This window comes from Pinisolibacter sp. DMC100 (assembly GCF_056313705.1).
Genome location: NZ_JBQUZT010000003.1, coordinates 445,984 through 499,063 on the forward strand (window position 1 = coordinate 445,984; position 53,080 = coordinate 499,063).

Annotated in this window: 46 protein-coding genes and 2 tRNA genes (1 of these 48 cut by a window edge); 21 read left to right on the plus strand and 27 right to left on the minus strand. The window is 69.4% G+C overall.

Features of this window, described 5'->3' with window-relative positions; all coding sequences use genetic code 11:
• Positions 1-850, plus strand: partial view of a LysR family transcriptional regulator gene (locus ACT541_RS15255; protein WP_476137940.1) — the 3' portion only. It extends 83 nt beyond the left edge of the window; the window shows 850 of its 933 coding nt (coding positions 84-933); its start codon lies off the left edge, out of view; it ends in the stop codon at positions 848-850.
• Here the strand turns inward: ACT541_RS15255 and ACT541_RS15260 are convergent.
• The 3 genes from ACT541_RS15260 to ACT541_RS15270 form a co-directional block, all read right to left on the minus strand.
• Positions 808-1,272 carry a DUF4442 domain-containing protein gene (locus ACT541_RS15260; RefSeq protein WP_476137941.1) on the minus strand — a complete coding sequence of 155 codons (465 nt, stop codon included), beginning with the start codon at positions 1,270-1,272 and terminating at the stop codon, positions 808-810. The genes ACT541_RS15255 and ACT541_RS15260 overlap by 43 nt on opposite strands.
• 368 nt (positions 1,273-1,640) lie before the next feature.
• Positions 1,641-3,113: an HlyD family type I secretion periplasmic adaptor subunit gene (locus ACT541_RS15265; protein WP_476137942.1), complete on the minus strand. Its 1,473-nt coding sequence runs from the start codon at positions 3,111-3,113 to the stop codon at positions 1,641-1,643.
• 1 nt (position 3,114) lies between these two features.
• On the minus strand, positions 3,115-5,289 hold the full coding sequence (locus ACT541_RS15270) for a type I secretion system permease/ATPase (RefSeq protein ID WP_476137943.1): 2,175 nt from the start codon (positions 5,287-5,289) through the stop codon (positions 3,115-3,117).
• Positions 5,290-5,595: 306 nt separating this feature from the next.
• Here ACT541_RS15270 and ACT541_RS15275 point away from each other — a divergent pair, with 306 nt between their 5' ends.
• Positions 5,596-8,967, plus strand: a complete 3,372-nt coding sequence (locus ACT541_RS15275) for a C2 family cysteine protease (protein WP_476137944.1) — start codon at positions 5,596-5,598, stop codon at positions 8,965-8,967.
• A 135-nt stretch (positions 8,968-9,102) separates the two neighbouring features.
• Here the strand turns inward: ACT541_RS15275 and ACT541_RS15280 are convergent.
• From ACT541_RS15280 to ACT541_RS15320, 9 genes are all read right to left on the minus strand, one after another.
• A tRNA-Phe gene (locus ACT541_RS15280) sits at positions 9,103-9,178 on the minus strand.
• 212 nt (positions 9,179-9,390) lie between these two features.
• Entirely contained in the window at positions 9,391-9,576 is a 186-nt protein-coding gene (gene yacG, locus ACT541_RS15285) for a DNA gyrase inhibitor YacG (RefSeq protein ID WP_476137945.1), read from the minus strand.
• 2 nt (positions 9,577-9,578) lie between these two features.
• Positions 9,579-10,214 (minus strand): Maf-like protein, encoded by a 636-nt coding sequence (locus tag ACT541_RS15290; RefSeq protein WP_476137946.1) that lies wholly within the window; start codon positions 10,212-10,214, stop codon positions 9,579-9,581.
• Positions 10,215-10,310: 96 nt separating this feature from the next.
• Positions 10,311-10,757, minus strand: coding sequence for an arsenate-mycothiol transferase ArsC (locus tag ACT541_RS15295; protein WP_476137947.1), 447 nt, complete (start codon positions 10,755-10,757; stop codon positions 10,311-10,313).
• A gap of 5 nt (positions 10,758-10,762) precedes the next feature.
• Positions 10,763-11,254, minus strand: coding sequence for a UPF0262 family protein (locus ACT541_RS15300; protein WP_476137948.1), 492 nt, complete (start codon positions 11,252-11,254; stop codon positions 10,763-10,765).
• A gap of 54 nt (positions 11,255-11,308) precedes the next feature.
• Positions 11,309-12,601, minus strand: a complete 1,293-nt coding sequence (gene hisD, locus ACT541_RS15305; RefSeq protein ID WP_476137949.1) for a histidinol dehydrogenase — start codon at positions 12,599-12,601, stop codon at positions 11,309-11,311.
• A gap of 132 nt (positions 12,602-12,733) precedes the next feature.
• Positions 12,734-13,168, minus strand: coding sequence for a DUF2948 family protein (locus ACT541_RS15310; protein WP_476137950.1), 435 nt, complete (start codon positions 13,166-13,168; stop codon positions 12,734-12,736).
• Positions 13,169-13,244: 76 nt separating this feature from the next.
• Positions 13,245-14,546 carry a UDP-N-acetylglucosamine 1-carboxyvinyltransferase gene (murA, locus tag ACT541_RS15315; RefSeq protein WP_476137951.1) on the minus strand — a complete coding sequence of 434 codons (1,302 nt, stop codon included), beginning with the start codon at positions 14,544-14,546 and terminating at the stop codon, positions 13,245-13,247.
• 189 nt (positions 14,547-14,735) lie between these two features.
• A complete protein-coding gene (locus ACT541_RS15320; protein WP_476137952.1) occupies positions 14,736-14,906 on the minus strand; it encodes a hypothetical protein in 171 nt (56 codons plus the stop codon).
• Positions 14,907-15,184: 278 nt separating this feature from the next.
• On the opposite strand from ACT541_RS15320, the gene ACT541_RS15325 reads away from it, so the two are divergent.
• A tRNA-Thr gene (locus ACT541_RS15325) sits at positions 15,185-15,259 on the plus strand.
• 127 nt (positions 15,260-15,386) lie between these two features.
• Here the strand turns inward: ACT541_RS15325 and ACT541_RS15330 are convergent.
• Positions 15,387-16,553, minus strand: a complete 1,167-nt coding sequence (locus ACT541_RS15330; RefSeq protein ID WP_476137953.1) for a nucleotide sugar dehydrogenase — start codon at positions 16,551-16,553, stop codon at positions 15,387-15,389.
• A 240-nt stretch (positions 16,554-16,793) separates the two neighbouring features.
• Here ACT541_RS15330 and ACT541_RS15335 point away from each other — a divergent pair, with 240 nt between their 5' ends.
• Positions 16,794-17,759, plus strand: coding sequence for a UDP-glucuronic acid decarboxylase family protein (locus ACT541_RS15335; protein ID WP_476137954.1), 966 nt, complete (start codon positions 16,794-16,796; stop codon positions 17,757-17,759).
• A gap of 215 nt (positions 17,760-17,974) precedes the next feature.
• Here the strand turns inward: ACT541_RS15335 and ACT541_RS15340 are convergent, their stop codons facing one another.
• Together ACT541_RS15340 and ACT541_RS15345 are read right to left on the minus strand one after the other, a co-directional pair.
• Positions 17,975-19,060, minus strand: coding sequence for a glycosyltransferase family 61 protein (locus tag ACT541_RS15340; RefSeq protein ID WP_476137955.1), 1,086 nt, complete (start codon positions 19,058-19,060; stop codon positions 17,975-17,977).
• 223 nt (positions 19,061-19,283) lie between these two features.
• Complete coding sequence (locus ACT541_RS15345) at positions 19,284-24,023, minus strand: apolipoprotein A-IV repeat region-like domain-containing protein (protein ID WP_476137956.1); 4,740 nt, start codon at positions 24,021-24,023, stop codon at positions 19,284-19,286.
• A gap of 481 nt (positions 24,024-24,504) precedes the next feature.
• On the opposite strand from ACT541_RS15345, the gene ACT541_RS15350 reads away from it, so the two are divergent.
• The 3 genes from ACT541_RS15350 (at position 24,505) to ACT541_RS15360 (ending at position 26,524) form a co-directional block, all read left to right on the plus strand.
• Positions 24,505-24,870 (plus strand): Hpt domain-containing protein, encoded by a 366-nt coding sequence (locus tag ACT541_RS15350; protein ID WP_476137957.1) that lies wholly within the window; start codon positions 24,505-24,507, stop codon positions 24,868-24,870.
• Positions 24,871-25,033: 163 nt separating this feature from the next.
• Entirely contained in the window at positions 25,034-25,354 is a 321-nt protein-coding gene (locus ACT541_RS15355) for a 2Fe-2S iron-sulfur cluster-binding protein (protein WP_476137958.1), read from the plus strand.
• Positions 25,355-25,495: 141 nt separating this feature from the next.
• Positions 25,496-26,524 (plus strand): NAD(P)/FAD-dependent oxidoreductase, encoded by a 1,029-nt coding sequence (locus tag ACT541_RS15360; RefSeq protein WP_476137959.1) that lies wholly within the window; start codon positions 25,496-25,498, stop codon positions 26,522-26,524.
• A gap of 296 nt (positions 26,525-26,820) precedes the next feature.
• On the opposite strand, the gene ggt is transcribed toward ACT541_RS15360, so the two are convergent.
• Positions 26,821-28,575: a gamma-glutamyltransferase gene (ggt, locus tag ACT541_RS15365; RefSeq protein WP_476137960.1), complete on the minus strand. Its 1,755-nt coding sequence runs from the start codon at positions 28,573-28,575 to the stop codon at positions 26,821-26,823.
• Positions 28,576-28,708: 133 nt separating this feature from the next.
• On the opposite strand from ggt, the gene ACT541_RS15370 reads away from it, so the two are divergent.
• The 4 genes from ACT541_RS15370 to ACT541_RS15385 all read left to right on the plus strand — a co-directional run bounded on the left by ACT541_RS15370 (position 28,709) and on the right by ACT541_RS15385 (position 33,015).
• Entirely contained in the window at positions 28,709-29,266 is a 558-nt protein-coding gene (locus tag ACT541_RS15370) for a cysteine hydrolase family protein (RefSeq protein ID WP_476137961.1), read from the plus strand.
• Entirely contained in the window at positions 29,263-30,120 is an 858-nt protein-coding gene (locus tag ACT541_RS15375; protein ID WP_476137962.1) for an alpha/beta hydrolase, read from the plus strand. Before ACT541_RS15370 ends, ACT541_RS15375 begins: the two co-directional genes overlap by 4 nt.
• 71 nt (positions 30,121-30,191) lie before the next feature.
• Positions 30,192-31,367, plus strand: coding sequence for a vWA domain-containing protein (locus ACT541_RS15380; protein ID WP_476137963.1), 1,176 nt, complete (start codon positions 30,192-30,194; stop codon positions 31,365-31,367).
• Between the two features lie 70 nt (positions 31,368-31,437).
• The gene (locus ACT541_RS15385) at positions 31,438-33,015 is read left to right on the plus strand and encodes a glycosyltransferase (protein WP_476137964.1); all 1,578 of its coding nucleotides are present in this window, start codon (positions 31,438-31,440) and stop codon (positions 33,013-33,015) included.
• A gap of 3 nt (positions 33,016-33,018) precedes the next feature.
• Here ACT541_RS15385 and ACT541_RS15390 read toward each other — a convergent pair whose 3' ends face one another.
• Positions 33,019-34,098, minus strand: a complete 1,080-nt coding sequence (locus ACT541_RS15390) for a DUF707 domain-containing protein (protein WP_476137965.1) — start codon at positions 34,096-34,098, stop codon at positions 33,019-33,021.
• Between the two features lie 180 nt (positions 34,099-34,278).
• Here ACT541_RS15390 and ACT541_RS15395 point away from each other — a divergent pair, with 180 nt between their 5' ends.
• Genes ACT541_RS15395 through rfbH form a run of 3 tightly spaced genes read left to right on the plus strand, consistent with a single transcriptional unit; the run spans position 34,279 to position 37,069 of the window.
• Positions 34,279-35,211: an NAD-dependent epimerase/dehydratase family protein gene (locus tag ACT541_RS15395; RefSeq protein ID WP_476137966.1), complete on the plus strand. Its 933-nt coding sequence runs from the start codon at positions 34,279-34,281 to the stop codon at positions 35,209-35,211.
• Complete coding sequence (locus ACT541_RS15400; RefSeq protein WP_476137967.1) at positions 35,190-35,762, plus strand: dTDP-4-dehydrorhamnose 3,5-epimerase family protein; 573 nt, start codon at positions 35,190-35,192, stop codon at positions 35,760-35,762. The genes ACT541_RS15395 and ACT541_RS15400 overlap by 22 nt, the downstream gene beginning before the upstream one ends.
• Positions 35,759-37,069: a lipopolysaccharide biosynthesis protein RfbH gene (gene rfbH, locus ACT541_RS15405; RefSeq protein ID WP_476137968.1), complete on the plus strand. Its 1,311-nt coding sequence runs from the start codon at positions 35,759-35,761 to the stop codon at positions 37,067-37,069. Before ACT541_RS15400 ends, rfbH begins: the two co-directional genes overlap by 4 nt.
• 195 nt (positions 37,070-37,264) lie before the next feature.
• On the opposite strand, the gene ACT541_RS15410 is transcribed toward rfbH, so the two are convergent.
• The 6 genes from ACT541_RS15410 to ACT541_RS15435 all read right to left on the minus strand — a co-directional run bounded on the left by ACT541_RS15410 (position 37,265) and on the right by ACT541_RS15435 (position 43,226).
• Positions 37,265-38,317, minus strand: a complete 1,053-nt coding sequence (locus tag ACT541_RS15410; RefSeq protein WP_476137969.1) for an NAD-dependent epimerase/dehydratase family protein — start codon at positions 38,315-38,317, stop codon at positions 37,265-37,267.
• A gap of 29 nt (positions 38,318-38,346) precedes the next feature.
• Positions 38,347-39,117, minus strand: a complete 771-nt coding sequence (gene rfbF / locus ACT541_RS15415) for a glucose-1-phosphate cytidylyltransferase (RefSeq protein WP_476137970.1) — start codon at positions 39,115-39,117, stop codon at positions 38,347-38,349.
• Between the two features lie 135 nt (positions 39,118-39,252).
• On the minus strand, positions 39,253-39,678 hold the full coding sequence (locus ACT541_RS15420) for a universal stress protein (protein WP_476137971.1): 426 nt from the start codon (positions 39,676-39,678) through the stop codon (positions 39,253-39,255).
• 193 nt (positions 39,679-39,871) lie between these two features.
• Positions 39,872-40,909: a YcjF family protein gene (locus ACT541_RS15425; protein ID WP_476137972.1), complete on the minus strand. Its 1,038-nt coding sequence runs from the start codon at positions 40,907-40,909 to the stop codon at positions 39,872-39,874.
• Complete coding sequence (locus ACT541_RS15430) at positions 40,906-42,576, minus strand: YcjX family GTP-binding protein (protein WP_476137973.1); 1,671 nt, start codon at positions 42,574-42,576, stop codon at positions 40,906-40,908. Before ACT541_RS15430 ends, ACT541_RS15425 begins: the two co-directional genes overlap by 4 nt.
• Before the next feature lie 92 nt (positions 42,577-42,668).
• Positions 42,669-43,226 carry a SixA phosphatase family protein gene (locus ACT541_RS15435; RefSeq protein WP_476137974.1) on the minus strand — a complete coding sequence of 186 codons (558 nt, stop codon included), beginning with the start codon at positions 43,224-43,226 and terminating at the stop codon, positions 42,669-42,671.
• A gap of 173 nt (positions 43,227-43,399) precedes the next feature.
• Here ACT541_RS15435 and ACT541_RS15440 point away from each other — a divergent pair, with 173 nt between their 5' ends.
• Positions 43,400-43,630, plus strand: coding sequence for an FmdB family zinc ribbon protein (locus tag ACT541_RS15440; protein ID WP_476137975.1), 231 nt, complete (start codon positions 43,400-43,402; stop codon positions 43,628-43,630).
• A gap of 47 nt (positions 43,631-43,677) precedes the next feature.
• On the opposite strand, the gene ACT541_RS15445 is transcribed toward ACT541_RS15440, so the two are convergent.
• Together ACT541_RS15445 and ACT541_RS15450 are read right to left on the minus strand one after the other, a co-directional pair.
• The gene (locus tag ACT541_RS15445) at positions 43,678-43,908 is read right to left on the minus strand and encodes a helix-turn-helix domain-containing protein (protein ID WP_476137976.1); all 231 of its coding nucleotides are present in this window, start codon (positions 43,906-43,908) and stop codon (positions 43,678-43,680) included.
• An 8-nt stretch (positions 43,909-43,916) separates the two neighbouring features.
• A complete protein-coding gene (locus ACT541_RS15450; RefSeq protein WP_476137977.1) occupies positions 43,917-44,477 on the minus strand; it encodes a DUF2975 domain-containing protein in 561 nt (186 codons plus the stop codon).
• Positions 44,478-44,560: 83 nt separating this feature from the next.
• Here ACT541_RS15450 and ACT541_RS15455 point away from each other — a divergent pair, with 83 nt between their 5' ends.
• Positions 44,561-45,202, plus strand: a complete 642-nt coding sequence (locus ACT541_RS15455) for a hypothetical protein (protein ID WP_476137978.1) — start codon at positions 44,561-44,563, stop codon at positions 45,200-45,202.
• A gap of 4 nt (positions 45,203-45,206) precedes the next feature.
• Here the strand turns inward: ACT541_RS15455 and ACT541_RS15460 are convergent, their stop codons facing one another.
• Positions 45,207-46,052 carry an AAA family ATPase gene (locus tag ACT541_RS15460; protein WP_476137979.1) on the minus strand — a complete coding sequence of 282 codons (846 nt, stop codon included), beginning with the start codon at positions 46,050-46,052 and terminating at the stop codon, positions 45,207-45,209.
• Positions 46,053-46,280: 228 nt separating this feature from the next.
• Here ACT541_RS15460 and ACT541_RS15465 point away from each other — a divergent pair, with 228 nt between their 5' ends.
• The 5 genes from ACT541_RS15465 (at position 46,281) to ACT541_RS15485 (ending at position 52,785) form a co-directional block, all read left to right on the plus strand.
• Entirely contained in the window at positions 46,281-47,621 is a 1,341-nt protein-coding gene (locus tag ACT541_RS15465; RefSeq protein ID WP_476137980.1) for a flagellar hook protein FlgE, read from the plus strand.
• Positions 47,622-47,665: 44 nt separating this feature from the next.
• Entirely contained in the window at positions 47,666-49,459 is a 1,794-nt protein-coding gene (flgK, locus tag ACT541_RS15470) for a flagellar hook-associated protein FlgK (protein ID WP_476137981.1), read from the plus strand.
• A gap of 14 nt (positions 49,460-49,473) precedes the next feature.
• On the plus strand, positions 49,474-50,976 hold the full coding sequence (locus ACT541_RS15475; RefSeq protein WP_476137982.1) for a hypothetical protein: 1,503 nt from the start codon (positions 49,474-49,476) through the stop codon (positions 50,974-50,976).
• Positions 50,977-51,082: 106 nt separating this feature from the next.
• Positions 51,083-51,910: a hypothetical protein gene (locus ACT541_RS15480; RefSeq protein WP_476137983.1), complete on the plus strand. Its 828-nt coding sequence runs from the start codon at positions 51,083-51,085 to the stop codon at positions 51,908-51,910.
• A gap of 14 nt (positions 51,911-51,924) precedes the next feature.
• Positions 51,925-52,785 (plus strand): hypothetical protein, encoded by an 861-nt coding sequence (locus ACT541_RS15485; RefSeq protein WP_476137984.1) that lies wholly within the window; start codon positions 51,925-51,927, stop codon positions 52,783-52,785.
• Positions 52,786-52,862: 77 nt separating this feature from the next.
• On the opposite strand, the gene ACT541_RS15490 is transcribed toward ACT541_RS15485, so the two are convergent.
• The coding region (locus tag ACT541_RS15490; RefSeq protein ID WP_476137985.1) for a flagellin at positions 52,863-53,080 on the minus strand (218 nt) is incomplete at its 5' end.

The following is a 53,080-nucleotide window of genomic DNA, read 5'->3' on the forward strand; positions in this document are numbered from 1 at the left end:
GGGGCTGACCCAGTCGGCGATGAGCCTGAAGGTCCGGCGGCTGGAGCGCGAACTCGGCGTGCGTCTGCTGGAGCGGATCGGGCGACGGGTGACGCCGACCGCCGCGGGGGTGGAACTCCTGGTCCATGTCGAGCGGCTGCGGGCGGCTCATGCCGCGGCGATCGCGGCGATCGCGCCGCATCGCGAGGGCACGACCGGCCGCGTGGCGATCGGTACCGGAGCGACGGCCTGCCTGCATTTCCTGCCCGGGCCGCTCCGCCGTCTGCGCGGCGCCTTTCCCGGTCTCGAAGTGATCGTGCGGACCGGTGACACCGCCGACATGCTGGCCGAGCTCGAGGCCAATCGCATCGACATCGCGCTCGTCACCCTGCCGGTGTCCGGCCGTGTCTTCGAAGTGGAGGAGCTGCTGGTCGATCCGATGGTGGCGGTGCTGCCGGCCGGTGCGGTGCCGGAAGGCGGTGGGCTCGGCGCCGTCGAACTCGCGCGCCATCCGCTGATCCTCTACGAATCGCGCGGGTCGACCCGCCGCATCGTCGACGACTGGTTCACCGCCGGCGGTGTCGCGGTCAGGCCGGTGATGGAACTGGCGAGCGTCGAGACGATCCGTCAGTTGGTCGGCGCCGGGCTCGGGGTCGCGGTCCTGCCGGCGCTGGCGTTCCCGGTCGACGCACGGGCGGAGGGCCTCGACATCCGCCCGCTCGATCCGCCGCTCGAACGTCGGCTCGGCATCGTGCGGCGGCGGGACAAGGTGCAGGAGCCCGGCATGCGGGCGATGGTCGCCGCGCTGCGCGAGGCCGCGGCGACGCGTCAGGCGGAGGCGGGCGAGGGCTCGCGCTTGCGGCGTACGTAGAGGGTGCGGTCGACGGTGGCGACGAGGCGGCCGTCGGTGTCGGTGATCTCGCAACGGAAGGTCGGCAGCACCTTGGCGCCGTCGGCGCCGGCGGCGCGAATCTCGTCGAGGCGGGCCTCGTCGAGGCGGAAACGGGCGGTGACGGTGCCGCGGCCCGGCGCGATGTAGTCGATCGTCGCGCCCTTGTCCCAGACGACCCAGTCCTTGCCGAGGTTCTTCAGCACCATCAGCATGTAGAACGGATCGGTCATGGCGAAGAGCGAGCCGCCGAAATGGACGCCGACGTAGTTGCGGTTCCACCAGCGCAGCCGCAGCTCGACCTCGGTCTCGCGGAAGTCTTCGGAGATGTGCGTGCAGCGGATGCCGGTGAAGAGGAACGGCGGCCACAGGTTCATCAGGCGGCGGAACACGGACGGACGCATCGGAGCCTCGCGGAGTCTCGGGATGCTGAATAGGGCAGAATCTTTCCGTAATCGTCAATGCGGCGAAGGTGCGGGGCAGGGATGTCGGAGGATGGAGGGGCGCGCGTGGCCGGGTGCCGGGCTCGGCGGTGCGGCGGGGGCCATTCTCCCCTCCGCGGGCCTTTGCATGAGGCGGTCGAGCCGTATGCGATGCCGTGCGCGATGCTTCGAGACGGGCGTCTTCGACGCCCTCCTAGGCATGAGGCGTTCGTGTTTGCCGCGGCAATCTCCGGAACCTCATCCTGAGGAGCGCCGCAGGCGCGTCTCGAAGGATCGCGCACGGACGTCGATCCGAAACGCCTCGGCGTTGCGCCTCGCCTCGCCCCGCCTCAGCGCTCCCTGAGCGCCTCCGACGAAACCTTGGCGATGGGCGAGAAGACGTAGTCGATCACCCGGCGGCTCGACGTCTTGATGTCGATGACGACGGTCATGCCGGGGGTCAGCGGCATGGTCTTCTCGTCGACGCGGATGGCGGTGTCCTTCAGCGCCACGGTGACGGGGAAGACGAAGCTCTGCGGCACGCCGGGGGCGGCACCCACCGCGGCGGCGCCGGCGGTCGGCGCTGTGGCGTTGGCGAGGGTGCGCTTGGCTTCCGCCTCGTCGACCGCTTCGGTGGCGATCTTGACCACCTCGCCGCGCAGCGTGCCGTAGCGGGTGAAGGGGAAGGCGTCGACCTTGACCACCACGTCCTGGCCGACCTCGACGAAGCCGACGTCGAGGTTGGAGACCAGTGCGTCGATCAGCAGCGGCCCCTGGTCGGGGGTGACGACGAGGAGCTGCTGGCCGGTCGTCACCACTTGGCCGATGGTCGTCACCGCCATCTTCTGGACGACGCCGTCGATCGGCGCGACGAGGCGGGTGCGGTCGAGATGGACGCGGGCCTTGGCGAGCATCTGGCGGGCCTCGTCGGCCTTGCGGGCGGCCTCGGCGATGCGGTTCTCGTCCTCGGCGATCGACTGCGAAAGGACCTTCTGCTTCTCGGCGTGGAGCTGGACGATCGAGGCGTCGGTCTCGATCAGCTGACCCTGGTCGGCGGCGAGCGAGGCCTGGGCGCGGTCGAGCGATTCCTGCGCGTCGTAGAGGTTGATCTTGGTACCGACCTTCATGTCGATCGCCTGCTGGCGGGTGTCGACGCGGCCGAGCACGGTCTCGATCAGGCGGCGGTCGTTGGCCATGGCCATCTCGAGGCGGCTGCGGGTCGCCTGTTTCTGCACGACCTGCTTGTCGATGGCCGCGAGCGCGTCGGCGAGGCGGCCGAGTTCGGCGGCGAGCACGGCCGTCTCGCGACGGCGCGCGTCCTCGGGAAGCGCGGCGTCGAAGGGGATCGGCCCGACGTCGGTGAAGAGGGTGTCGATCGTCGCGGCGGCATCGGTGCGGGCAACGCGACCCTGCGCGGCACGGACGACCTCCGTCGAGAAGCGGCGGCGGGCGATCTCGGCGAGGCTCGAGTCGAGCCGGTCGGCGTTGGTCCGCTCGTCGGCGAGGGCCTCCGAGGCGTCGAGTTCGACCAGGAGGTCGCCGGCCTTCACCCGCGAGCCGTTCTCGACCCGGATGGCGGCGACGCGGCCGGGCTCGAGCGGCTGGATGATCTTGGTCGACTGGCTCGACACGACCTTGCCCTGCGCCACGGCATGGACGTCGAGCCGGCCGAAGAACGACCACAGGATGGCGACGAGGGCGAAGGCGCAGATCGTGCCCATGATCGCCATCGGCAGGGGGGCCGGCGGCGTCTCCTGGATCTCGAGCGCGGCGGGGAGGAACTCGCGGTCGGTGCCGGCGATGCGGGCGAGGATCGACTTCATCTCACGCCTCCTTCGCCGCCGACTGGAGCGACCACAGCCGGGCGTAGAGGCCGCCTTCGCGCGCCAGCAACTCCTCGTGGCTGCCGACCTCGACGATCTCGCCGGCCCTCATGCCGACGATCCGCGTGCAGGGGCGGACGGCGGCGAGACGGTGGGCGATGACGATGACGGTGCGGCCCTTCACGATCGCCTTCATGTTGTCCTGGATGATGCGCTCGCTCTCGTAGTCGAGGGCGGAGGTCGCCTCGTCGAGGATCAGGACGCGCGGGTTGGTGGCGAGCGCCCGGGCGATGGCGATGCGCTGGCGCTGGCCGCCGGAGAGGTTGGCGCCGCGTTCCTCGATCATCGTGTCGTAGCCGCGCGGCATCTCGCGGATGAACTCGTCGGCACCGGCGAGGCGGGCGGCGGCGAGCACCTCGGCGCGGCTCATCGCCGGGTTTCCGAGCGCGATGTTCTCGTGGATGGTGCGGTTGAACAGCATGTTCTCCTGCAGCACCACGCCGATCTGGCGGCGCAGCCAGCCGGGATCGACCTGGGCGACGTCGACGCCGTCGACCAGGATCTGGCCGCGGCCGGGCATGTGCAGGCGCTGGATCACCTTGGTCAGCGTCGACTTGCCGGACCCCGACGGCCCGACGATGCCGATCACCTCGCCGGCGGCGATGGAGAGATCGACGTTCTTCAGGACCTCCGGCGCATCGGGGCGGTAGCGCAGCGTGACGCCGCGCAGTTCGATCGCGCCCTCGAGCGGCTTCATCGACACCATGGCGGGCGGCGCGGGCTCCGGCGGGGCGAGGAGGATGTCGCCGAGGCGTTCGACCGAGACCTGGACCTGCTGGAAGTCCTGCCACAGCTGCGAGAGGCGCAGGATCGGTTGGACCACCTGACCGGCAATCATGTTGAAGGCGATCAGCTCGCCGACCGTCATCTCGCCCGCCATCACCGCCTGGGCGCCGACGAAGAGGACGAGGGCGGTGGTCGCCTTGGAGACGAACTGCACGAGGTTCTGGCCGACGGCACCGAGCATCGAGGCGTCGAAGGAGGTGCGCACATAGGCGGCGAGCCGCTCCTCCCACTGCATCTGCATGATCGGCTCGACGCTCGCCGCCTTCAGCGTCTGGGCGCCGACGACGCTCTCGACGAGGAACTGTTGCGAGCGGGCGCCGCGGTTGAACTTCTCGGCGATCTGGTCCTGGAGCAGGGGCCTCAGCACCGCGGCGATCACCAGATAGACCGGGATCGAGGCGAGGACGACCAGCGTCAGCATCGGCGAATAGACGAACATCACCGCGAAGAAGACGATGGTGAAGACGAGATCGAGCAGCGAGGTCAGCCCCTGTCCGGTGAGGAAGGAGCGGATGGTCTCGAGCTCGCGCATGCGCGCCACCGTCTGGCCGGCCGCGCGCGTCTCGAAATAGGTGAGCGGCAGGCGGAAGAGGTGGGAGAAGAGGCGGGCGCCGAGCTCGACGTCGATGCGGTTGGTGGTGTGGTTCAGCGCATAGGTGCGCAGGAACTGCAGCAGCGTCTCGAAGACGGCGAGCAGCACCATGCCGACGACGAGGACGACCAGCGTCGACAGGCCCTTGTGGACGAGCACCTTGTCGACCACCAGCTGGAAGAACATCGGCGTCAGCAGGGCGAAGAACTGCACGAAGAGCGAGGCGATCACCACCTGGATCAACGGCTTGCGGTAGCGCACCAGCGACGGCAGGAACCAGCGGAAGCCGAAGGTCTCCGGATCGATGCCGCGGCCGCGGAAACGGCGGGTGACCTGGACGGCGCGGCCGGTCGAAAGCCCGATCGCCTCGGCGAGGGAGATCTCGCCGGCGCCGCGCTCGTAGGGGTCGATCAGGCGGATCTTGCCGTCGGGGGCGCCGGGCGCCAGGATCGTCCACGAGCCGTCCTTCAGCTCGAGCAGCGCCGGCAGCGGGATGCGGCCGAGGCGGTCGGCGTCGACGCCTTCGGCGACGCGGGCCTTGAGGTCGAGCAGGCGGGCGGCGCGAACGATGTCCTGCGGACCGGCGGTGCGGCCGACGAGCGCCAGTTCGTGGCGCAGCTGCGCGCCGTCGGACGGGATCTGCCAATGGCGGGCGAGCCGGACGAGACCCTCGATGCCGGTATCGACGGCCGGGGTCGCGCCGCCCTCGGCGGGTCGGGCGGTGGCGGTGTTCTGCATGGTCCGGGCCGGGTCCCCTGACGGTCGCGACACTCCGCGCCCCCCGCGGATCCGCCGACCGATCTCGTCCACGACGATGCACGCAAACGGTTGGCGGAACGTGAACGAAAATCGGCCGTTCTCCGCGCTCTTCCCGCAACGTGCAGCAGACGGGGAAGTTCAGAGGGGAAACGTTCAGGAAATCTTAGCGACACAATCAAGATACGCGTTGCCCTTCATTGCTTTGGAAAGGGTCGCGGCCTTTTCATCCTCGGCAATACAACGCCGGACCCTGCGTCCGCCGTGTCGCGAGGATCGTTCGAAGCCATGCCGAACAACGCACCGACCCTGACCGCCGCCAATCTGAGCGTCGACGCCAACAAGTCGATCTCGGGCGCCGCCCTCGTCGCCTCGGTCCGCGACGCCGACGGCGACGCGGTCACCCAATACCGCTTCGTCGACAACGGTTCGAGCGGCGGCTACTTCATGCTCGACGGGCGGAAGATGGCGGCGGGCCAGTGGTTCACGGTGACGCAGGCGCAGCTGGCGAAGCTCACCTATGTCGGCGTCGGCGCCTCCGGCTCGGAGACGTTCCAGGTCCAGGCCTACGACGGCAAGACGTGGTCCGGAGCTGCGGTCGGCACGCTGTCGACCGTCAACCACACGGCGACGTTGGCGACCGCCGACCTCTCGATCAATGCCAACAAGTCGGTCGCGGCGGCGACGCTGATCAAGTCGGTCGGCGACGCCGACGGCGACACGATCACCCAGTACCGCTTCATGGACAACGGCGCGGCCGGCGGATACTTCGTCTTCTCCGGCCAGAAGATCGCCGCGGGCCAGTGGGTCACGGTCACCGCGGCGCAGCTCGGCAAGCTCTCCTACGTCGCCGCCGGTGGAACGGCGTCGGAGACGGTGTCGATCCAGGCGAACGACGGCAAGGCGTGGTCGGCGAGCGTCGAAGCCACCGTCGGCACGGTCAATCACGCCGCGACGGTGGCCGCCGGCGGGGCGACCATCGATGCCAACAAGTCGGTTTCCGCCAAGGCGCTGCTCGGCGCGGTGGGCGATGCCGACGGCGACAAGATCGCCCAGTACCGCTTCATGGACAACGGTTCGACCGGTGGCTACTTCCTGCTCGGCAGTCAGAAGATCGCCGCCGGCGAGTGGGTGACGGTCAATGCGGCCGATCTCGCCCGCCTGAGCTATGTCGCCGCCGGCGGCACCGCCTCGGAGACCTTCTCGGTCCAGGTGTCGGACGGCAAGGAATGGTCGGCGACGTCGACGGGAACCGTCACCACCGTCAATCACGCGGCCGTAGCGACCGCGCTGTCGGCCAAGATCGACGCCAATCGGTCGATCGCCGCCTCGGCGCTGATCAAGTCGGTGAAGGACGCCGACGGCGACGCGATCACGCACTATCGCTTCAGGGACGACGGCACGGGCGGCGGATACCTCGCGCTCTCCGGCCAGAAGGTCGCGGCCGGCGAGTGGGTGACGGTCGCGGCGTCCGATCTCGCCAAGCTCGCCTATGTCGCCAAGGGCGCATCGGGGGCGGAGGCGATCTCGATCCAGGCCTACGACGGCAAGGAATGGTCGGCGACGGTCGCCGGCACCGTCACCACGGTGAACCATGCCGCGGTGGTCGCCGCCAATGCCGCGACGCTGAATTCGAACCAGGTCGTGGCGGCCTCGACGCTGATCGGTTCGGCGAAGGACGCCGACGGCGACGCGATCACCCAGTATCGCTTCATGGACAACGGCGCGGCCGGTGGATACTTCGTCCTCTCCGGCTCGAGGATCGCCGCCGGGCAGTGGGTGACGGTCACCGCCGCCGACCTCTCCAAGCTCTCCTACGTCGCCGCCGGCGCGACCGGCACGGAGACGGTGTCGATCCAGGCCTTCGACGGTTCGGACTGGTCGCTCTCGGCGACCTCCAAGATCCAGATCGTCAATCATGCCGCCACGGTCACCACCAATTCGGCGACGATCAACGCCAATCAGGTCATCGCCGCGTCGAGCCTGATCAAGACGGCGACCGACGTCGACGGCGACGCGATCACCCAGTATCGCTTCATGGACAACGGTGCGGGCGGTGGCTACTTCATGCTCAACGGGCAGAAGATCGCCAACGGCCAGTGGGTGACGATCGGTGCCGCCGATCTCGCCAAGCTGACCTACGTCGGCGGCTCGGCCTCGGGCGCCGAGAGCTATTCGGTGCAGGTCTACGACGGCAAGGTGTGGTCGACCTCGGTGAACGGTACGCTGACGACGGTCGAGCATGCGCCGGTCGTCGCCGCGACGACGACGACGCTCGACGCCGGCGCCCGGATCGCCGCCTCGAGCCTGGTCAAGTCGGTCTCGGATGCCGACGGCGACGCGATCAGGCAGTATCGCTTCATGGACAACGGCTCGGGCGGCGGCCATTTCGAGCTGAACGGCGTGACCATCGGTTCGGGCCAGTGGATCACCATCAACGCCGCCGATCTCGCCAAGCTCTCCTACGTCGCCGGCGCGACCTCGGGCGCCGAGACCTTCTCGCTGCAGGCCTCCGACGGCACGCTGTGGTCGGCGATCTCGACCGGCACGATCACGTCGCAGTCGGTGTGGACCGGCGTCACCGACGCCGGCATCGCCGCCGACCTGCAGACGCAGGTCAAGAACGGCGCGATCGGCTACGACGGGCTGTTGAAGATCCTCAAGGACGCGGCGATCGGCGGCATCACGGCGGCCGAGTTCACCTCGCTGCAGGCGGTCGACACGATGGTCGCCTCGTCGGGCGGCGCGATCTCGACCTCGTCCTATCTCGACGGGATCTTCCACGACCTCGTCGGCGGCAACAAGGCGAACGCCTGGTGGAACGGCGGCGGATCGCAGGTCGCGCTCGGCAACATGGCGTCGGGCACCACCGAGGTCAACGCCAACCGCCTGATCGGCAAATGGTTCCTCGGCACCGACCTGCCGTCGATCGACCCCAGCTACGGCTCGACCTACAAGGCGACCAGCCTGACGCTGTGGAATGCGAACGGCACGCCGTCCTACATGGACGTCAACCAGGGCTATGTCGGCGACTGCTATCTGATGTCGTCGCTGGCGGTGATCGCGATGCGCGATCCGAGCGTCATCAAGTCGATGATCGTCGACAACGGCAACAACACCTGGGGCGTGCGCTTCCTCGACAACTCGGGCGGCGCCCATTGGGTGACGGTCGACAACGAGCTGCCGACCTTCGCCAACGTCTCCTGGGCCAACGGCTCGAAGCTCGAATACGCCAACGGCAACGTCGGCTGGGTCGAACTGGTCGAGAAGGCCTATGCCCAGTACAACGCCGAGGGCTATCTGCCGCGCGCGGCGGCGAACTCCTACGCGGCGATCGCCGGCGGCTGGGGCGACCCGATCACCGAGATCACCGGCAAGGCGGTCTCCTATTATTCGCCCGGCTCCAAGGCGATCGTCGATGCCTACAACGCCGGCCAGGAGATCATGCTGGCGACCTCGAACTCGGTGTCCGGCAACCTCGTCGGCAATCACATGTACGAGGTGATCGGCTACGACACGTCGAACGGCAACGTGCATCTCCACAATCCGTGGAACACGGCGGTTTCCAACCCGGCGATCATCGATCTGTGGGTGTCGTCCTCGACGCTCGCCGCGCAGGGCTGCACCTTCGTGGTGGCCTCGGGCAAGGCGACGGTCTGATCGACCGGTCTCACGCATTCGACCCCGTCGCGGCGCTCGTCAGGGCCCCGCGGCGGGGTCGACGCGTTTCGTGGGCGCGCGAAAGGGCACGCGGCGAGACGCGGTGGAGACGGAGGCGAAACGGGGGGAGGAAAATGGTGCCTGGGGACGGATTTGAACCGCCGACACGCGGATTTTCAATCCGCTGCTCTACCAACTGAGCTACCCAGGCGACCGGGCGAGGAGGGCGGCGTGACCGCCACCTCGTTGGTGAGGCGCCTTATAGCGAGAGGTCGGAGGGCTGTCCAGAGGGGAGTGCGCGAAAAGATCGATCGGCACTTCGGCCTGTGGGCAAAGGCGCCGACGGCCTCGTCCCGGGTCTCCGTGCGAGGCGCCAAGATCCTGCCTCGCATGGGGAATTCGCCCTCGCCGCGGATGCGGACGTCAGTCCTCGCGGTCCTCGGCGCCGTCTTCCTCGACCACCGGGACGGCATAGGAACCGTTCAGCCAGCGGTGCAGGTCGACCTGACGGCAGCGCGGCGAGCAGAAGGGGCGATGGGCGGCGACCGCCGGCTTGCCGCAGATCGGGCAGGGGCGGGCGGTGGTCTCGGGAGCGGTGGTGCGGGCCATGGTCAGACCGGCACCGGCGGGTTCGCCCACTGGGCACGGACCGGATAACCCGCACCCTCGAGCAGGCCCATGACCTCGGCGAGCGGCAGGCCGACGACATTCGGGTAGGAGCCGATCAGCCGCACCACGAAGGCGCCGGCGAGCCCCTGGATGGCATAGCCGCCGGCCTTGCCGCGCCACTCGTCGGAGGCGAGATAGGCGTCGATCTCGGCGCGGCCGAGGCGCTTGAAGCGCAGACGGCTCTCCACCAGCCGCGTCTTGATCGCGCCCGAGGGGGTGACGAGACCGATGCCGGTCCACACGCGGTGGCCGCGGCCGGAGAGGAGCTTGAGGCATTCCTCGGCCTCGTCGCGGGTCTCGGCCTTGGGCAGGATGCGGCGGCCGACGGCGACGACGGTGTCGGCGGTGACGATGTGGCTGCCGGTCCAGGCGGCATCGCGCTTCGACCAGGCGAGGGCGGCTTCCGCCTTGTCCTTGGCGAGCCGCTGGGCGAGCTGGCGCGGCAGTTCACCGGCGAGCGGCGTCTCGTCGACGTGCATCGGCTGGAGATGATCGGGATCGAGCCCCATCTGCTGCAACAGCCCCAGCCGGCGCGGCGAGGCGGAGGCCAGCACGAGTTTGGGACGTTCGGCGGTCATGGGGATCTCTCGGACGATTGCGATTTCGCGCGCAAGCTAGCGGATCGGGGCGGGAAAGGGAACCCGAAGGGCGCGGGTGTGGTCGCGTCGCGGCGCTCAGCTGCCGCCGCCGGGCTTCCAGTCGAGGCGGGTGCGGATGCGGCGCTCGAGGCCGTCGCGGACCTGGCGGTAGGTGTCGAGGATCTGGTCGCGCGAGCCGGTGGCGAGCTGCGGATCGGGCGTCGGCCAGTACTCGACGTCGGCGGCGAGCGTCCGCGTCATGTCGAGCGCCTTGTGGTGGGCCTCCGGCGCCAGCGTGATGATGAGGTCGAAATTGTCGTCCTCGAGGTCCTCGATGGTGTGCGGCCGGTGCTTGGCGATGTCGAGGCCGACCTCCTCCATCACCTTGACCGAGAAGGGGTCGAGCTCGCCCTTACGGACGCCGGCGGACTGGATGTAGATCGACTTGCCGAACAGGCGGCGGGCCAGCGCCTCGGCCATCGGCGAGCGGACGGCGTTGAGGCCGCAGACGAAGAGCACGGAGGTCGGCCGCGTCCCGCCCATGCGTCTCAGCCTTTCCAGTGCAGGGCACAGATCAGGGTGAAGAGACGGCGGGCGGTGTCGAAGTCGACCGCGACCTTGTCGGTCAGGCGATCCATCAGCACCTGCGAGCCGTCGTTGTGCAGGCCACGGCGGCCCATGTCGATCGCCTCGATCTGCGACGGGGTGGCGGTGCGAATGGCGGCGAAATAGCTCTCGCAGACGAAGAAATAGTCCTTCACGATCTTGCGGAAGGGCGTCAGCGACAGGAGATGGGCGGCAACGAGGGTGCCGTCCTCCTCCTTGATCTCGAAGGCCATGCGGTTCTCGACCAACCCGAGGCGCAGCCGATAGGGGCCGCCGTCGTGGCCGACCGGCGCGAAGGAGTTGTCCTCGATCAGGTCCCAGATGGCGGTGGCGCGCTCGTGTTCGACGTCGGCGCTGGCACGGGCGATCGAGGCCTCGTCGATGTCGACGGCGACGAGGCGGGTGCGGGGCTTCGCGGGGTTGGCGTGGGGCATGGGATGCGTGCGGCCCTCCCGAGGCGACCGAGCGTCACGGGAGGGGTCCCGTGGTCAGAGGTTGAGGCGGATGGACACGGAGCGGCCGTGCGCGTCGAGCCCTTCGGCCTCGGCCAGCAGCATCGCCGCCGGCCCGAGCGCGCGCAAGCCCTCGGCATCGAGTTGCAGGATCGACGTGCGCTTGACGAAGTCGAGCGTCGACAGGCCCGACGAGAACCGCGCCGAGCGCGCCGTCGGCAGCACGTGGTTGGAGCCGCCGACATAGTCGCCGATCGCTTCCGGCGTGTGGTGGCCGAGGAACAGGGCGCCGGCATTGCGCACGCGTGCGGCCAGCGGCGCCGGATCGTCGAGGGCGATCTCGAGGTGCTCGGCGGCGATGCGGTCGGCGAGCGGCACCGCCTCGTCGAGGGTGCGGACGAGGACGATGGCGCCGTAGTCGCGCCAGCTCGCCCGCGCCGTCTCTGCCCGCGACAGGGTCGTCAGCTGCTTCTCGACCGCCTCTTCGACCGCGTCGGCGAGCTCGGCCGAGGTGGTGATCAGGATCGACTGGGCGGCGGCGTCGTGCTCGGCCTGGGCGAGCAGGTCGGCGGCGAGCCAGTCGGGGTCGTTCTTCTCGTCGGCGATGATCAGCACTTCCGACGGGCCGGCGATCATGTCGATGCCGACCTTGCCGAAGACACGGCGCTTGGCCGCCGCCACGAAGGCGTTGCCGGGGCCGACGATCTTGGCGACGGGGGCGATGCTCTCTGTACCGTAGGCGAGCGCGGCGACGGCCTGGGCGCCGCCGATCTTCCAAATCTCGTCGACGCCGGCGAGGTCGGCTGCGGCGAGGACGAGCGGGTTGAGCTTGCCGTCGGGCGTCGGCACCACCATGACGAGGCGGTCGACGCCGGCGACCTTGGCCGGCACGGCGTTCATCAGCACCGAGGAGGGATAGCTCGCGGTGCCACCGGGCACGTAGAGGCCGACCGATTCGAGCGCCGTCCACTTCGAGCCGAGCGTCACGCCGATCTTGTCGGTATAGACGTCGTCCTTCGGCAGCTGGCGGGCGTGGTGCGAGCGGATGCGGTCGCGGGCGAGTTCCAGCGCGGCCATCAGCTCGGGCGCGACGGCGGCCTTGGCGGCGGCGATCTCGTCGGCCGTGACGCGCAGGCCGGTCGGGCGCAGGTCGACGCGGTCGAACTTCGCGGTCAGATCGTAGAGCGCCGCGTCGCCGCGGGTGCGCACCTGCGCGATGATGTCGGCGACGGCGCGGTCGACGTCTTCGGAGACCTCGCGCTTCATGTCGAGGAGTTCGGCGAAGCGGCGCTCGAAGTCGGCGTCGCGCGTGTCGAGACGGATGGCCAAGAGGAGAGCCTCGGATGCGGGTGGGCGGCGGGGAGGGTGGTCCCCGTCATCTGGTGCGGTGGTAGCGGATCGTCGAGGGCGGGGCAAGGAATTGCCGCGTCGCGGGGGCGGGCGGCGCCGACGGTCAGCCGTTCACGCGCCGTGGTCGGGGCAGCTCGCGGTCGACCAGGCGGCGCCGAGATCGCCGAGGCCGACTTCCAGGCATTCGACCTCGGCGCGCAGGGTGGCGCCGCCGGCGAAGACCAGTTCGACGAAGCCCGAGGGCTCGTCGGTGGGCACGAAGCGCACGGCGAGGAGCTCCAGCACCGCGTCGGGCCTGCCGGGCGAGAGGTGCTGCGCCTGGACGCGGGTGACGCGGGCGAGATGGAGCACGGCGCGGCGGCGCTCGAAGGTCCGGGTGCGGGTGCCGAGCGCGCTTTCCCAGACGAAGCGGTTGAGCGCCACCACGAGGCGCTTCTCGTCGGCGCGCCAATGGATGTCGCCGACCTTGAGGACGGCGTCCTGCACCTGCGCCGAGACGATCTCGAGATCTTCGGCGTCGAGGGCAACGATCTTCAGGTCGGGCATGATCGGTTTCCGGTATCGGGAGCGCGGGGGTCTCCGGCCGATATGGGGACGGAGACCGCCACGCGCAACCCGGCGATCAGCGCATGCCTTCGCCGGAGATGCGCTCGACGATCGCGCCGCAGCGGCCGAGCTTCTCCTCGAGGCGTTCGAAGCCGCGATCGAGATGGTAGACGCGGGAGACGATGGTCTCGCCCTCGGCGACGAGGCCGCCGATGACCAGCGACACCGAGGCGCGCAAGTCGGTCGCCATGACGGGGGCGCCGACGAGGCGCGGCACGCCGGTGACCTTGGCGGTGCGGCCGTCGATCTCGATCCGGGCGCCGAGGCGGGCGAGTTCGGCGACGTGCATGAAGCGGTTCTCGAAGATCGTCTCGGTGATCTTCGACACGCCGTTCGACCGCGTCATCAGCGCCATGAACTGGGCCTGGAGGTCGGTCGGGAAGCCGGGGAAGGGCTCGGTCGTGACGTCGACCGGCAGGATCGGCCCGTCGCCGCGGGCGATGCGGATGCCGTCGGCGCGCACCTCGACCGTGGTGCCGGTGGCGGCGAGCACGTCGAGAGCGTTGCGGAGGAGGTCGGCCGAGGTGTCGGTCAGCAACACGTCGCCGCCGGTCATCGCCACGGCCATGGCATAGGTGCCGGTCTCGATACGGTCGGGCACGACGCGGTGGGTGGCGCCATGAAGACGCTCGACGCCCTCGATGCGGATGGTCGAGGTGCCGGCGCCGGTGATCTTCGCGCCCATGGCGACGAGGCAGGCGGCGAGATCGACCACTTCCGGCTCGCGGGCGGCGTTCTCGAGCACGGTCTCGCCCTTGGCCAGCGTCGCCGCCATCATCAGCGTGTGGGTGGCGCCGACCGAGACCTTCGGGAAGACGTAGCGGGCGCCCTTGAGCCCGCCGGGGGCCTTGGAGACGGCATAGCCGGCCTCGATCTCGATCTGGGCGCCGAGCGCCTGCAGGCCCTCGATGAAGAGATCGACCGGGCGGGTGCCGATGGCGCAGCCGCCGGGCAGCGACACCTTGGCCTCGTGGCAGCGGGCGAGCAGCGGGCCGATCACCCAGAAGGAGGCGCGCATCTGGCTGACCAGCTCGTAGGGCGCGCGGGTGTCGACGATGTGGCGGGCGGTCAGGTGAATGGTCTGGCCGGCGAGGTGGTCCTCGCCCGGGCGCTTGCCGTTCAGCGAATAGTCGACGCCGTGATTGGTGAGGATCCGGGTGAGCAGCGAGACGTCGCGCAGGCGCGGCACGTTCTCGAGGGTCAGACGCTCGTCGGTGAGCAGCGAGGCGATGATCAGCGGCAGCGCCGCGTTCTTCGCGCCCGAGATCGGAATGATGCCTTCGAGCCGATTGCCGCCGACGATGCGGATCTTGTCCATGTGACCTGTCCTTCGCGTATGCGCGGGAATGTCTGCCGCCGCCGCGGCGCCTCGCGCCTCGCGCTCCTCCTGCGTGCGCTTCCCTTAATGCCTCCCGGATCGGGGGGCAAGCGAAGCGCGCCCGGCAAAGCACCGGCGCGCAAGGTCGTGGTGAATTCCGGCGAGATCGTGGAGGCCGCCCGCGACCGATCAGTCCGCGTCGGAGGCGTCGTTTCCGGCCGCCTCGCCCACCGCGTCGCGTCTCCCGCGCGCCTGTTCCTTGCGACGGCGCAGGTTGGCGCGCAGTTCGGCGGCGAGGCGTTCGGCGCGCAGTTCGGCGGCCGTCGGGGCGGGGCGGGTCTTGTCGGCGTCTTCGGACATGGCGGCATCCTGCCCGAGGCGCGGCGCGGCGGCAAGCCGGGCGAAGCGTGGGGCGGAGCGATGGGCGCGGGGTCGGCGAGGGGGCTTCGCGGTCGTGCCCGCATGCGGACGGGGGAGGGGGCGGGGTGTTTTCCACCGGAGAAACGGCGGCTCGCGGCGGCATTTCGCGCGGCGACGATTTCGCGTGCCGGAAGGCTTGCAACGGGGGAGCGGCTGTGGCACATAGCGGGCCGCGCGAGGTCGCCGGGCGGAAACGCCGCTTCCTCGAACGACGGTACGCTGCGGTAGCTCAGTGGTAGAGCACTCCCTTGGTAAGGGAGAGGTCGAGAGTTCAATCCTCTCTCGCAGCACCATCTCCCCTCCCGACGATCACGACTTCGCCCGCGCATCGCGCGTTCGTCGACGCATGGCCGTTCCCGCACGCGGGTTCGCCGCGCGGCGTGATCCGGCTCGCTGCTTCTTGCTCTCTCGATTCGGCCCTCAGTCCCGCCCGAACAGATCCCGCGTGAAGATCTTGTCGGCGACGTCGTCGAGGGCGGCGTCGCGGCGGTTGGCGACGATCACGTCGCAGCGCGCCTTGAACTCGGCGAGGTCGCGGACCACCGGCGAGTTGAAGAAGGTCGGCTCCGACAGCGTCGGCTCGTGGACCAGCACCTCGATGCCCTTGGCCTTGATCCGCTTCATCACGCCCTGCACGGCGGAGGAGCGGAAGTTGTCGGAGGCCGACTTCATCGTCAGGCGGTAGATGCCGACGGTGCGCGGGCGGCGGGCGAGAATCTCGGAGGCGATGAAGTCCTTGCGGGTCGAGTTGGAATCGACGATCGCCCGGATCAGGCTCTGCGGCACGTCGCGGTAGTTGGCGAGCAGCTGCTTGGTGTCCTTGGGCAGGCAATAGCCGCCGTAGCCGAAGGACGGGTTGTTGTAGTGGTCGCCGATGCGCGGATCGAGGCCGACGCCGGTGACGATCGTCGCGGTGTCCAGGCCGCGGGTCAGCGCGAACGTGTCGAGCTCGTTGAAGAAGGCGATGCGCATCGCGAGATAGGTGTTGGCGAAGAGCTTGATCGCCTCCGCCTCCGTCGAGCCGGTCAGCACCACGGCGACGTTCTTCTTCTCGGCACCGGCCTCGAGCAGGCCGCCGAAGGTGCGGCCGATCTCGCCGCGGTCGCCGACGACGATGCGCGAGGGGTGGAGATTGTCGATCAGCGCCCGACCCTCGCGCAGGAACTCGGGCGAGAAGACGATCGCCTCGGTGCCGTGCAGGCGGCGCATGCGCTCGGTGAAGCCGACGGGGATGGTCGACTTGACGATCACCGCGGCATGCGGCGCGCGGTCGCGGGTCTCGGCGATCACCGCCTCGACGGTCGAGGTGTCGAAATGGTCGTTGACCGGATCGTAGTCGGTCGGGGTCGCCACCACGACGAAGTCGGGGGCGTCGTAGGCGAGGCTCGCGTCGGTGGTGGCGGTCAGGCGCGGGATGCCGGCGGCCAGCGCCGCCTCGACCTCGGCGTCGCGCAGCGGCGACTGGCCGGCGGCGATGCGGGCGATGCGGGCGGCGTCGACGTCGAGCAGCACCACGTCGGAGTTGCGGGCCAGCAGAATGGCATTCGACAGGCCGACGTAACCTGCCCCCACGACGGTGATCTTCATGCGCGATCCTTCCGGCTGCGTCCCTTGCCGAACCTTCACCGCAGCCGTAATGAGTGCGCGTGACGGAACCGTGTCGGACGGGTGCGGCACGAACGGACGGCTGCGTTGCGCGTTCGTTCGGCGCGCCTCCCGTCGGCGCCGGCGGCTCTCGTTTAGCCGCGAAACCGTGTCTCGTCGAGGCGCGGGGCCTCAGCCATCGAGACCAGGGCGGGCGGGTGCTCGCGGAACGGACGTGAAGCCATGACCAGACGCATCCTCGTGACCGGCGGCGCCGGCTTCCTCGGCTCCCATCTGGTGGAGCGCCTGCTCGAGCGCGGCGACGAGGTGCTCTGCGTCGACAATTTCTACACGGGCACCCGGCGCAACGTCGAACATCTGCTCGGCCATCCGCGCTTCGAGCTGATGCGCCACGACGTCTGCTTCCCGCTCTACGTCGAGGTCGACGAGATCTACAATCTCGCCTGCCCGGCCTCGCCGGTCCACTACCAGCACGATCCGGTGCAGACGACCAAGACCAGCGTCCACGGCGCCATCAACATGCTGGGGCTGGCCAAGCGGCTGCGCGCCAAGATCCTCCAGGCCTCGACCTCGGAGGTCTACGGCGACCCGGCGGTCCATCCGCAGGTCGAGGGCTACTGGGGTAACGTCAATCCGATCGGCATCCGCTCGTGCTACGACGAGGGCAAGCGCTGCGCCGAGACGCTGTTCTTCGACTATCACCGTCAGCACAGGCTCCGGATCAAGGTCGTCCGCATCTTCAACACCTACGGGCCGCGGATGCACCCGAACGACGGCCGCGTCGTCTCCAACTTCATCGTCCAGGCGCTGCGCGGCGAGGACATCACCATCTTCGGCGAGGGGCTGCAGACGCGCTCCTTCTGCTATCGCGACGATCTGATCGAGGCGATGATCCGGATGATGGACACCGGCGACGACGTCACCGGGCCGATCAACATCGGCAATCCGGGCGAGTTCACCATCCGCCAGCTGGCCGAGCAGGTGATCGAGCTGACCGGCGCGAAGTCGAAGCTCTTGTTCCAGCCGCTGCCGCAGGACGATCCGATGCAGCGCCGGCCGGACATCACGGTGGCGCGCGAGACGCTCGGCTGGGCGCCGACGATCGACCTGCGCGAGGGTCTGACGCGGACGATCGCCTATTTCGACGCGCTGCTGAAGGGCTCCCCCGCCGACGCGCTGCCGCGCTGAGGGGCAGGCCTCACACCGAACGCACGAAGTTCCGACCCTCTCGGTCTGTCGCGGAGGTCCTTCATCCTGAGGTGCTCGCGAAGCGAGCCTCGAAGGGCGAAGGGCCGAGTGGCAAGGCCCGTCGACGACTTCGCCCTTCGAGGCCCGGCTTTCAGCCGGGCACCTCAGGGTGAAGCCGAACAGAAGCAAAGGGTTGGAGCGCCGTACGCCGGATGTCACCCGCGGTCGAAGGTCTCGAGCACGGCGGCGAAGCGGGCGGGATCGGCGACGTAGTTCGCCAGATGCGCCGAGGAGCCGACGTCCGGCGCGCCGGGCGAGGCCGACCAGTGGCGGTGGCCGCAGGCGGCGGCGAGGGCGACGAAACAGTCCGGGTTCTCGGGCACGCGGAACTCGAGAACCGAGGCGCCGGCCGGCATGAACATCATGTTGGTGAGGCCCGCGCCGTGCATCGAGACGAGGTGCGAGGCGTTCGCCAGCGTCAGCACCTGATCTTCGAACGACAGCTTCTCCATCTGGACGACGGCGTAGCCGGCGGCACGAAGCGTGCCGGTGATCGCGTCCTCGTTGACGAACTTGCGCTTGTCGGCGGCGGCGCGGCTGACGAAGACCTTGCTCTTCGGTGCCTCGGGGACGTCGGCGAGGCCGCGTTCGCGGCGCACGGCGGCGGCGATGCGGCTGCCGATGACGCCCATCAGATCGGCGCGCTGGCGGGCGCTGGGGGCGAGTTCGGTCGGCACCGACAGGCGGGCGACCTTCAGTGAACGGCCGGCGGGGACCCAGACGACGTCGTCGATGCCGAGGAGGCGCAGCGAGGCGCCGACGAAGACCCACCGGGCAAGGCCCTGCGGCAGCAGGATCGGCAGGTCGGGTTCGAATTCCTTCAGGAGCAGGATCTTCGGCAGGACCTCGCAGAACCAGTGATAGTAGTTCGCCGCCCAGCCGTTGGTCGCCCAGCCGCCGCGGGCCTGCGGGCTCGTGTCGAAGAGCGAGCGCAGGCTCGCCTTCATCGCGGCGCGGAAATAGGACCAGCGCACGCCGAGGATCGCCTCGGCGAGGTTCGACCAGTCGAGGCCGACGTGGTTCTTCGCGGTCAGACGGGCGCCGACGCTCGATTCGACCATCGGCCGGAAGCCGCGGAAGAGGAAGCCCTCGCCGGTCGCCTTCACGCCGCGATAGGTGCGGATCTCGCCTTCGGAGACGAAGTCGCCGGCGGGACGCGCGAACAGCGGGGCATCGTCGAGACGACGGGATTCGGCGACCGTGAAGGTCTCGGTCGGAAGGACGTGGCGCTCGAAGGACATCCGCGGTTCAGCTCTCGTGCCTCGGCCGGTCGGCCGGCGGCGCGGACCCGCCCGCGCCGAACGCGGCGCAGGATAGGGAGCGGTCGGCGAATGGCAAGAGGGGCCGGGGAGGGCGCGCGGTGCCGCGTCGCCGCGGCCGCGTGAGCGCCGCATGCCGCCGAAACGAAAGAGGGAGGGCACGGGGCCCTCCCTCTCGATCTCGCGGTGCCACCCGTCGTCGCGCTCAGCCGAGGCGGCCGGCGACGTGGGCGAACATGGTGTAGACCTTGCCCGTGTCCGAGGCGAGGTAGGTGCGGGCGACGTCGGGATCGCGCGAGCGGCCGGCATCGTCGAGCAGCGTCTCGAAGTCGCCGACGTAGCGGTCGACGGCGGTGCGGAAGTCGGTGTCGCGCTGGTACTTGCGACGGATCTCCTCGAAGGTCTGCTGACCCTGCACCGTGTAGAGACGGCGGGAGAAGGCGGCGCGTTCGCCGCGATCGTGACGCTCCCACGCGTCGACATAGGCGGCGTCGTCGATGCCGCGGGCGATGTCGCCGGCGAGTGCGTTCAGATTGTCGCCGGTGGAGGCGGCGGCGCCGCGACCCCAGGACTGGGCGGCCGGTTCCTCGTCGCGCGAGGCGCGGCGCAGCAGGTCGGAGACCCAGCCGCCGCGACCGGCCTCGGCGGTCTCCTCGGCGGCGGGCGTCGGTGCCGGGGCCGGGGCGGGACGGGCGTAGCTGCCGTAGGCGGGCGGCTGCGGCGCGGGCGCCGGTTCGGCACGACGCGGTTCGTTCCACTGGCTCTCGGCGACCGCCGCGGCGGCGGGACGGCGCGGGGCCTCCCAGCGCGACGGTTCGGCCACCGGCGCAGGTGTCGGAGCGGGCGCCGGCGCGGCGGCGCGGGCCGCCGGCGGGGTGGTGCGCGAGACGTCGAGATGGGCGTTCTGACGGCCGACGAGGCTCGACAGTTCCGACAGGGCGCGCAGCTGGTCGGTGACGATGCGGCGCAGGTTGGCGGTCGACTTCTCGGTCTCTTCCGGCAATTCGAGGACGCCGCGACGCAGCTCGCCGCGGGTGGCCTCGAGTTCGGCCTGCATGATGCGGGCGGCCTCCCGCATCTTCTCGGTGGCGTCGGCGAAGCGGGCGGTGGTCTCGGAGACCGCACGCGTCATCTCGCCGATCATCGCCTCCTGGGCGGTGCGCAGGGCCTCGGCCGAGCGCTGGCCTTCGGTGCCGGCGGTGGTGCGCATCGTCTCCAGCTGCGAGACGACGCGATGCATCGCCTCGTCGGCGGAGGAGGTGAGGGCGGCACCGACGTCGCGGGCCCGCGTCTCGGCGGCATTCAGCGTGTCGGCGATGAGGCTGGTGAAGCCGTTCATCAGGCCTTCGACCGAACGGGTCTTCTCGAACAGGCCGGTGGCGAGGCTCTCCAGCGCCTGACGGCGCTCCTCGACGGTGGTCTCGAGGGCGCGGTTGGCCTCGCCGATGAGATGGACGGCGTCGTTGAGCGTGCGGGTCTGGGTCTCGAAGCGCAGGGCGAGCTCGGAGACGTCGCCCATCACGCTGTCCTTCAGCGTGGCGATCTGGCCGGCCATCGCCTCGGTCACGCTGCGGGTCTCGCCGAGCGTGCGCTCGAGCACCATGCGCGCCTCGTCGGTGCGGCCGCCGAGGTTCTTCTCGACGAGGTCGAGGTTCTCGGCCGCGCGGTTCATCACGCCGTGCAGCGTGAGATTGGCCTCGGTCAGGCGCTCCAGCAGGGTGCCGACGTCCTGGCTCAGGCGCTCGCGCACGTCGGAGACGACGCGGGTGGCCTCGATGCCCTGGCGGGCGACGGCCTCGGTGAGGTCGCGGCCCTTGCGATCCAGCGCCTCGACGATGATGCCGCGGGCCTGATCGATGCGCTGCTCGATCTCGCCGACCTTGCCGTCGATCGCCTGAGACAGCAGGTTCGAGGCGCTCTCGGCGCGACCGGCGAGTTCGGCGGTGCGCTGGGCGAGGGTCTCGGTGAGCTGGCCGCCGCGGGTCTCGACCAGTTCGGCGATCGCCTGGGTGCGGGCGTCGAGTTCGCCGACGATGTCGCCGGCGCGACCGACCACGACGTGCTCGAGCGCCTGGGTGGCGTCGGCGACGTGACGGGCGGCGCCTTCCAGCGTGCCGGCGATCTGATGGGTGATGCGCTGCGATTCCTCGGCGAGCGCCGAGGCGACGCCCTCGAGGCGGTCGCCGACGATGCGGTCGAGGTTGGCGGTGCGGGCGTCGAGGGCGGCGGTCGCCTCCGCGGTGGTGCGGCCGATGGTCTCGGCGATGAAGGCGGTGCGTTCGTCGAGGACGGCGGTCGCCTCGGCCGCGGTGCGGCCGATCGCCTCGGCGACGTGCGCGGTGCGGGCGTCGAGAGCGGCGGTCGCCTCGGCGGTGGTGCGGCCGATCTGCTCGGCGATCGCGGCGGTGCGTTCGGTGGCGATGGTCTCGATGCGGCGGGCGCTCTCGTCGAGCGTGCCGGAGACCTCGACCAGACGGGCGCCGAGCGTGCCGTTGATCTCGGCGACGCGGTCGGCGAGGTGGCTGCCGACCTCGTCGGCGCGGGCCGCCAGCGTGCGGCCGACGTCGGACAGGCGATCGTCGAACACCGCGGAGATCTGCGCCTGACCGTCGATGAAGGTCTGGGCGATGTCGCGGGTGCGATCCATCAGGTTGCCGGCGATGATGCGGCCGCGCATGTCGAGCGCTTCGTCGATCTTGCGGGCGCGGCCGTCGAGCGTCTCGCCGAGCGCGGTGGCGCGCTGGTCGAGGTCGAGGGTGACGCCCTCGATGCGCTCGCCGATGGTGCGGCCGGCGGCCTCGATGCGGCCGTCGATCATCTCGGTGAGGCCCTCGATCTTGCCGTCGAGCACGTCGGTGGCGGTGGTCAGGCGGTTCTCGACGATGTCGCGGATGGTGTCGGTGCGGCTGCCGATGGCCTCGACCAGGCCGGCGGCGCGGACGTCGACGATCTCGCGCAGGCTGTCGACCTGACCGGCGATGGTCTGGCCGACGTCGGCCATGCGCTCGGCGACCTGTTCGCCCTGGCCGGCGACCAGATGGGCGGCCTCCGTGCCGGCGCGCACGAGGCGCTCGGCGAGGTCGGCGGTGCGGCCGGCGAGGTCGGAGCCGACCGAGGTCAGCGTCGACTCGAGGCTCGACTTGAAGTTGGCCGACTGGGTCGCCAGCAGGCCTTCGATCTCGCGGCCGGTGCCGGCGATGCGGTTCTCGAGGTCCGAGCCGTGGACGACGATCGACTGGTAGATCTTCTCGCCGGTCTCCGACAGACGGTCGGCGAGGTCGCCGCCGCGGATGGAGATGGTCTCGGCGATCTTGGAGCCGGTCTCGTCGAGCCGGTCGGTGATCTCGGCGCCGCGCAGCGACATGTCGACGACCAGCGACTGGCCGGTCGACTTCAGTGCATCGGCGACTTCCGCCGCGCGCTCGGAGATCGAATCGACCACCTCGCCGCCGGTCTTCGACAGGCGTTCGCCGATCTCGACGGCCGACACCTTGAGCGACTGATTGACCGCGTCGCCGCGGGCGGCGATCGTCTCGGCGATGACGTTGCCGGTGGCCGCGAGGCTGTCGGTGAGGCTGGAGCCGGTGGCCGAGAGGTTCTCGACCAGCGTCGCGCCGGTCTTCGACAGATTGCCGGTGACCTGCTCGGAATGCGCGGCCAGCGTCGTCACCAGATGGTCGGTGCGGTCGGCCAGCGTGACCGACAGCGTGTCGCCCATCGAGCGGACGGTCTCGGTCAGCAGTTCGGTGCGGTCGGTCAGGTTGGCGATCAGCTCGTCGCCGGTGCGGTTGAGCGTGTCGGTCAGCTCGAAACCCTTCACCGACAGCGTCTCGGCCGCCATCTGGCCGGCGGAGGCGATGGTCTCGGAGACCGAACGGCCGGTCGAGGTCAGCGTCTCGATGACGCGGCCGGACTGGCCGCCGAGCTGCTCGACGACGTTGCCGACGGTCTTCTCGAGCGTCGCGTTGATCTCCTCGGACTTGGAGCCGAGGTTGGAGAGCAGGTGCTGCGAGGCCTCGGTCGCGGCCTCGACGATGCGCTCGCGGGTCGACAGCAGGTCGCCCGACAGGCCCTCGTGGGCGCCGGTGATGGCGGCGCGGACGCGCTCGGAATTGTTGACGATCGCCTCGCGCTGGTTGACCAGCTCCTCGATCAGCGACCGGATGCGCAGCTCGTTCTCGCCATAGGCGCGCTCGAGCTGGGAGACCTCGTTGTGCACCAGCACCTCGATCTCGCCGGCACGGGCGACGACGCGCTCGAGGCCGTCGCCGACCGCCGCCATCTCGCGGCGGATGGCGTGACCGACCGACACGACGGCTTCCTGGGCGTTGGTCTCGGGCTCGGCGAGACGCAGGGCGATCTCGGTCATCGAGCGGGCGGTGAGGCGCAGTTCCTGCGCGCGGCGCACCAGCGTGGCGAAGGCGAAGACGAGCAGGACCGGCAGGACGATGCCGGCGATCGCGGCGATGGCGCGCGGATCGCGCAGCGTCGCACCGCCTTCCGCCGCCGGGACCGACGAGAGGAAGGACCAGAACAGCCAGCCGGCGACCGCGATCCAGACGATCGAGACGAGGGCGGCGAAGACGAAGGGCGTGCCGGAGGGGCGACGGTCGAGTGCCTGGGCGATGGTCAGCGTGGTGCGACGATCGTCGTTGGCGGCGGCGCGCGGCTGCGACAGGCCGGGGGCGGCCTGCGGCGCGGCCTCGGCGGCGCGGCGCGGCTCGGCGACCGGACGGGCGGCCGGGGTGGGTTCTTCGAGGGCGGCCTCCAGCGAGCGGCCGAGGCGTTCGGCAGCGGCGTCGGCGCGCTGCTCCGGTTTGACGACCGGTGCGGCGCTGCTGCTCGCGGTCTCGCCGAGGTCGACGAGATCGTGCTTCAGCGCCTCTTCGACCGCCGAGAGTGCCGCCTCGACGGGATCGATCGACTTGTTGGGAGTGGTGCCCATGATGGTCAGTGCCTCGTTTCCGTACGCCGTACCTGCCGGACCCCGGTCGCCCGCGCCGCCGCGGACGTTCCGGGCAAGGTCTCGGTCGATCGCCTGTGGCCGATCCGGGTCGAGCATCCGCTCCGCTCGTCCCGTTCCGGTCGCGTCTTCCGGGGTCGAAGAAAGTCGCCCCCGCTCGTGTGGGGACGCGCCTCTCCAGAGTCCATGCCGCTCCTGAATGGTAACGGGACATTAACGAATAGGAAACCGCCGCCGGGGTTTTTTGCCCATCAGGGTTAACGCCGACCACGCTTTCTGCGCCTCGGAGCAGTGGATGACGCGAAACGGCCGGGATCTGCCGTCGGGTAAGCGCGTCAACCTCGCGTTTACTTCGTTTCCGATCGGTTGCCCCGGGGCGGCGTCGAGGCCTCTCGATTTAACCCGGCGGCGGCGATTGCCGGTGCATCCTTTCGGCTCTGGGCGAGGAGCCGGAGGGACGATCATGGCGATGGAAGCGGCGGTGCGCGACACGGCGTTCACGGGCGAGAGGCGTTCCGGCCACCGGACCGCGCCGATCGATCTCGTCCATCTGGCCCGTCAGACCTTCGGCTCGGAAGCGCTCGAGCGCGAGATCCTTCGCCTCTTCGTCGCCCAGTCGCGGGTGCTCATCGAGACCATCGCCGCCTCGGACGCGGACGAGCGGCGGGCGCTCGCCCATCGGCTGAAGGGTTCGGCGCTCGGCGTCGGGGCGGGGCGCATGGCGCGGCTCGCCGACGCGATCGAGAGCGACGCGGACGCAGGCCGCGCGATCGGCGAACTCGCCGAGGCCTTCGAGGAGGTCCGCGCCTTCGTCGCCGCGATCGCCTGAGGGATTGCGAGGGCCGCGCGGCGGTTCGGCGGGCTGCGACGCGCCGCTTCGACTTGACGGGCGGGCGCGATCCGGCCATGTGGGGACGCGCGCCGCCGAAGACATCCGAAATGCAGCGATTTCGGCCGGCGCAGGCCCCATCCGACGCTGCGCCGAGACCTTCATGACCAAGATCACCTTCGTTCCCTATCGTCAGGAAGAGATCACCGTCGAGGCGGAGATCGGCGCGACCGTCATGGAGACGGCCGTGCGCGCCGGCGTGCCCGGCATCGAGGCGGAATGCGGCGGCGCCTGCGCCTGCGCCACCTGCCACGTCTATGTCGACGACGCCTGGTACCCCCGCACCGGCAATCCCCAGCCGATGGAAGAGGACATGCTCGACTTCGCCTGGCAGGTGCAGCCGACGTCGCGTCTGTCCTGCCAGATCAAGGTCACCGAGGACCTCGACGGCCTGATCGTCCACGTCCCCGAGCGGCAGGCGTGACCGCCGGCGGAGCATGACTTTCGCCGCCGCGGGCCTCGCGTGGAAACGCTTTCCTTGTCAGGTGCGTGCGGCGGGGACTAGGAAGACGGCGAGAGCCCGTCTTCCGGCCGTCGCGGCCCGCAACCCCCACGGAACCGACCCATGTCCGAACGCATCACCACCGACGTCGTCATCATCGGAGCGGGCCCCGTCGGCCTCTTCGCCGTGTTCGAACTGGGTCTGCTCGACCTCAAGTGCCATCTGATCGACATCCTGGACAAGCCGGGCGGCCAGTGCGCCGAGCTCTATCCGGAGAAGCCGATCTACGACATCCCGGCCTATCCGACGATCGGCGCGCAGGAACTGATCGACAAGCTGCAGGAGCAGATCCGCCCCTTCGGCCCGACCTTCCACTTCGGTCAGCAGGTCGAGAAGCTGGAGAAGCAGGCCGACGGCTCGTTCCTGGTCGGCACCGACGCCGGCACCGAGTTCTCGGCCAAGGTGGTGGTGATCGCCGCCGGCGGCGGCTCGTTCCAGCCCAAGCGCCCGCCGGTGCCCGGCATCGAGACCTACGAGGGCACCTCGGTCTTCTATTCCGTGCGCAAGATGGACGCCTTCCGCGACCAGAAGATCGTCATCGTCGGCGGCGGCGATTCCGCGCTCGACTGGACGCTCAATCTCCAGCCGATCGCCGAGCGGGTGACCATCGTCCACCGTCGCGACGAGTTCCGCGGCGCGCCCCATTCGGTCGACCAGATGCGCAGGCTGGTCGCCGAGGGCAAGCTCGACATGGTGATCGGTCAGGTCGCCGGCCTCGAGGGCGACGGCACCAACCTCTCGGGCGTGGCGATCAAGAAGAACGACGGTGCGACGATCACCGTTCCGGCGACGCGGATGATGCCGTTCTTCGGCCTCACCATGAAGCTCGGCCCGATCGCCAACTGGGGTCTGAACCTCACCGAGAACCTGATCGCGGTCGATACCGAGAAGTTCGAGACCAACGAGCCCGGCATCTTCGCCATCGGCGACATCAACTGGTATCCGGGCAAGCTGAAGCTGATCCTCTCGGGCTTCCACGAGGCGGCGCTGATGGCGCAGGCGGCGAAGAAGATCGTCGATCCGTCGAAGCGCATCGTCTTCCAGTACACGACCTCGTCGACCTCGCTGCAGAAGAAGCTCGGCGTGCAGTGACGGGCGCAAGCCCGGACGTTCCGGCGTCGTGATCATAGAGAGGCCGTCCTTCGGGGCGGCCTCTTGCGTTTCGGGCGGGATCTCGAGGCTTCGGCTCGCTGCTGTCTGTTCGGCTTCACCCTGAGGTGCTCGCGGAGCGAGCCTCGAAGGGCGAAGCCACGACGGGCCTCGCCTCTCGGGCCTTCGCGCTTCGAGGCCCGGCTGCGCCGGGCACCTCAGCATGAAGGTCCTCCGCGACAGGTTCGACCTCCCGGGGGCGCCGGGGTTTCCCGAGAGGGACCTTCGTTCGTCCGCCCTCACTCCGCCGCCGCGGCACCCGCAGGCCTACGGTCGTCGCTGGCGCCGTAGACGTGGCCGGGGGTGAGGGCACCCGACAGCGCCGCGTCGTTGCCCGAAGACGCCGTCGCCGCTTCGCCCTCGGGCGGGGCGATCTCGATCAGGCCGGCAGCGCCCCAGGGCGACTGCGCCGCGAGCGCGTAGCCGCGCGCCTTCAGCAGCGCGATCGTGTCGGGCGACAGCGCGAAGGGCTCGTGGACGATGACGTCGGGCAGCCATTGGTGGTGGATGCGCGGTGCGTTCACCGCCTCGCGCGGGCGCATGCCGAAGGTCGCGACGTTGAGGATGGTCTCCATCACGGTCGTCGGGATGCGCGAGCCGCCGGGTGAGCCGAGCACCAGGAAGAGCCGGCCGTTCCGCGTCACGATGGTCGGCGTCATCGACGAGAGCGGGCGCTTGCCGGGCGCGATGGCGTTCTTCGCGCCCTGGACGAGGCCGAAGAGATTGGCCGCACCCGGCTTCACCGTGAAGTCGTCCATCTCGTCGTTGAGGAGGAAGCCGGTGCCGGGCGCCACCACGGCGGCGCCGAAGAGGCCGTTGACGGTGTAGGTCACGGCAACGGCGTTGCCGGCGGCGTCGACCACCGAATAGTGCGTCGTCTCCGGCTTCTCGTGCGGGGCGGACGCGTCGCCGAGGCCGGCGGAGGGCTCGACGCCCTTCGCCTCGATGCGGGCGCGAAGCGCGGCGGCGTAGTCCTTGGACAAGAGCCGCTCGGCCGGAATGCCCACGTAGTCCGGATCGCCGAGCAGGCGGTTGCGGTCGAAATAGGCGTGGCGCATCGCCTCGACCATGCGGTGGACGGTCTCGGCGCCGTGCCAGCCGGACGCCGCGAGGTCCCAGCCTTCCAGCACGTTCAGCATCAGGCACAGCGTGAGGCCGCCGGACGACGGCGGCGGGGCGGTGATCAGTTCGAGGTCGCGATGGCTGCAGCGGACGGGCGCGCGCTCCTTGGCGACATAGGCGGCGAAGTCGGCGGCGCGCAGCGTGCCGCCGTTCGTCACCATGGCGCGTTCGACGGCGGCCGCCACCGGACCGCGATAGAAGGCGTCGGGGCCGTCCTTCGCGATGGCCTCGAGGGTCGCGGCGAGATCGGGCTGGGTCAGCCGGTCGGCGGGGGCGAGCGGGCCGCCGCCTGGGGCCATGAAGATGCGGGCGGCTTCCGGATCGCGGGCGAGCCGCGGGGCGCCGCGGGCGAGGATGTCGGCGCGGGCGCGGCCGACGACGAAGCCCTCGCGGGCGAGCCGGATCGCCGGGGCCATGACCCTGTCGCGCGGCAGCGTGCCCCAGTGGGTCAGTACGTGGTCGAGGCCGGCGACGGTGCCGGGCACCCCGCTCGCCCGCCAGCCGTCGAGGCTCGCGTCCTTGATCGGCTCGCCGCCGGCGTCGAGATACATGTCGGCATGGGCCGAGGCCGGCGCGGTCTCGCGGAAGTCGAGGAAATGCGCCGAGCCGCCGGCGAGCCGCAGCGTCAGGAAACCGCCGCCGCCGATGTTGCCGCAGCAGGGATCGACGACCGCCAGCGCATAGCCGACCGCCACCGCCGCGTCGACCGCGTTGCCGCCCGCCGCCAGGATGTCGCGACCGACTTCGGAGGCCAGCGCATCGGCCGAGACGACCATGCCGCGCGTGCCCTCGACCGCCGGCAGCGAGGCGGCGGCAGCGGGCGTGCCGGCTGCGAGGAGGGCGGCGAGGAGGAGAGGGGCGAGCTTGCGCATGGCTTTCCTTCGGGATGTCCGGCCAACATGGCGCGGCGGCGGGGCGAGGGGAAGGGGCGCGTCTGCCCTGCACGCGGACGGTCGCCGTGGGGCGCGGGCCGCGCTAGTCTTCGTGCGAGACGAGGAGATCCCCATGTTCGACTTCGACGGCGCCGTGCTTCTTCCCATCGACATGCAGAAGGCGATCGACCTGCCCGGCCGGCCGCGCCGCGGCAATCCGGCGCTCGACGAGAACGGGCTGAAGCTGCTCGCGCTGTGGCGGGAGAAGGGGCTGCCGATTGTCCACGTGCAGCATGCCTCGGTCGAGCCGAAGAGCTGGTTCCGCCCCGGCCACGCGGGCTACGCGCTGCGCCCCGGCTTCGAGCCGCGCGAGGGCGAGGCGCTGGTTCTGAAGTCGGTCAATTCCGCCTTCATCGGCACGGATCTCGACCTGCGTCTGCGCCGGCTGGGGGCGAAGCGCGTCGTCTGCTTCGGCTGGGCGGCCGACATGTGTGTCTCGACCACCATCCGCACCGGTGCCAACATGGGCTGGGAGATGGTGATGGTGGCCGACGCCTGCGACTGCTCGGACCTCCCCGACGCGCTCGGCGGCGGGATCATCCCGGCGGAAGAGATCTTCCGGGCGCATGTCGCGACGCTGGCGGCGGATTTCTGCCGGGTGGTGCGGGTGGGGGATCTCGGGGCGGCATGAAGGCGTTCGTGATCTCGGCCGGACTTCTCGCCGTCGGGCTGGTGTTGGTCTGGGGCGCTGGATCGCTGCTGATCGGGGCCACCGTGCACGCCCGTAGTGGTGCGTTGCCGCCGACCACATTCATGCTCGAGACGCGGGACGGACGGTCGATCGCGGCGACCTTCCGTGCCGGGCGGCGTCCGGATGCGCCGGGGGTCCTGTTGCTCCATGGTCTGGGGGCGGACCGATCGCAGACCGAGGCCAACGCCGCGTTTCTCGCGTCGGCTGGCCATGCGGTCCTGACGATCGACCTTCGCGGTCATGGAGCGTCGTCGCCGGGAGCGACCTCTTTCGGGCTCGACGAGGGGATCGACGCGCGCGCTGCCTTCGATTGGTTGAAGCGGGAGATCGGTGGGGCACCGGTCGCCGTGGTCGGCATCTCGCTCGGGGGTGCTGCGGCGCTCGTCGGGCGCGACGGGCCGTTGCCGGCGGAGGCGCTGGTGCTGATCGGTGTCTTCCCCGACATACGCCGGGCGATCGGCAATCGTGCCGCCTTCGTTGCCGGGGGGTGGCTCGGGGCGATGCTCGAGCCACTGCTCTCGTTCCAAGCATGGCCGCGTTACGGGGTGTGGCCCCGACGGATCGCACCGATCGAGACCCTGCGGATGCGACAGGGGCCGACGCTGCTGATCGGCGGCGGGGCGGACGTCTTCACGCCGCCGGGCGACGTCGAGGCGATGGCGCGGGCGGCCGGTGGACCGACCGAGGTCTGGTTCGTGCCGGGGCTCGATCACGCCGCCGTCTCCGGAGTCGCGAGCGAGGCGTTTCGTGGCAGGCTCCTCGCGTTCCTCGGGCGCACCGTCGGCACGCCGTGAGAGGGCGGCGGGCGCCTTGATCGACCGGCCGTCGGGCCCCACAATCCGTCTCGGACCAACGAGGGACCCCCATGTTCATCACCTTCTTCACCGAACTGAAGTCGGCCGGGATTCCCGTTTCCTTGCGGGAATATCTGACGCTCATGGAGGCGTTGGAGAAGGATCTGGCGGAGAAGCGGGTCGAGGACTTCTACCATCTCGCCCGCGTCTGTCTGGTCAAGGACGAGAAGTTCCTCGACCGGTTCGATCGCGTCTTCGGTCACGTCTTCAAGGGCCTCGACCTGATGAGCGAGGCGACCGAGGCCGAGATCCCGGAGGAGTGGCTGCGCAAGCTCGCCGAACGGTTCCTGACCGAGGAGGAGAAGGCGACGATCCAGGCGCTCGGCGGCTTCGAGAAGCTGATGGAGACGCTGAAACAGCGTCTCGCCGAACAGAAGGAGCGGCACCAGGGCGGCAACAAGTGGATCGGCACCGCCGGTACCTCGCCCTTCGGCGCCCATGGCTACAATCCCGAAGGCGTGCGGATCGGACAGGACAAGTCCCGCCACCGCCGCGCGGTGAAGGTCTGGGACAAGCGCGAGTTCAAGGATCTCGACGCCTCGATCGAGCTCGGCACGCGCAACATCAAGGTGGCGCTGAAGCGCCTGCGCCGTTTCGCCCGCACCGGCGCCCATGACGAGCTCGACCTCGACGGCACGATCAAGGCGACGGCGGAGCACGGGTTCCTCGACGTGCAGATGCGGCCCGAGCGGCGCAATGCGGTGAAGCTGCTCGTCTTCTTCGACGTCGGTGGCTCGATGGACGACCACGTGCGGGTCTGCGAGGAGCTGTTCTCGGCCGTCCGCACCGAGTTCAAGACCATGGAGTGGTTCTATTTCCACAATTGTCTTTATGATTTTGTCTGGAAGAAGAACGAGCGGCGCAATTCCGAGAAGATCGATACCTGGTCGGTGCTGCACAAATATGCCGCCGACTACAAGGTGATCTTCGTCGGCGACGCGTCGATGTCGCCTTACGAGATCTCGCATCCCGGCGGCTCGGTCGAATATTGGAACGAGGAGGCGGGCGCGACCTGGATCGAGCGGGTGACGACGGTCTATCCCAAATGCGTCTGGCTCAACCCGACCGCCGAGGACTGGTGGGGCTACACGCCGTCGATCGGCATGGTGAAGCGGTTGATGGGCGATCGCATGTTCCCGCTCACCCTCGAGGGGCTCGACCGGGCGGCGCGCGAACTGGTGCGGTGAGCCGCGATCTTTGCGACCACCCGCGCCGCTTCGCTCTAGACTGCCCGAAACGCGATTCGGGAGAGCGGCCTTGAGCGAGACGAACGGAAGCACGGGCACGGGCGCCGTCCCCCGCATCCTGGTGATCACCGCCTACTACAAGGAAGAGCGCGCCCTCATCGAGCGCACCATCCGGTCGGTCGCGGCCCAGACGGCGGCGGCGAAGGGGCGGGCGATCGTCGATCACATGCTGGTCGCCGACGGCTACCCCCAGGACTGGATCGACGGCGCCGGCGTGCGCCACGTCCGCCTCGATCGCGGCCACGGCGACTACGGCAACACGCCGCGCGGCGTCGGCTCGGCGCTCGCCATCGTCGAGGGCTACGACGCCTTCTGCTACTGCGATGCCGACAACTGGTACGAGCCCGGCCATGTCGAGGCCTGCCTCGACGCGGCGGCCAAGGGCGGCGAGACGGTGGACTACGTCATCGCCCGGCGCACCATGCGGCGGCCGGACGAGAGCGTCATCAAGATCGCCGACGAGCCGATCGAACGGCACGTCGACACCAACTGCTTCTTCTTCCTGCCGGGGTCGTTTCCCCTCGTCCACCACTTCGCGGCGATCCCGCGACAGATGTCGATCATCGGCGACCGGCTGTTCTTCGCCGTGCTCAAGGCGGCGCGGCTGAAGGTGGCGGTGATCGGCTTTCCGACCGTCGCCTATCTGTGCCTGTGGGAGGCGATCTATCGGGCGGTCGGCGAGACGCCGCCGCCGGATGCCAAACCGTCCGCCGACTATTCGGTGGTCGATCGCTGGTTGAGGACGCTGACCGACCGCGAGCGCCTCGTGGTATCGCGCCGGGCGGGCATTCCCTTCCGCCGGCCGGAGAACGAGCCGGAGCCGCTGCCCTCGCGCGTCGGACCGCCGCGGGTGCTGGTGATCACCGCCTACTACAAGGAAGACCGGGCGATGATCGAGAAGGCGATCGCCTCGGTCCGCGCCCAGACGGCGACGGCCAAGGGGCTCGCCATCGTCGACCAGATGCTGGTCGCCGACGGGTTCCCGCAAGCCTGGATCGACGAGGCGGGGCTTCGTCACGTCGAGCTCGACCGGGCGCACGGCGACTACGGCAACACGCCGCGTGGCATCGGCTCGCTGCTGGCGATCTCGGAGGACTGGGACGCGATCTGCTGGCTCGACGCCGACAACTGGCTGGAGCCGAACCACGTCGAGGCGTGTCTGGCGCGCGCCGCCGAGATCGGGCAGGACTGCGACTGGGTGATGGCGCGGCGGATCTATCGCCGGCCGGACGGGTCGCTGATCCCGATCAAGGGCGGCGATCGCGACATCGACACCAACTGCTTCTTCTTCCTGCCCGGCTCCTACCACCTGCTGCATCATTTCGCGGCGCAGCCGAAGGAGATCGCCATCGCCGGCGATCAGGTGTTCCATCAGGTGCTGACGGCGGCGGGGCTGAACAGCGGTTGGGTCGAGGACCACACGGTCGACTATCTCTGCCTGTGGGAGAACATCTACCGACTGATCGGCGAGGAGCCGCCGGAGGGCGCGCGCCCGCAGGCACCGCTCTCCGACCTCAAGGGCTGGCTCGACGGGTTGGAGCCGAAGCGCCGCCGGGTGGTCGGACGGCTGATCGGCATCGATCGCTGAGGTTCAGATCCGCGAACCGGCCTGCAGGCCGCCGAGGACGGTGGGCGTCAGCGACTTGCGATAGGCCTTCAGCATCCCGTTCATCTCGGCGAAGGCCGCCTCGCGGCTGTAGAGGCCGCCGACCGGACGGGTGTGCGTCACCGTGACGTCGTCGACGATGGCGATGCGGGTGCCGCCGACGCCGACCAGCGACGGCCAGATCGCGTCGAGGCCCCAGCTCGACACGGTCGAGCGGAAGCCGTCGATGCAGGTGGCCAGCGCGTCGCGCGAGAAGACCGGGCACATCACCTCGACGAAGTTGGTGAAGCGCATCGCGAAGCGCGGATCGCGCTTGGTGATCGGATAGGTGAGGTGGGACGCGTCGTCGAGCGCCGGCTGGGCGAGTTCGATGCGGTTGCGCCGGCAGATCTCGAACAGGCGGTTGATCGCCGTGCGGCTCACCATCAGGTCGTCGTCGGGCAACCAGATCTGGCGATAGTCCCAGAAGTCGGGCCGCGTGGCGAAGATCTGGTGGAAGGCGGCGAACTTGCGCACGTCGCGCTGGATCGTGACGTAGTCGACGCCGTCTTCGTTCGGGTCGGGATCGGCGTCGTCGTACCAGGAGATGCAGAGATCCCAGTTGCGGTCGACGTCGGCGAGGTCGCGCGCCCACTCGCCGTGGAGCGACGAGGAGCCGGCGCGCAGGATGACGAGGTTCTCGCGCTTCCTGCCGCCGGTCCTGTCGAAGAAGTTCGACACCTTCTCGGCATGCGGCGGCAGGCCGACGTCGAGGCCACAGGGCAGTGCGATGCGCTCGAGCGCGAGGCCGGCGGGGGCCGGTCCGGCGACACCGCCGGTGAGCTTCGCCGCCGTCGCCGGATCGTCGCCCATGAAGACCAGTCGGGCGACGCCGTCGCCGTCGAGGATGACGAGGCGATCGTCGCGCATCACCCAACGCCGGGCGCCGGCATCCTCGACGCCGCCGATCGCGCCGTCCGGGCCGAGGACCAGGACGGGGGCGATCGCCTCGCCGTTCGCGCGCGTCAACCGCCAGACGGTGCCGGTCGGATCGGAGGGGGGCGCGGCGTTCTCGGGGGTCGACATCGAATCCGTCCTCGGTCGGTGATTTGGCGTCGACACTAGACCCTGAGGTGGAGCGCCACCAGCGCGGGGCGGCGCGTTCCTTCGCCGCCTCGTCGCCCCCTCATGGACGAGGCGCGAGAAACCTCCCATCAAGGGAGAAGCCGTGCGGGCGCGATTCGCCGCGACGGCGGGAGCCGATCGATGGAAGGGACGCGCGGAGCGACCGAAGAGGACGCGGTTCTGGTCAGCGGAGCGACCGGCTTCGTCGGCGTGCGCCTGCTCGCTCGCCTCGTCGCAGACGGCCGCCGGGTCGCCGCCGTGGTGCGGCCGGGCTCGGACCGGACCGCGCTCGAGGCGGCGGGTGTGGCGATCGTGGTCGACGACGGCACGGCGGAAGGGCTCGCCCGCGCGGTCGCGGAGATCCGCCCGGCCACCGTCTTCCATCTCGCCGCCAAGTTCACCGCGATCCACGCGACGGCCGACGTCGATGGTCTGATCGAGGCCAACGTCGCCTTCGGGGCACGGCTCGCCGAGGCGGCTTCGCGGGCCGGCACCACGCGTTTCGTCACGGCGGGGACGTCGTGGCAGGTCGACGAGACGGGCGTGGAGCGGGCGAACTCGCTCTATGCCGCGACCAAGGCGGCCTTCGAGGCGATCCTCGGCCACTATGCCGCGAACGAGGGGATGCGCGCGCTGTCGCTGCGCCTCTACGACACCTGGGGGCCGGGCGATACGCGACGCAAGCTCCTGCCGCTGCTCCTCTCGGCGCGCGCTTCCGGCACGCATCTCGGGCTCTCGCCGGGCGACCAGAGGCTCGATCTCGTCCATGTCGACGACGTGGTCGAGGGCTTCCTCGCCGCCGAGGCGCGGCTCGCAGCCTCGCCCGCGGGCACCTTCGAGCGTTTCGCGCTGCGTTCGGGGCGTGCCGTCTCGGTCAAGGAACTGGTGGCGATCATGGAGCAGGTCTCCGGCCGTCCGATGCCCGTCGCCTTCGGCGAACGGCCCTACCGCGTCGGCGAGGTGATGGCGCCGTCGCCGGGCGAGATCCTGCCCGGCTGGCGGGCGCGGATCGCTCTGGAGGAGGGCCTCGCCGCCCTGATCGGAGGGGACGCATGTTCGACCGCGAAGCCCTGAGCCTTTCGGGCGCCTGCCTGCTGCGTCGCCCGATCGGCACCGACGCGCGCGGGACCTTCCGCAAGATCGTCCATGGCGGCGCCTTCGCCGAGATGGGGCTCACCTGCGACTTCGTCGAGCAATATGTCTCGACCTCGGCGCCGGGCGTGCTGCGCGGCATGCATTTCCAGACGCCGCCGCACGACCACGCCAAGCTCGTCACGGTGCTCGCGGGCCGCATCCTCGACGTGATCGTCGACCTGCGCCCGGGCCCCGACTACGGCCGCCATGCCGCGGTCGAGCTCGACGGCTCCGAGGGCGTGTCGCTCTGGCTGCCGAGCGGCCTCGCCCACGGCTTCCTGGCGCTCGAGGCGGCGACGGTGCTCTACGACGTCACCTCGGTGCATGCACCGGCGAACGACGCCGGCATCCGTTTCGACAGCTTCGGCTTCGCCTGGCCGATCGCCGCGCCGATCCTGTCGGAGCGCGACCGCGCGCTGCCGCCCCTCTCGGACTTCGTCACGACCTTCCCGCCGGCCGCCGGCCGCACGCCACCCGAGGACAGACCATGACCACGAAAGACGCGCTCAAGGCGCAGATCCTCGAACTCGTCGCGCGCTACAACGAGCTCGCCTCCGAGCCGGCGCCGTTCCGGCCGGGCGAGACCATGGTGCAGAACTCCGGCAAGGTGATCTCGGGCCGCGAGCGCGAACTGATGGTCGAGGCCTCGCTCGATGCCTGGCTGACGACCGGCCGCTTCAACGCCGCCTTCGAGGCGAAGCTCGCCAAGTGGCTGGGCGTCAAGCACGTCTCGACGGTCAATTCCGGTTCGTCGGCCAATCTCGCCGCCTTCTCGGCACTGACCTCGCCGACGCTCGGTAGCCGCGCGGTCGGCGAGGGCGACGAGGTGATCACGGTCGCCGCCGGCTTCCCGACGACGGTCAACCCGATCATCCAGCAGGGCGCGGTTCCGGTCTTCGTCGACATCGACGTGCCGACCTACAACATCGACGTCTCGCTGATCGAGAAGGCGATCACGCCCAAGACCAAGGCGATCGTCATCGCCCACACGCTCGGCAACCCGTTCGACGCGCCGGCGGTGAAGAAGATCTGCGACGACCACGGCCTCTTGCTGATGGAGGACTGCTGCGACGCGCTCGGCGCGACGATCGCCGGCGCCCGCGTCGGCACCTTCGGCGACGTGGCGACGCTGTCCTTCTATCCGGCGCATCACATCACCATGGGCGAGGGCGGCGCCGTCTTCACCAACGACAAGACGATCCGCCGGGCGGCGGAGAGCTTCCGCGACTGGGGCCGCGACTGTTTCTGCGAGCCGGGGCAGGACAACACCTGCAACAAGCGCTTCGGCTGGCAGCTCGGCACCCTGCCGCACGGCTACGATCACAAGTTCACCTTCGCCCACATGGGCTTCAACCTGAAGATCACCGACATGCAGGCCGCCTGCGGCCTCGCCCAGCTCGATCGGCTGGACGAGTTCGTCGCCAAGCGGCGGGCGAACTTCGCCCATCTGAAGGCCCGGCTCGAGGGCGCGAGCCGCCATCTCGTCCTGCCGCAGGCGACGCCGGGGTCGGATCCGTCGTGGTTCGGTTTCCCGATCACGCTCTCCGACGACGCGCCGATCTCGCGGCGCGACATGACGGTGGCGCTCGACAAGGCGAAGATCGGCACGCGTCTGCTCTTCGGCGGCAATCTGACGCGCCAGCCCTACATGCAGGGCCGCAACTTCCGCGTCTCCGGCTCGCTCGAGCGCACCGATCGGGTGATGAACCAGACCTTCTGGGTCGGCATCTACCACGGCCTCGACACGCCCCAGCTCGACTGGATCGCGGAGAGCATTCTCGCGGCGCTGAAGGGGTGAGGGACACGCCCGCCGTGGGGCGGGCGTCTTCCGGCATGTCGGCGCGCCGGTGCGCGATGCTTCGAGACGCGGGCCGGTGGCCCGCTCCTCAGCATGAGGCGTCTGTGTTCATTCGATAAATTGAGAGCGCCTCATGCTGAGGAGGGCGCCCAGCGGGCGCCCGTCTCGAAGCATCGCGCACGTCTTTCCCGGACCTCAGCCGCGATCCCGCCAGCGCAGATCCTCGCCCAACCGCCCGGAGGCGATGTGGCGCTCCAGCGTCTTCAGACGCATGAAGGGCGAGTTGCGGAAGTCGGCGTCGGCGAAGGCCATGTGGCGCAGGCCGGCGAGCAGGCGGTCGATCGAGGTGTCGAGGTCGACCTGCGGCTGATGGGCCGGGGCGAGTTCGCGATAGAGGGCGAAGTCGACGCGGTAGGAGCGCTTGTCCGGCGGCGCGTCGGTGGCGATCGACACGCGCGTGCCCGGCACCTTGGCGGCGACGGCATGGGCGAGGTCGCGGACCTGGACGTTGGCCTCGTCGCGGCCGGTGTTGACCGCCAGGAACGAGCCGCCGTTGTCGGGCTTGCGGTCGATCGCCCAGTCGATGGCGCGGGCCATGTCGGCGACGTCGATCAGCGGGCGCCAGGGCGAGCCGTCGGAGAGGACGGTGATCTCGCCGGTCGTCACGGCGCAGGCGACGAAGTCGTTGAGGACGAGATCGAGGCGCAGCCGGTCGGAGAAGCCGCAGGCGGTGGAGAAGCGCAGGCTGGTCAGCGTCGTGGCGCCGTTCGCCAGCTTCTTCCAGCCTTCCTCGGTGCCGATCTTGGAGCGGGCATAGGCGGTCAGCGGGTTGGTCGGATCGGTCTCGCGCTTGGCGGAGCCGTCGGCCGAGCCGTACATCGAGCAGGACGAGGCGAAGACGACGTTCTTCACCCCGCGCGCCGCGGCGATCTCGGCGATACGCACCGAGGCGTCGCGGTTGATCGCTTCCGTCACCGCCTCGAAGCGGTTGCCCATCGGGTCGTTGGAGACGGCGGCGAGATGGACGACGGCGTCGACACCGTCGAGCAGCTCGGGCGCGAGATCGCGCACGTCGCCGAAGATCTGGCGGTCGAGCCGGCTCTCGGGCAGGCGGTCGGACCCGGTCAGCGAATGGCCGAAGAAGCCGGTGTCGTAGCCGATCAGTTCGGCCGCCGGGCGGCTCTCGCGCAGATGGCGCACGAGGACCGGGCCGACGTAGCCCATGTTGCCGGTGACGAGGATGCGCATCGGTCGTACTCCGTCGGGAGCCTCGCGGCTCACCAGATCTTCCAGGGCGGGGTGCCCGTGGCCCAGAGGTCTTCGAGGAAACGCTTGTCGCGCAGCGTGTCCATCGGCTGCCAGAAGCCGCGGTGGTGATGGACGCCGAGTTCGCCGTCGCGGGCGAGGCCCTCGAGCGGTTCGCGCTCGAAGATGGTCTCGTCGCCGGCGATGCGCTCGCCGACCTTCGGCGACAGCACGAAGAAGCCGCCGTTGATCCAGCCGCCGTCGCCGACCGGCTTCTCAAGGAAACCGGTGACCTTGTCGCCCTCGGTCTTCAGCGAACCGAAGCGGCCGGGGGGCTGGACGGCGGTGACGGTGGCGAGGCGGCCGGCGCGGCGGTGGAGGTCGATGACGGCGGAGATGTCGACGTCGCCGACGCCGTCGCCGTAGGTCATGCAGAAGGCGTCGTCGTCGGCCACGTGCGGCAGGATCCGCTTGATGCGGCCGCCGATCATCGTCTGCTCGCCGGTGTCGATCAGGGTGATGCGCCAGGGCTCCGCCGCGGTCTGGTGGATGTGGACCGCGTTCTCGCGCAGGTCGAAGGTCACGTCCGACGAGCGGATGAAATAGTTCTGGAAATATTCCTTGATCACGTGGCCCTTGTAGCCGAGGCAGACGATGAAGTCGTTCACGCCGTGGGCGGAATAGATCTTCATCACGTGCCAGAGGATCGGCTTGCCGCCGATCTCGATCATCGGCTTGGGCTTGAGCTCGGTCTCCTCGGCGAAGCGCGTGCCGAGACCGCCGGCCATCAGGACCGCCTTCATGGGTCTCTCTCCGATCGGGTCGGCAGAATCGATCACCGCGACCCTCGAGGGAGGCTAGAGAGGCGGGTCGGGAGCGTCAAATGGGCCGCTCGTCCCGGCCCGCGCGCGGCGGAGGGACGAGCGGGCGTGGCGCGATCAGGAGCGCAGCACCAGCACCGAGCAGGTGGCGTGGCGGACGATCTTGGCGGCGTTGGAGCCGAGCAGGTAGGTCGACATCACCGGACGGTGCGAGCAGACGACGATGGCGTCGGCGCCCCAGTCCTTCGATTCGTCGATCACCTCGTGGTAGACCGAGCCCGTCCGCATGACGACGGACGACTTTCCGGCCGGGATGCCGGCCTCGGACGCCAGCGCGCCGACACGGTTGTCGGTCTCCTTCTCGAGCGCGACTTCGTAGTCGGCCGGCAGAAGCTCGGAGACATAGCCGTTCATCACCGGCAGCACCGCGACGAGGCGCACTTCGCCGCCCGACTGCGCGATCAGATTGGCGGCGGCCTCGACGGCCGGCTTGGCGAATTCGATCTCGCTGGGGTCGACGGGTACGACGATCTTCTTGAACATCTGAGGTCTCCTCCTCGGCCCGCGGCATTTCACGGCCCTGCGGGACATGATGCGGCTTTCTTGTCGGCCTTCCAGCAGGTTTGCGCATTGCGGGAGGTCAAGCAAGCCCGTCTCGCATGGCCGACCCGCATCGAGCGGGGGATGACCGCCCCGTCGCGACCGCTCGCGCGGTTACCGCATGGGGGCGGGCGCCTCACTTCGCCTGCGTGTCCTCGTCCATGCCGGTCGCCGAACGGGTCAGCGCCTTCATCATGTCGCCGAAGGCGGGGCGGGGCAGGGCGTCCCAGGGCAGCGGTCGGACGACGTCGAGCGCCGCCAGTCCCAGGCGGGCGGTGAGGAGGCCGTTGACCACGCCCTCGCCGAGCTTGGCGGAGAGGCGGGCGGCCAGCCCCTGGCCGACCAGCTGCTGCACCAGCGTGTCGCCGAGTGCCATGCCGCCGGTGACGCCGAGGTGGACGAAGACCGCGCCCACCAGCTTGAGGAAGCCGAGGTTGCCGGGTCGGCCGCCGTAGAGGTCGGCGAGGCGGCGCATCAGGCGCAGGTTCTCGAAGGCGACATAGGCGATGTCGACGAGGGCGCGCGGGCTGATCGCGGTGACGACCGAGACGCGCTTCGCCGCCTCGAGAATCAGCGAGCGGGCGGTGGCGTCGAGGTCGCCCATCAATTCGCGCTCGGCGATGCGGACGAGGTCGGCGCCGTCGACCACTTCGGCGCGGTGGTCGGCGAGGCGGGCGCGCGGTCGGGCGAGGTCGGGGCGGGCGGCGTAGAGCGCGTCGAGCTCGGCGACGAGGGGCGCCGCGGCGGTGCGGTCGCCGCCGGCGACGAGGGCGCTCGCGCGATCGCGCAGGGTGCCGACCAGGGCGAGGCGCGACAGGCCGCGCCATTCGCGCACCGCGATGGCCAGCAGCGCGACGACGACCAGCGCGAGGCAGGCGAGGCCGACCCAGCCGAGCCATTCGGCCCGCGACCACAGATCCGAGATCAGCCGATCGACGGCGAGGCCGAGCGCCAGCGAGACCAGACCGCCGATGCCGACGACGAACACCCGTCGCCAGGGGAAGCCACGAGCCGGCGGCAGGGCGGCCTCGGCCGGGGTGACCTCGGCGAAGGGTTCGGTGGCGGGCACGATCACCGTGCGGGTGCCGAAACGGGTGGAGGCGCCCTCGGGGGCGACGACCACGTCGGGGGCATCGACGCGGAAGGCACGGGGGCGGCGCGGGGCCTCGCTCATGTCAGGCGATCTCCGATCAGGAACTGCAGGACCCGGTCGAGCCGGACGTGCGGCAGCGACAGGGAGAGGCCTTCGGCGGTGCGCTCCAGCCGGGGCGGGCGCAGGCGGACGAAGGCGAGGTCGGGGGCGGCGGGTCCGACGCTGCGCGCGAGATTCCGCGAGCTGCCGGAAGTCGTTGCGCGAGAATCGGAATTCGCCGTCGCCTCATGTGCCGATTCCGCGACCTCATGTGACGATTCCGGAGGTTCGCGTGGAGAATCCGCGGCTTCACGCGCCGATTCCGGTCGTTTTTCCTCCAGTTTCGATTCCGCGGCGTCTTCAAGTTCAGATTCCGATTCGACCGCCTGGAAAAGTGATTCCGGATCTTCGGGCAAGTCGCCGGGAAAGAAGGCGAATTCGGAATTCGGGTCGAGCGCGACGCCGTCCATCTCCTCGCCCGGCAGGGGGGTGCCGAGGATGGCGGGGAGCGTCTCGCCGTCGTGTTCGACGATCGCCTCGCGGGTGGCGCGGACGGCGGCGAGCGCCACCACGTCGACCTCGGCGCCGGACATTTCGGCCCGTTCCATCGCCTCGTCGACGAGGCGGCGGAGGATGTTCTCGAGCCGGTCGTGGGAGGTGCGGTGAAGGTGGTCGGCCTTGGTGGCGGCGAAGACGATGCGGTCGATCCGCCGCGTCAGGATCGACGACAGCCACGAGGTCTTGCCGGGGCGGAAGCAGCCGAGGATGCCGGCGAGCGCCTCGCGCAGGTCGGCGACCGCTGCCGGACCGGCGTCCAGGGCAGCCAGCGCGTCCACCAGCACGATCTGGCGATCGAGGCGGGAGAAGTGGTCGCGGAAGAAGGGACGCACCACCACGTCCTTGTAGGCCTCGTAGCGGCGCTCCATCATCGCGGCGAGCGACTTGGCCGGCGCTACCGTGCCGGGGGCGACGGCGAGCGGTGCGAAGGTGAGGGCGGGCGAGCCCTCGAGATCGCCGGGCATCAGGAAGCGGCCGGGCGGCAGCGTCGAGAGCGCATGCTCATCGGCGCGGGCGGCGCGCAGATAGTCGGTGAAGAGCGCGGCGAGGCGCCGGGCGGTCGCCTCGTCCTCGGGGGCGAGAGGGTCGACCGCACTGGTCGCAGCCAGCCATTCGCCGGCGATCGCGGCATGACCGCCGCGCGAGGAGCGGGCGATGGTCTCGGCCGACCACTCCGACCACGTCTTCGTCAGCAGCGGCAGGTCGAGCAGCCACTCGCCGGGATAGTCGACGATGTCGAGGTGCAGGCGCCCCCGACCGAAGGCGCGGGCGAAGAGCGAGGTCGAGGCGAACTCCAGCGTCAGCCGCAGCTCGGAGATGCGGCGGGTCGACGACGGCCACAGGCGTTCGTCGACGAGGCGGGCGACGTGGGCCTCGACGTCGAAGCGCGGCACGGCATCGTCGGGCTGGGGCTCGAGATCGGCGCGCACCAGGCGGCCGCGGGCGGCGGCCTCGAACAGCGGCAGGCGGCCGCCGTTGATCAGATTGTGGACGAGGGCGGTGATGAAGACCGTCTTGCCGGCACGCGAGAGGCCGGTCACGCCGAGCCGGAGCGTCGGCGTCGCCAGCCCCATGGCGAAGTCGCCGGCATTGGCGAGCGCGTTGCGGGCCTGATCGAGGAACGACAGTTCGGGCAGGGTCGTGGGCGACATGCGGGCGGGGCTCCCTCCGGGTCACCCCCCATGTAGGCATCCCGCGCGCCCGGCGCAAAGGGCGCATCGGGCGAAGCGTCGGGGAGGAGGCCTCAGTCGGCCTCTTCCTCCTCGACGGCGGCGGCGATCTCCTCGACGAGGTCGATGGTGCGCGGCCGCAGGAAGGCGACCAGGCGGCCGCTCTTCGGCTCGACGTCGACCCAGCGCACGGCGGGGAAGTCGACGACGGCGACGCCGCAGGTCGGGAACTTGGTCTCGAGATCCTCGAGCAGGGTCGGGTGGCCGGTACCGATCAGCGCGAAGGCGGTCTGGGTCAGGCCCGGCTCGTGGCCGATCACCATCAGCGTGGCGGCTGTGCCGCCGTGGCCGCGGATGGCGTCGATCGTCTCGTCCTCGCCGGCGAGATAGAGGTCGTGGGCGAGGCGGATCTCGCAGTCGGCGGCGAAGTGGGGCATCAGCGGTGCCAGCGTCTGGCGGGAGCGCAGCGCGGAGGAGGCGAGGATGCGTCCCGGCACCAGACCGAGCTTGGCGAGATGGCGTCCCATCCGCGGCGCGTCCTTCTCGCCGCGATCGGAGATCGGGCGCTCGAAGTCGTCGATGGTCTCGTCTCGCTCCGATTTCGCGTGACGCATCAACAGGAGGCGGGGCATGCAGGGTCTCGACGCTGTTTCGACGGTCGGGAATTAACACGAGGCCATGCATGTTACCATGACAGCCATGTGACGGTCGTGACATCTCAGCGGAACGGTTACCGACATCGCGGGCTTTCCCGACTTGCGCCGTGGCGGCGATCCGGTCATTTCAGGGCGCAGGAGGTTTCCCGATGCCGATCTACGCCTACGAGTGCCGCGCCTGCGGCAAAGAGTTCCAGACGCTGGTGCGCGGCGGCGAGACGCCGGAATGCCCGGCCTGCGGCGGCGTGGAACTCGAGCGGCAGCTGTCGCTGGTCGCCTCCACGCTGAAGAGCGGCGACGCCGAGCCGATGGCGGCCTGCGGCGTGCCGATGGGCGCCTGCGGTGTATCCGCCTGCGGCTGCCCGGCACTGGCGGACTGACGAACGGGTTCGGGCGACGCGACGGAAGCGGCGATCGGTCGCGCCGTTCAGTCGTCCCCTTCGCGCCCCGCCGGATCGGGGCGCCATTCGAGCAGGTCGCCGGGCTGGCAGTCGAGCTCGCGGCAGATCGCTTCGAGCGTCTCGAAGCGGATGCCCTTCACCTTGCCGGACTTGAGCAACGAGACGTTCGGCTCGGTGATGCCGATGCGGGCGGCGAGATCGCGCGAGCGCATCTTGCGGCGGGCGAGCATGACGTCGAGGTTGACGACGATCGGCATGGGGCTCCTCAGACGATGGCCGCGTGATCTTCGGCGATCTCGGCGGCGACCCTGAACACCTGGGCGAGGGCGAGAAGCCCGCCGAGGAACATCAGATTCAACAGATCACCGGGCTGGAAGAAGATCGCCATGTAGCGCGATCCGGGCGGCATGTGCAGTGTCGAGACGATAACCACCAGTGGACGGCTCAGAAATTCCGCGACCATCGCCGCGATGCCGGCGACCGCCGTGCAGCGCAGCCGTGTCGTCGCCGCGAGCGTGAAGACGTCGCCGGCGAGGAAGCCGGAGAAGAGGCGCCACAGGTGATAGCAGGCGGCCGACAGCAGGGCCCAGCCCGGAAGCTGCAGCGCGAAGGCGGCGAGCCGCCCGGTCGGCGGGATCTCGGTGATGGCGGCGCGGGCCCAGTAGGAGACCGAGGTGGTGGCCTCGACCGGGTTCGACCAGTGCATCGCGAGCAGGATGAACACCCACAGCGCATAGATCGGCGCGGCGAGGCGGAGGACATGGCAGAGCCGGCCGATACGGGCCCGCAGGGCGGCGACGGCAGGGGTGACGGCGGTGTCGATCATGACGGTCTCCCGAGTGATGGGATCATTTGACACGTGATTTTTTTAATGTCAAACGATAAAAACTTTTCGTCCCGGAGGTTGCCATGTCGTCCGTTTGCCGTCTCGTCCTCGTGTTTGCCACCGTCGTCGCCCTGGCGGCCGCGGCGGCGCTGTCGGGCTGTTCCCACGTGCCGGTCGGCACGATCTGGGCGCTCCGTTCGTTCGACCCGGCGACCACCGACCTGGCGCGTCTCCGCGCGGCGGTGGCGATGCCGGCCGACGCGATGCCGAGCCGGGGCGGGGCGAAGCTGGTGTTGAAGCAGGCGCGGCGCGACGGGGCGGAGGCCGAGGCGCTGGAAGTCGTGCTGGAGGAGGTGCCGCTCGCGGGAGAGGCGGGGGCAGAGGCGATCCGGGCGAAGCCCGGGCAGGTGGCGCGGGCCTTTCGTGTGCCGATCGCCGATCTGCCGCGGCTCGCCGAGGCGCGGGCGAGGGCGCGCGAGCGCTCGGCCAAGGAGCCGGGTGCCTTCGTCGGCACGCTGGCGGTCGGTGTCGACGGCTGCCGCGCGCCGGATGCGCCGGTGCCGACGGTGTTCCGCGTCTCGACCTGGATGAAGACCGCCGACACGCCGGCCTATCTGACGGTGCTCGACGACGTCGACCTCGTCGCCATGATCGGCCGCGAGAAGTTCGCGGCCGAGGCGAAGGTGTGCGATGCCAAGGACGCCCCGCGCGCCGCCGCGCCGTGACGCCTCAGCGCCCTTCGCGGCGTGAAATGAACGCCAGTCGCTCGAACAGATGGACGTCCTGCTCGTTCTTCAGCAGGGCGCCGGCGAGCGGCGGGATGGTCTTCTTCGGGTCGGACTGACGCAGCACCTCGTCGTCGACGTCCTCGTTGAGGAGCAGCTTGATCCAGTCGAGCAGTTCCGAGGTCGAGGGCTTCTTCTTCAGTCCCGGCACGTCGCGGACCTGGAAGAAGATGCGCAGCGCCTCCTCGAGCAGGCGCTTCTTGAGGCCGGGGAAGTGGACCTCGACGATCTCGGCCATGGTCTCGGGATCGGGGAAGCGGATGTAGTGGAAGAAGCAGCGGCGCAGGAAGGCGTCGGGCAGCTCCTTCTCGTTGTTGGAGGTGACGATGACGACGGGACGGCGCACGGCGCGCACGGTCTCGCCGGTCTCGTAGACGTGGAACTCCATCCGGTCGATCTCGAGCAGCAGATCGTTGGGGAACTCGATGTCGGCCTTGTCGATCTCGTCGATCAGCAGCACCGGCCGGGTCTCGGCGGTGAAGGCCTCCCACAGCTTGCCGCGCTTGATGTAGTTGCGGATGTCCTTGACCCGCTCGTCGCCGATCTGGCCGTCGCGCAGGCGCGACACGGCGTCGTATTCGTAGAGGCCCTGCTGCGCCTTGGTGGTCGACTTCACGTGCCATTCGATCAGCGGCATGCCGAGCGCGGTCGCGACCTCGTGGGCCAGCACCGTCTTGCCGGTGCCGGGCTCGCCCTTGACCAGCAGCGGGCGCTCCAGCGTGATCGCGGCGTTGACGGCGACGCGCAGATCCTCGGTCGCGACGTAGTCGGTGGTTCCGGTGAAGCGCATGCGGTCTCCTCGTCGGTCGTTCGGCCGGATCGTCGATCACCCGGAATCTTCCGCCGGGTTCGGCAAAAGATTCCGCCCGCCCGGTCGAAGCTGCCCGGCGACACCGTCAGATTAGCGGGGCCTGCATCGAAAAAGCCAGCGAAATCAGCGCGATCGAATTGGCACGCGACTTGCGAACACTTCCCCGAACGAGCCCGACGGCTCCGGTATCGATCGTGGGAGTGAACCATGGGTGTCTATGACGCAATGAGCAACGCGGTGGTGGGCCTCCAGGCCCAGGCCTATGCGCTGCAGAACATTTCCGGCAACATCGCGAACTCGTCGACGACCGGATACAAGTCCGTCGAAACCGCCTTCCAGGACCTCCTGACCTCGTCCGGCACCACCTCGACGTCGCAGAACTCGGCGGCGGTGCAGGCCTCGTCGGTCCTCACCAACACGGTGCAGGGCAACATCTCGGCGACGTCGGTCTCCACCAACATGGCGATCTCCGGCGACGGCTATTTCCAGGTCCAGTCGAAGACCGGCGAAGTCGACGGTCAGGTCATCCTGTCGGGGACGAACTACTACACCCGCCAGGGCGACTTCACCATGAACGCCGACGGCTACATGACCAACACGTCGGGGTTCTTCCTGACCGGTCTGCCGATCGATCCCACCACCGGCAATCCCTCCGGCTCGACCGCCGAGCCGATCAAGATCGACACCGGCATCATTCCGGCCAAGGCCACGAGCTCGATCGCCTACGAGGCGAACCTGCCGTCCGCCTCGTCGGTCGCGTCGCTCGCGGCTTCCGACCTGAGCACCGATTCGTCGCTCACGGGTACGATCGCGGCCAAGGACAACACGACCTTCCTGACCAAGTCGCTCTCGGGCGGTTCGGTGACGGCCTACGACGCGCAGGGCAACGAGGTCACGCTCAACCTGCGTTGGGCCAAGACGGCGACCGACACCACGACCGGCGCCAACACCTGGAGCCTCTACTACCAGAGCGACTCGGCCGCGACCGGCACGGATCCGGAGTGGACCAACGTCGGCACCACCTTCACCTTCAACTCGAGCGGCGCCCGCACGTCGCCGACCGCCGACTCCATCTCGCTCACCGGCGTCTCCGTGAACGGCACCGCGCTGTCGACGATGTCGTTCAGCTACGGCTCGAATCTGACCCAGTACAACTCGGGCACGACCGTCACCCAGACCGACATCACCCAGAACGGCTACAAGGCCGGCACCTACACCGGTCTGACGATCAACTCGGAAGGCATGATCACGGCCTCCTACTCGAACGGCAAGACGGTCGACCTCTACAAGGTCGGCATCTACTCGTTCGACGGCGACAGCGAACTGCTGGCGATCTCGGGCAACGCCTATCAGCAGACCAAGGGCTCCGGTTCGCCCTATCTGTCGAGCGCGGCGAAGATCACCGGCTCGGCTCTCGAGGCTTCGAACGTCGACATCACCGACCAGTTCTCGAAGATGATCGTCACCCAGCAGGCCTACTCGGCCAACTCGAAGGTGATCTCGACCGCCAACACCATGATGCAGGACGTGCTGGACATCATCCGCTGAGGGTGGGGCAGGGCATCGGGTAGGACCGTCGAAGGAGTAGCGTCATGGGTCTCGGCACGGCGGTTGGCATCACGGCGAGTGGCCTCCAGGTCACGCAGACGGCGACGGCGCTCGTGTCGGCGAACATCGCCGGTGCCTCGACCGACGGCTACACCTCGAAGCGCACGACCACGCAGGCGATCTATGCCGAGACGGGGCTCGTGGGCTTCACCACGACGGTGTCGCGGGCCTTCGATCAGGAGGTCTTCGACCAGCTCGCGACCTCGACCTCGACGGTCTCCTACCTGGACGCCAAGAACGGCTATCTCGAGCAGGTCAATTCGCTGATCGGCTCGACCGAGAACGGCGCGGTGTTGCCCACCGCGCTGGCCACCCTGACCACCGACCTGCAGACGCTGGCCGCGCAGCCCAACAACGCGGCGGCGCAGATCCAGGCCGCCAATTCGGCCGACATCGTCGCCCAGACGCTCAACTCGCTGTCCTCGACCGTTTCCGACATGCAGCAGTCGGTCGACGAGGCGATCGGCGAGGGCGTGTCCGAGATCAACTCGCTCACCAAGCAGATTTCGGACCTCAACGAGAAGATCCAGCTGACCAAGGGCACGGGCGCCGACGCGACCGGCCTGATGGACGAGCGCGACAAGGCGGTGCTGAAACTCGCCACCTATGTCGACGTCAACGTCAAGGAGCAGTCGGACGGCACGATCCGCGTCAGCACCGGTTCCGGTCTGACGCTGGTCGACAACTCCCATGCCACCCAGCTGACGCTCGACGCTTCCGGCACGCTGCGTCTCGACGACGGCTCGTCCAACGGGCCGGAGGTCGTCTCTTCCGGTCTCGTCGGTTCGGGCTCGATGGCCGGCCTGTTCGAGGTGCGCGACACCATCCTGCCGCAGGTCCAGGACCAGCTCGATCAGATCGCCGCCGGGCTCGCCACCGCCTTCTCCGACACGACGACCAACGGCACCGCCGCCACGTCGGGCTCGGGCGCCGGCTTCGACGTGAACCTCGCCGACCTCGAGGCCGGCAACAAGGTCACGGTGAAGTGGACCGACGCGTCGAGCGGCGAGACCCACACGGTGTCGCTGATCAAGGGCAACTCGTCGAGCGTGACCTCGCTCGGCGACGACGCCACGCTCGATCCGAACGACGAGGTGGTCGGCATCGACTTCTCCGGCGGCATGGCGTCGGTGGTCTCGCAGATCCAGGCGGCACTCGGCTCGAACGTCGTCGTCTCCAACCCTTCGGGCTCCACGCTCAGGATCGTCGACGACGGCACCTCGGCGGCGACGGTCGATGCCGTCTCCAAGACCGTCTCGGCGACCGACGAACAGAGCGGCGCGACCGCGCTGCCGCTCTTCACCGACGGCACCGGCTACTATACCGGCTCGTTCGACGGCGGCTCGCAGATGAGCGGCTTCGCCTCGCGTATCCGCATCAACTCGGCGGTCTCCAGCGATCCGTCGCTGCTGGTCGAATACTCCTCGACCACCGAGACGGGCGACGCCTCGCGGCCGAACGCGCTCTACTCGGGGCTGGTCGACACCAAGTCGTCGACCGTGCTCGGCAACGGCACCAAGGCGACCTCGTCGACGGTCGCCGGCTTCGCCAATTCGATGGTCTCCTACTGGGCCGGTCAGGCCGAGACGCAGCAGACGCTGGTCGACAACCAGTCGATCATCCAGTCGAACCTGCGCACCCGCATGAGCGACACCTCGGCGGTCGACACCGACACCGAGCTGACCAAGCTCATCCAGCTCCAGTCCTATTATTCCGCCAACGCCCAGGTGCTGACGACGCTCCGCGAGATGCTCGACACCCTGGTCAACGCGATCTGATCGAGGCCACCAAGATGGACGTCAAGGCCTTCTCATACACCGGTATCAACGGCTCGCTCGCCTCGCGGCTGTCCTCGCAGCGCGCGCAGCTCGCCGATCTCACGACGCAGGAGACGACCGGTCTCAAGTCGACGACCTACGAAGGCATCGACAATCGCACGCTGACGCTGTCGTGCCAGTCCAAGATCAAGCAGATCGAGGGCTACCAGTCGACGATCTCGGCGATCGACACCCGGCTCGAGGTGGTCGGCAACTCGATCGACTCGATGAACGACCTGTCGCACACGCTGTCGAGCAATCTGGGCACCAACGGCTACCAGTTGACCTCGTCGGGTCGGACCACCGAGCAGACCGCCGCCTCGAACGCGCTCGAGGCCTACATCTCGACCCTCAACACCGAGGTCGACGGCGTCTATCTCTTCGCCGGCAAGTCGAGCGACACCTCGCCGGTCGTCGACATGGACACGATGATCGAGGGCGACGGCACGCGTGCCGGCTATCGCCAGGTGATGGAAGAGCGTCAGCAGGCCGATCTCGGCGCCGACGGCCTCGGCCGCCTCGACCTGACGTCGTCGGGCACCACCGTGACGCTGGCCGAGGACGGCTCCCATCCCTTCGGCATGAAGCTCGCGTCCGCCACCTCGACGCTGAGCGGCGCGACCGTGACCGGTCCGACCGGCACGCCGTCGACGCTCTCGGTCGACTTCGCCTCGCAGCCGACGTCCGGGCAGAAGCTCGAACTGACCGTGACCCAGCCCGACGGCACCAAGTCGTCGATCACGCTGACCGCCGGTGAGACGACCGACACCACCAAGGGCACCTTCGCGATCGGCGCGACGGCGGCGGACACCGCGGCGAACTTCCAGTCGGTGCTGCAGGCCCGGCTCGAGGCGGTGGCGGCGTCCGACACCAAGGCGGCGTCGGCGTCCGTGGCGGCCGACAACTTCTTCGACACCGCCGGCGGCGCTTCGCCGATGCGGGTCTCCGGCACCTCGCCGTTCTACAACGCGACCTCGCTCACCGCCGGCACCGCGGCCGACACCGTCACATGGTATCGCGGCACCAACGATTCCAACACGCCGCGGCTCGACGCCGAGGCGCGGGTCGGCGACGGCCTGACCGTCCACTACGGCGTGCGCGCCAACGAGGACGCCTTCACCTCGCAGATCAAGCAGCTGGCCGTCGTCTCGACGATGGACGTCTCCGACGGCGACGACACCGCCAAGGCGCTGTGGTCCTCGGTGGTCTCGCGCACCAAGGGTCAGCTCTCCGCGACCACCGGCAACGACACGCTGCAGTCGGTCGCCGCCGAGATCGCCGGCGCGCAGAAGACGGCGTCCTCGGCGAACGAACGCATGACGATCGCCGCCAACACCTATCAGGACACGGTCGACAAGTCCCTCTCGGTCGACGACACCCAGTTGGCGGTCGAGATCACGACGCTGAACACCCAGATCGAGGCGAGCTACAAGGCGTCGTCGATCCTCTACAAGCTGTCGCTGACCAACTACCTCTGAGAGCTCTTCCGGATGCGGGAAGAGGGCAGGGCGGGATCGGATCCCGCCCTGTTTCCTTTTGCGCCGGGTTGGCGTCCAATGCCTCGCGAACACGGGGGATTCGACGATGAAGGTGCTGATCGCCACACCGGTCTACGGCGACACGATTTCGACCGGCTGCCACCTGTCGATCATCGAGACGATCGGCTTCTTCGCACGCGAGTTTCCGAACATCGAGTTCGTCAGCCAGGTGCTCTCGACCTCGTTCTTCCCTCATGCACGCAACGCGCTGGTGTCGAACTTCGTCAACGACGCGAGCTTCACCCACATCCTCTTCGTCGACAGCGACATGGGGTTCACGCCCGAACTGGTCGCCAAGATGCTCGCCTTCGGCAAGCCGGTGGTCGGTGCGATCTATCCGGAGAAGACGCGCAGCTTCGACACGTTCCGCCGTCTCCTCCAGGAGGACGGCAACACGATGCGGGCGCAGCTCGGCTCGGTCGACTACGTCTACGGCGGCGATGCGATCGTCGCCAACCGGACGCGCGACGGCCGCGAGGAGATCGAGGTGGTCGACGGCTTCGTCCGGGTGAACCGGGCCGGCACCGGCATCCTGCTGATCTCGCGCGAGGCGATCGAGAAGATCCGCGAGCGCTATCCCGAACTGTGGACGGCGGAGCCGTCGGAGTGGGTCAAGACCACCGGACACCGCGGTGGCGGCCTGCTCCAGTGTTTCGCGGTGATCCCGAGCGCCGACGGCGTCGAGATCGGCGCGGACATCGCCTTCTCGCGACGCTGGGTCGAGGGCTGCGGCGGCGAGATCTGGTCCTGCGTCGACGAGGCGATCATCCGCACCGGCTCGGAGAACTACGTCGGCCAGTTCCTGGCGCATCTGCGCGCCACCGAGACGAAGGATCGTCGCGTGGTCGAGCGCAAGTCGGCACCGCAGGGCTGACGGAGGCGAGAGCGATGAAGATTCTCGTCGGCACGCCGGCCTACGGCGATCGGGTGATGACCGGCTATCACGCCTCGATCTCCGATCTGGTGCTGGCCTTCGCCCGCGCCGCGCCCGACATCGAGTTCGTGCACAAGGTGATCGACGTGCCGGTGCTGGCGACGGCACGCAACATCATGGCGTCGATCGTGCTCGAGGATCCGAGCTTCACGCATCTTCTGTTCGTCGACGCCGACATGGGCTTCTCGCCGACGCTGATCGCGCGGATGCTGGCCTTCCGCAAGCCGTTCATCGGCTCGATCTATCCGTCCAAGACCGACAGTTTCGACGCCTTCATGGATCTGGCGAAGAAGCACCCGGAGGCGAGCACCCTGCAGCTGAGGCTGGCGGCGTCGCGCTACATCTGCGGTGGCGAGGCGATCCTGCGCAACGTCGTCGGCGGCGGCCAGGGGCTCGAGGTGATCGACGGTTTCGTTCGGGTGAAGGCGTCGGGCACCGGCATCATGCTGATCGAACGCGGCGTCTTCGAGCGTCTGCGCGACAATCTGCCCGACATGTGGATCCCCGAACCGGGCGAGGCGGTGCGTCGTTGGGGGCTCGAGCGGGGCGGGCTCTTCCGCGGCTTCGACACGATCGTCAATCCCGACGGCTATCACGTCGGCGAGGACATCGCCTTCTGCCTGCGTTGGGTGCTCGACGGCGGCGAGATCTGGGCGGCGATCGACGAGGCGATCGTGCATTCCGGCATCGGCTACTACCGCGGCCATGCCCTGACGGCGCTGAAGACCGAGAAGCGCCGGGTGCGCGAGGTCCATCGTCGTTCCAAGGGGCGCAAGGATCCCTGGTACCTGAAGGCGCTCGCCGATCGGAGCTGAGCGATCTCCGGACAAAGAAAGACGGCGGCGAACCGAGGTTCGCCGCCGCCGTTTCGTTTCTTCCGAAAGCCGTTCGATCAGAACAGCTGGAGGATGCTCTGGTCGGCCTGGTTGGCCAGCGACAGGGCCTTGGTCGACAGGCTCTGACGGGTCTGCAGCGCGAGCAGGTTCGCCGATTCGGCGTTCGTGTCGGCCGCCACCAACTGGTCGGCGCCGGTGGTCAGCGTCGAGACCATGTTGTTGGTGAAGTCCTGACGCGACTGCACCATCGACAGGTTCGAACCGAAGTTCGAGG

Bases quoted from the DNA above. Each gene is read 5' to 3' on its own strand.
- ACT541_RS15390 (WP_476137965.1), bottom strand. From the start codon at position 34,098: ATGTCGACCCCCGAGAACGCCGCGCCCCCCTCCGATCCGACCGGCACC.
- ACT541_RS15485 (WP_476137984.1), top strand. From the start codon at position 51,925: ATGAAGATTCTCGTCGGCACGCCGGCCTACGGCGATCGGGTGATGACC.
- ACT541_RS15425 (WP_476137972.1), bottom strand. From the start codon at position 40,909: ATGAGCGAGGCCCCGCGCCGCCCCCGTGCCTTCCGCGTCGATGCCCCC.
- ACT541_RS15270 (WP_476137943.1), bottom strand. From the start codon at position 5,289: ATGCAGAACACCGCCACCGCCCGACCCGCCGAGGGCGGCGCGACCCCG.
- ACT541_RS15290 (WP_476137946.1), bottom strand. From the start codon at position 10,214: ATGACCGCCGAACGTCCCAAACTCGTGCTGGCCTCCGCCTCGCCGCGC.
- ACT541_RS15295 (WP_476137947.1), bottom strand. From the start codon at position 10,757: ATGGGCGGGACGCGGCCGACCTCCGTGCTCTTCGTCTGCGGCCTCAAC.
- ACT541_RS15345 (WP_476137956.1), bottom strand. From the start codon at position 24,023: ATGGGCACCACTCCCAACAAGTCGATCGATCCCGTCGAGGCGGCACTC.
- ACT541_RS15460 (WP_476137979.1), bottom strand. From the start codon at position 46,052: ATGCGCTTCACCGGAACCACCGACTACGTCGCGACCGAGGATCTGCGC.
- ACT541_RS15360 (WP_476137959.1), top strand. From the start codon at position 25,496: ATGTCCGAACGCATCACCACCGACGTCGTCATCATCGGAGCGGGCCCC.
- ACT541_RS15430 (WP_476137973.1), bottom strand. From the start codon at position 42,576: ATGTCGCCCACGACCCTGCCCGAACTGTCGTTCCTCGATCAGGCCCGC.
- ACT541_RS15420 (WP_476137971.1), bottom strand. From the start codon at position 39,678: ATGTTCAAGAAGATCGTCGTACCCGTCGACCCCAGCGAGATCGAATTC.
- ACT541_RS15310 (WP_476137950.1), bottom strand. From the start codon at position 13,168: ATGCCCGACCTGAAGATCGTTGCCCTCGACGCCGAAGATCTCGAGATC.
- murA (WP_476137951.1), bottom strand. From the start codon at position 14,546: ATGGACAAGATCCGCATCGTCGGCGGCAATCGGCTCGAAGGCATCATT.
- ACT541_RS15350 (WP_476137957.1), top strand. From the start codon at position 24,505: ATGGCGATGGAAGCGGCGGTGCGCGACACGGCGTTCACGGGCGAGAGG.
- ACT541_RS15330 (WP_476137953.1), bottom strand. From the start codon at position 16,553: ATGAAGATCACCGTCGTGGGGGCAGGTTACGTCGGCCTGTCGAATGCC.
- flgK (WP_476137981.1), top strand. From the start codon at position 47,666: ATGGGTCTCGGCACGGCGGTTGGCATCACGGCGAGTGGCCTCCAGGTC.
- ACT541_RS15480 (WP_476137983.1), top strand. From the start codon at position 51,083: ATGAAGGTGCTGATCGCCACACCGGTCTACGGCGACACGATTTCGACC.
- ACT541_RS15395 (WP_476137966.1), top strand. From the start codon at position 34,279: ATGGAAGGGACGCGCGGAGCGACCGAAGAGGACGCGGTTCTGGTCAGC.
- ACT541_RS15450 (WP_476137977.1), bottom strand. From the start codon at position 44,477: ATGATCGACACCGCCGTCACCCCTGCCGTCGCCGCCCTGCGGGCCCGT.
- ACT541_RS15335 (WP_476137954.1), top strand. From the start codon at position 16,794: ATGACCAGACGCATCCTCGTGACCGGCGGCGCCGGCTTCCTCGGCTCC.
- ACT541_RS15400 (WP_476137967.1), top strand. From the start codon at position 35,190: ATGTTCGACCGCGAAGCCCTGAGCCTTTCGGGCGCCTGCCTGCTGCGT.
- ACT541_RS15260 (WP_476137941.1), bottom strand. From the start codon at position 1,272: ATGCGTCCGTCCGTGTTCCGCCGCCTGATGAACCTGTGGCCGCCGTTC.
- ACT541_RS15340 (WP_476137955.1), bottom strand. From the start codon at position 19,060: ATGTCCTTCGAGCGCCACGTCCTTCCGACCGAGACCTTCACGGTCGCC.
- yacG (WP_476137945.1), bottom strand. From the start codon at position 9,576: ATGGCCCGCACCACCGCTCCCGAGACCACCGCCCGCCCCTGCCCGATC.
- ACT541_RS15440 (WP_476137975.1), top strand. From the start codon at position 43,400: ATGCCGATCTACGCCTACGAGTGCCGCGCCTGCGGCAAAGAGTTCCAG.
- ACT541_RS15355 (WP_476137958.1), top strand. From the start codon at position 25,034: ATGACCAAGATCACCTTCGTTCCCTATCGTCAGGAAGAGATCACCGTC.
- rfbF (WP_476137970.1), bottom strand. From the start codon at position 39,117: ATGAAGGCGGTCCTGATGGCCGGCGGTCTCGGCACGCGCTTCGCCGAG.
- ACT541_RS15265 (WP_476137942.1), bottom strand. From the start codon at position 3,113: ATGAAGTCGATCCTCGCCCGCATCGCCGGCACCGACCGCGAGTTCCTC.
- ggt (WP_476137960.1), bottom strand. From the start codon at position 28,575: ATGCGCAAGCTCGCCCCTCTCCTCCTCGCCGCCCTCCTCGCAGCCGGC.
- rfbH (WP_476137968.1), top strand. From the start codon at position 35,759: ATGACCACGAAAGACGCGCTCAAGGCGCAGATCCTCGAACTCGTCGCG.
- ACT541_RS15320 (WP_476137952.1), bottom strand. From the start codon at position 14,906: ATGTCCGAAGACGCCGACAAGACCCGCCCCGCCCCGACGGCCGCCGAA.
- ACT541_RS15380 (WP_476137963.1), top strand. From the start codon at position 30,192: ATGTTCATCACCTTCTTCACCGAACTGAAGTCGGCCGGGATTCCCGTT.
- ACT541_RS15300 (WP_476137948.1), bottom strand. From the start codon at position 11,254: ATGCCCCACGCCAACCCCGCGAAGCCCCGCACCCGCCTCGTCGCCGTC.
- ACT541_RS15370 (WP_476137961.1), top strand. From the start codon at position 28,709: ATGTTCGACTTCGACGGCGCCGTGCTTCTTCCCATCGACATGCAGAAG.
- ACT541_RS15275 (WP_476137944.1), top strand. From the start codon at position 5,596: ATGCCGAACAACGCACCGACCCTGACCGCCGCCAATCTGAGCGTCGAC.
- ACT541_RS15445 (WP_476137976.1), bottom strand. From the start codon at position 43,908: ATGCCGATCGTCGTCAACCTCGACGTCATGCTCGCCCGCCGCAAGATG.
- ACT541_RS15475 (WP_476137982.1), top strand. From the start codon at position 49,474: ATGGACGTCAAGGCCTTCTCATACACCGGTATCAACGGCTCGCTCGCC.
- ACT541_RS15465 (WP_476137980.1), top strand. From the start codon at position 46,281: ATGGGTGTCTATGACGCAATGAGCAACGCGGTGGTGGGCCTCCAGGCC.
- ACT541_RS15410 (WP_476137969.1), bottom strand. From the start codon at position 38,317: ATGCGCATCCTCGTCACCGGCAACATGGGCTACGTCGGCCCGGTCCTC.
- ACT541_RS15435 (WP_476137974.1), bottom strand. From the start codon at position 43,226: ATGCCCCGCCTCCTGTTGATGCGTCACGCGAAATCGGAGCGAGACGAG.
- ACT541_RS15455 (WP_476137978.1), top strand. From the start codon at position 44,561: ATGTCGTCCGTTTGCCGTCTCGTCCTCGTGTTTGCCACCGTCGTCGCC.
- ACT541_RS15375 (WP_476137962.1), top strand. From the start codon at position 29,263: ATGAAGGCGTTCGTGATCTCGGCCGGACTTCTCGCCGTCGGGCTGGTG.